The organism is Microbulbifer celer (genome assembly GCF_020991125.1).
GTDB lineage: Bacteria > Pseudomonadota > Gammaproteobacteria > Pseudomonadales > Cellvibrionaceae > Microbulbifer > Microbulbifer celer.
The window spans coordinates 2,626,520-2,684,013 of the sequence record NZ_CP087715.1 but is presented as its reverse complement, the minus strand read 5'-3'; the positions used below and the strand labels follow the sequence as shown (position 1 = coordinate 2,684,013).

Genomic DNA, 57,494 nt, shown 5'->3' with positions numbered 1-57,494 from the left:
CCGATGTGGCCATAGATCCGGGTGCCGAACCTCAGTTGGCCTATTCACAGAAACTCCGCGGTTATGAACAGGGAGAGGAGGGGTTGGGCCTGCCCAACAGCACCCGTTTAGGTGATGACTCGATCACACTGGTTCCCATTCATGAAAGTACCGATGGCTGGAGATTGACCCCGGGCGGTAGTACTTTCGATCCCGACAAGTACCCATCTGATGCCTTGGCCAAGGCGCTTTATGCCCGACAGATCAGGGTATCTCGCAAAGCGCTGGTCAAGCATTTTCAGGCTGCAACCGTTCCACCAGCCTTTTCCGAGCATCCACTATTGCGCCACTTGGTGCCTCTGCCACTAGAGCACGGTTGTTTCCGGCTTGACCGACTATGGCTGCGAGTGGATGCTGAGCTGGGGCTGGTTTATGAGAATAAAGACCTTTCATCCGAGGACGAGGTATGAATAAGAGCTTCAACCTGCTAGACGAACCCTGGCTGCCGGTGCGTTTGCAGAACGGACAGGTATGTGATTTGGGGCTGTTAGAGGTTTTCCAGCGCGCGGGCGAGATCAGCGCATTGGCGGAAACGGCTCCGCCCAGCCTGATTGCACAATACCGGTTGCTACTGGCTATTACGCACAGGGCGCTTAGCCGCAGCGAGGGCAGTTGGACAGACGCAGATCGGTTGCGCTGGTACCAAAGTGGCCTGCCGAGCGAGGCGATACTCGACTACCTGGAGCACTGGCGTGATCGGTTCTGGTTGTTTCACCCAGGGCAGCCATTTATGCAAGTAGCGGCGCTGGCCGAAGCGGAGGAAACCCGCGAAAAGCAGAAGCCTTGGGCACAGATATCTTTGGCCAGTGCCAACGGTAATACACCCGTCGTGTTCGATCATTCCTGCGATCTGACACCACAACCCACATCAGCAGCTAATGTGTTGCGAGCCCTATTGGGGTTCCTTCAATTTACTCCCGGTGGCCTGGTCAAAACCCTGCGCTCTTCGGATAAGGCTGGGGCCCTGGCCAATACTGCCGCCGTCTTGCCCCTTGGTTCGTCGTTGGCGGAAACTCTTTGTATGGCGCTGCATGCGCCAACTCCCTCTGGCCACGAGGATTTGCCGTGTTGGGAGCAGGAGTTGCCAAGCGTTGCGCAGTTACAGGCCGCGCCGAGGCCGGCCAGCGGCCCCAATGACCGCTACACACGGCAGACTCGCGCAGTACTACTGCTGCCGGATGAACAGGGACAAGTGCAATGGTTGCGTTTTGCCGCCGGTATTGCCCTGGCCGACGATGTGCAGGCGCCCGACCCGATGGCCAGTTATCGCGTGAGTAAGCAAAACCTGGTGCGATTGAGTTTCACGGAGGGGCGCGCCTTTTGGCGTGATTTGCCGACACTGTTGCCCGATGCTGAAGGCAAGGCCTCGCAGCCTGCCCCGGTGTTGCACTGGGCTGCCAGCTTGTTGGCCAACCTCGCCACTAACGAGCAGTCATTGTTGGTGGCGGGTTTGGCGAGCGATCAAGCCAAGCTGCTGCGTTGGCGCTCTGAGCGTTTCAATTTGCCGACCGCCCTGTTGCTTTCTCCAGAAGGTGCCGAAGAACTGCGTGTCTATGTGCGTCAGGCAGAAGAAGTCTTCAACGATATCAGAAGCATCGCCGCCAGGGCCCTTGCGGAAAGCATGCCCGAATCGGAACACAAAGATACGAAAACGCGTGCGCGCAATCTGTTCGACACCGGCTCGGCGACGCCACTTTATTTCTCCGCAGCCGAGCGCTCACTGGGCCGGGTAATGGACCTGTTGGGCACCGGTAATTCCAGCGACCTGGATAAGGCCGATGCGATCTGGCAGCAAGCCCTGCTGGCGGCAGCCGATACGGCGTGGCAGTCGGTCTGCGATGCGCTCGGTGATTCCCCGAAAGCGCTACGCGCCGAGGCCAGGGGTTATATGAACCTGATGAAAAAGTTGAAGCCACTGAGGCCCGTTCAAACCAACCACGCCGTCGCCGAGGAGGAGACTCAAGCATGAGTGACACCAAACAGGACTTTATCGCGCACCTGGAACGTTTGCGGGAGCGTGACCGCGGGGCGGTGGCTGTGCTGCGCCGCAGCCTGGGCTTTCCCCCGGGGGCCTATCCACCAGCCTATCCCCATGTGGAGCGCTTTGCCGCCGAAAGACATGCGAATGACTCCTGGCGACTAGCCCTCTATGTGGTTGCGGGTCTATACGCCTGCCACCCTAAACAGGCCAGCAAGAAACAGGCCAGCAAGACCCTGGCTAGCAGTCTCGGTGAACTGATGCGCAAACGGGAAAGCGGCAGCATTGAGCAGCGTTTTATCGCCCTGTTGGGTGCCGATGCAGAAAACCTGCCAGTGTATCTGCGCCAAGTGATCACCCTGCTAGCCGCCGATGATATATCGCTGGACTATGCCGCCTTGCTAAAAGATCTGGCTACGTGGCTCAACCCGAAGGCCGATGCCGACTGGCGGGACGGCATCCGCCAACGCTGGGCCAGAGACTTTTACCGAGCCCTGGAAGCCCCCACCCCTGAAACAGAACCAACACCTGACAATAACTGAGAGGGACATCATGAGCCTTTTTATTGAATTTCATCTGATCCAGAATTTTGCACCATCCAATCTCAACCGTGATGACACCGGCGCACCCAAAGATGCGATTTTCGGTGGCCATCGCCGCGCCCGCGTCAGCAGTCAGTGTTTTAAACGCGCTATTCGCCTGGCCTCACAGGAACACGACCTAGTTGCGCCGGAGTATCGCGGTGTGCGTACCAAAAAACTCAAGTCACTGTTGTTGGAGCGCCTGGAGGGGCGGGAGCAGACCGAAGCGGAGGGCAATATTGAAGCCGCTCTGGCAGCCGCCGGCCTTAAACTCAAGGAGGACAAAACCGAATATCTTCTGTTCCTCGGTGAGGCTGAAATTGCCGGTTTTGCCAATTTGATTGAGCAGCACTGGGATGAATTGGTCGGGGCGCCTGTAGGTGCGGAAAAGAAAGGCAAGAAAGAGGCCAAGGCCAGCGCACCGCCCGAAGTGGTGAAAAAAGCCAAAGCGCTGTTGGATGGCGGTAAGGCCGTGGATGTCGCCCTGTTTGGCCGCATGTTGGCAGATATGCCCGGGGTCAACCAGGATGCCGCCTGCCAGGTAGCTCACGCCATCAGCACGCACCGGGTCGAGCGGGAATTTGATTACTTTACCGCTGTGGACGACAAGGGCGGTCCCGATGAGACCGGCGCGGGCATGATCGGACAGGTGGAATTTAACTCAGCAACTTTCTACCGTTACGCTGTGGTCGACACCGGTAAATTGCAGAGCAATCTGCAGGGAGATGGCGAATTGACCCTTTCCGCGTTGGCGGCATTTACCCAGGCCATGGTGCGGGCTATTCCCACTGGCAAGCAAAATACCTTCGCCGCCCACAACCCACCCAGTTTTGTCGGCGTCTGCCTGCGTCACAGCAGCCCGCTAAACCTGGCCAATGCGTTTGAAAAACCAGTTTCTGCTCGACTGGATCAGTCATTGACGGGCCAATCGGTAGCGGCGCTGGCAGCACACGAAAAACAGTTGGCAACCGTTTATGGCGATTCGCGGGATCAGTGGGCTTATCTGGATTTGAGCGATACCTGGCCGGAGAACAGTGGCAATCGCGTAGCCAACCTGGAAGATCTGACGGTGTGGGTGCGCATGCAGATAGCCGACCAGTTGGAGGCCTGAATATGGCAACCCTGTTGATGCGCCTGCAGGGGCCGCTGCAGTCCTGGGGGACCAGCAGCCGTTTCGATGAGCGCGATACCCAATTGGAGCCGTCTAAATCTGGAGTGCTGGGATTGATCTGTGCCGCTCTGGGGCGAGACCGCAGCGAGCCGGTGGAAGACCTGGCGCGGTTGCGGATGGGGGTGCGAGTCGATCGCGAAGGTGTACCCATGCGTGATTTTCAGACGGCTACAGGGGTGCTAATCGCCACCGGCAAGCCCAATTTGGGACGCACCGTGGTCAGCCCGCGTTTTTACCTGTCTGATGCCGCCTTTCTGGTCGGGCTGGAAGGCGACGAAGAAAGCCTGCTGGCGCAGGTTCAAGCTGCGCTGCGCGCACCGGTCTGGCCGCTGGCATTGGGGCGCAAAAGCTTTACGCCGGGTTGTCCGGTGTGGTTGCCGGATGGTCTATCGGCATTACCACTGGCGGAAGCTTTGAAGTCCTATCCACGCCTGACGCAGGCCCAGAGGGCCGACAAAGACAAACCGTTGCGCTGCTTACTGGAAGATCCGGCCGAGGGTGCCGTGCGCCTGGATCAACCGGTAGCTCCGTTCGCCGAGCGGCGCTTCGGTCCACGTTTCGTGAAATCGGAGGTGATGTATGCACCTGACCAAATTGACGCTTGACCCGAGCAGCGCCCAGGCCAGGCGCGATTTGGGTGATGCCTATGAAATGCACCGCACACTGGTACGGGCATTTGCGCTCGACGAGCACAGTGCGCCGCCGCGCTTTCTCTGGCGGATGGAGGTGGGCGGTAACGCCTGGGCAATGCCGGTGGTGTTGGTTCAGTCTGTGGCAGAGGCAAATTGGTCGGTTCTGGCGGATCAGCCCAATTATCTGCAGAAACCGGTTGAATCTAAGCTGATAGCTCTGGAGCAACTGGTTGAAAGCGGAAATTCCTATCGTTTCCGGTTGCAGGCTAATCCGACAGTCACCCGCTGCGGTAAACGCTATGGGCTGGTTGGCGAAGCCGATCAACTGGCCTGGCTGCAGCGGCAGGGCGAGCGACACGGATTTGATCTCAGTACGGTACTGGTCGCTGCCAGCGATGTACTCTCCAGCCGTAAGGGCAGTGCGCGGATCAGTGTGCGACGCACCTGTTTTGAAGGTGTCTTGCAGGTAAACAACACTGAGACCTTCAGTCGCGCGTTAATGGCCGGTATCGGCCCGGCGAAGGCCTTCGGTTGTGGACTGCTGAGTGTAGCGCCTTGTTGATGGGAGTGAGAAATCATGGCTTTCCTCCCCCTGAAACCCATAGCGATTAAGGACCGCAGCTCGATGATCTTTCTTCAGTACGGCCAGGTCGACGTGATCGACGGCGCTTTTGTGCTGGTGGACAAAGGGGGAATTCGAACCCATGTTCCCGTCGGCTCCGTTGCCTGTATCATGCTGGAGCCGGGCACGCGAGTATCCCACGCCGCAGTCAAATTGGCTGCGCAGGTGGGGACTCTGCTTGTCTGGGTCGGCGAAGCCGGAGTGCGGATGTATGCATCCGGTCAGCCCGGTGGCGCGCGTTCGGATCGGCTGTTGTATCAGGCCAAGCTGGCCCTGGATGAAAACCTGCGCCTGAAGGTGGTACGCAAGATGTTCGAGCTGCGTTTTGGCGAGCCCGCGCCCGAGCGTCGCAGTGTGGATCAGTTACGTGGTATCGAAGGCGCACGGGTGCGCAAGATGTACGGCGTGTTTGCCAAGCAGTATGGTGTTGAATGGCATGGTCGCCGCTACGACCCAAAAAACTGGAGCGCTGGAGATAAAGCAAATCAGTGTATCAGCGCGGCCACCTCCTGCTTATACGGTATCACCGAAGCAGCGATATTGGCGGCTGGCTACGCGCCTGCCGTCGGATTCCTGCATAGTGGTAAGCCTCTCTCATTTGTATATGACATCGCAGATATTCTGAAGTTTGAAACGGTGGTTCCCGCCGCCTTTAAAGTAGCTGCGACTAATCCCAGATACCCCGATAGGGACGTGCGCGTTGCTTGCCGGGATATGTTTCGCGAGACCAAGACGTTGAAGCGGCTGATTCCCTTGATTGAAGATGTGCTCTCGGCCGGTGGTATCACCCCTCCAGGTGCCCCAAAAGATGCAGTGCCCCCAGCAATTCCCGAGCCAGATTCAATTGGTGACCGCGGCCATAGGGGCGGTTGATCATGAGCATGGTCACAGTGGTTACGGAAAATGTTCCTGCTCGGTTGAGGGGCCGGCTGGCCGTATGGCTGTTGGAGGTGCGTGCCGGTGTTTACGTAGGCGACATTTCCAAGCGCGTTCGAGAAATGATTTGGTTTCAGATTACAGAGTTGGCTGAAGACGGCAACGCAGTTATGGCTTGGGCCACGAATACAGAGTCAGGGTTTGATTTTCAGACACACGGCTCAAACAGGCGTGTTCCAGTTGATTATGAAGGGTTGCGGTTGGTGTCCTTTGTCCCAGTGAAGCCTGAACCCGGCTGATCCTCCATTCCCCCATTTCCCTACCTTTACTTAGCTGCTTTGCGGCAGCTTGTTCGTTCCAAATCGCGGTAGAAAATCAGGGGTGAAATTTTTCCTTTAAAATCAATCATGTACACTTGGAGTGTTCCCCACATGCGTGGGGATGAACCGCTGATGAGCAAACCAGATATGAAAGCCCAGGGGTGTTCCCCACATGCGTGGGGATGAACCGTGCCAGCAGGGCCGGCCAGAAGAGCACCAAGCGTGTTCCCCACATGCGTGGGGATGAACCGGTGTTCTCGTAGACTTCGGATTGGCGCGTGGTGTGTTCCCCACATGCGTGGGGATGAACCGCTGGTATGCCTCCGGCGTGATACCGCGGACCAGTGTTCCCCACATGCGTGGGGATGAACCGGCGCCCATCATGTGCTCACCGCTGACAGCCGGGTGTTCCCCACATGCGTGGGGATGAACCGATGCCGAGGCGCACGATCAAGTGATGGACGACGTGTTCCCCACATGCGTGGGGATGAACCGGATCTGGGAAACGGCGGTATGCGTATCTGCCGGTGTTCCCCACATGCGTGGGGATGAACCGCGTTTTCACGGCCTCGCGCTGCAGTTCTCCGGGTGTTCCCCACATGCGTGGGGATGAACCGATGCGCTGCTAAAACGTTCCAACCCGGGCGTTGTGTTCCCCACATGCGTGGGGATGAACCGGCGGGGCGTATGCTGATTACGAACAGTGGGGCGTGTTCCCCACATGCGTGGGGATGAACCGAAATGGCAAAGCTGGGGGGCCAGCCAGCGGTAGTGTTCCCCACATGCGTGGGGATGAACCGCGCCCGCACTGTCGCCTCTGGGGATGGCATTGGTGTTCCCCACATGCGTGGGGATGAACCGAGCGGGCAGAGCTCGCAGCGCAACTTGAACAGGTGTTCCCCACATGCGTGGGGATGAACCGAATTTTTAACAATTCGTCCATGCCTCACCCGTGTGTTCCCCACATGCGTGGGGATGAACCGGTTGCATCAATAACCGGTGGGCCGTCCGGGGTGTGTTCCCCACATGCGTGGGGATGAACCGCGTATATCGGGTTAATCACTGGTCGAGGTATTGTGTTCCCCACATGCGTGGGGATGAACCGGTTTCCGGTAACTGACAACAACGTTGCATCCAGTGTTCCCCACATGCGTGGGGATGAACCGCCCACAAAGAGTCGTCCGGTAAGAAAGACAAAGTGTTCCCCACATGCGTGGGGATGAACCGGTCTCCCAACCCGCTACTTTACAATCGACTTTGTGTTCCCCACATGCGTGGGGATGAACCGGGTATGTTCGGCGCTCAACTCGGTCTGAGCGGGTGTTCCCCACATGCGTGGGGATGAACCGGGTATGTTCGGCGCTCAACTCGGTCTGAGCGGGTGTTCCCCACATGCGTGGGGATGAACCGAGTCAGACGTTGCTCCGCCAATCGTCGGTTAAGTGTTCCCCACATGCGTGGGGATGAACCGAGGCTGAAGATATGCCGACCGAGCGCAACATCGTGTTCCCCACATGCGTGGGGATGAACCGCTGGAAATTTAAGGGGGTGATCCATGGCTAGTGTGTTCCCCACATGCGTGGGGATGAACCGGGGGTTTCTGATGGGGTCACTTGATCTATTGGCGTGTTCCCCACATGCGTGGGGATGAACCGCGGCGAGAAGTTTCGGGATTTCCCCAGGGTATGTGTTCCCCACATGCGTGGGGATGAACCGGTTTTCCAGCAGTTCACCGGGGCACAGCGCGAGTGTTCCCCACATGCGTGGGGATGAACCGGTCATTGCAACAGTGATCAGGCGAGTTTTAGAGTGTTCCCCACATGCGTGGGGATGAACCGGCTACGAGGAAACCGTGGCAGAAATATTGGAAGTGTTCCCCACATGCGTGGGGATGAACCGCCTGAGATGAAAACGAAATTCGGCATAAACTCGTGTTCCCCACATGCGTGGGGATGAACCGCTGCACGAGTGGCAGCAGCGCGACCTGACTGCGTGTTCCCCACATGCGTGGGGATGAACCGCTCACCTCAAACAGGCGCGGATTGTCGGCGTAGTGTTCCCCACATACGTGGGGATGAACCGTACGAGGCACTGGTGCAACGCGCCCCGGTAACGTGTTCCCCACATGTGTGGGGATGAACCGCTATGCCCACGAGTCATTTTGAGCGGGGACACCTTTTCCCCCGGTGCGGTGATACACAGAACGTTGGAGACCCTCTCTAAGTTGAACGTACAGAGCTCCCGTAGTGGTAATCGACTTTGATTGCGAGGATTGGACAGTGTTCTGTCGAAGCTGAGGTCAAGTTGTGGTGTTGTTCTAGCTATTGAATACCTGGTGTTACTCGTGCTCGCTGCCGGGAAAGTCCTCGGTGGCCTCCAGATAGCTTGATCCAGTCAGATGTAGTCGTTCTCCGTCCCACGCGAGATATTGGTCGCGTTTTTCCGGCGAAAACTCAATATCGCCAACGAGCTTGAATACGCCTCGGTACCATACAGATTGGTCGTATTCGTAGTAAATAGTGCCGGTGTAGAATTTATCAGACGGATTATCATCGTCCGTTATTTTTACGAATACACCACCATCAGAGCCACCTACCCACCAAGATCCGTCGGGACCAGTTGCGGGTACTTTTTCCAGCGAGCACGCGGTAAGAATTACAAGACAGCAGAGTACTGCAAGGGCGAATCGCATTTGATTACCTCTCTACGCAGCTGCCGGCTGCATGAATGACCGATTGATCGCTGCGAGCGAGGTGGGTGGATTTTCAAGAGATACCGTGTTTTCTACGCGAGAGTAGTCGAGGTCATTAAACTGAGCACGAATTTCCTCAATGTATGAGTTCGGTCGTGGGTCGACCATGTAGGGCATAGACACGTCGGCGGCTTCAAGGATCTGTTTCATAAAATGATTACAGCTATTGCTGAACAAGTCGTATGGTTTTCTGGACGGGTTTTTGTTTTCCAGTAGCCGCTTGTTGGCTCTGTCCAGCATTGCTTGATATTTACCGGGTACTTCAATGTAAGCCCCTGAAATCCTTCCACCATGCCCGGCCTTGATTGATATCTGGCTTAATACGTAAGTCAATGAACTTTTTTCTGGGTGCTCACCAATATACTTTACATTCCTAATAGTGTGCTTTCGAACAATTCCCTTGGGTCCGTACCGACCATACTCGAAGTACTTCGTGGTGCCAGTGGATCCATTGATGAACAGTATCCCGGCATGCCCCAATTCAGGTACTTTATTTCGAGTTTCCGGAATTTCAATGTCATCAGGAAGAATATCGATGCCTGGAAGTAGGTCGGGAATTTTAATGCGAGCCCTAGGCGTATTTACGGCGATTGTGTAGTCAGGAAAAACGATGGGTATAGCAATATCGGGCATGTTGATTACGTCCTTGATATCAAATAGATATTATTTCGGTTTGGGGGAGCATCAATGATAGGCGTCGGCAGGGAGAAGCTATCCGAGAGCTTTTGCATAAACCCGTAGGTACAGCCAGAAGCACTAGAATATTTACCAACTTAATGCACCGGTCAGAATTTAAGTCTGGAAATTGCTTGCAATTTTATCTGACGCAGGCCGCTATATCTATATAAACTTTTATACGTCTTTAGATAAAAGCAAACTTAGCGATGCGCTGGAATTGGTACGATAGCGCCATCGGGTTTCCAGTTGATCGTCTATACGGCCGGAAAGTCACTGCAAGGAAATAGCAAATGTACACTATTCGCACAATGTCACGGGCCGATCTTGATATTGCCGTAGAATGGGCCGCCAATGAGGGGTGGAATCCGGGACGGGGGGATGCGGAGTCTTTCTACGTCACGGATCCCAAGGGGTTTATGGTTGGCTGCCTTGGTGACAAGCCGATCGCCTGTATCTCGGCGGTGAAGTACCCGCCAGATTTCGGCTTTCTCGGGTTCTATATCGTGGCCCCCGAATACCGTGGGCGCGGCTATGGCCTGCAGTTGTGGCAGGCGGCGATGGCGCGGGTGCAGGGCGGCAATATCGGCCTGGATGGTGTGGTGGAGCAACAGGCCAACTACCGCAAGTCCGGCTTCCATCTCGCCTGGCGCAATGTGCGCTATCGCGGCGCTGGCCCGCAAAGCCGTGTAGATAGCGGCAGCATCTCCGGCAAGCTGGTGACGTTATCGCCTCTGGCTGGCCATACATTGACCGAAATTGCCGATTACGATCGCCAGCTGTTTCCCGCTCGGCGCGAAGCGTTCCTCAAGTCCTGGGTGGCGCAGCCCGGAGCCGTTGCCCTGGGCGCTGTGACGGGGGGTAAGCTGTGCGGATACGCGGTGATGCGTCCTTGCCGGGAGGGGTACAAGGTTGGTCCGCTGTTTGCAGAATCTTCCTCTATCGCGGAAAAACTGCTGGGCGGGCTTACCGCGCGTTTGGCCCCTGAGATGCCCTTCTTCCTTGATATTCCCGAGCCCAACCCCGCCGCCAAGCAGCTGGTGGCAGCCCATGGCATGCAGAAGGTGTTTGAAACCGCGCGTATGTATACCGGGCCGGTGCCCGATATCCCTCACCATAAAGTTTTTGGCGTCACCACCTTCGAATTGGGGTAAAGTTTACAGTTTTGAAGGCGTCGGAGCCGGGGTTACAGGTGACGGATTTGATTGAGATCGCAGTGGATGATCTGTCGGGAGAGGACATTGCGCAATTTCTGCAGGACCATATTGATGATATGCGTGCCATGTCGCCACCGGAGAGCAAGCACGCGCTGGATCTGGAAGGGCTGCGTCAGCCGGATATCACTTTCTGGAGTATTTACAGCGCAGGAACTCTGGTGGGCTGCGGCGCGCTCAAGGAGCTGACGGCAGGGCACGGCGAGATCAAGTCTATGCGCACCGGCGCCGCCGCGCGTGGTCGCGGCGTGGGCAGCGCGATGTTGCAGCATATCCTGAGTGAGGCACGTGCCCGCGGATACGCGCGGCTGAGCCTGGAGACCGGCTCCATGGCCTTTTTCCAGCCGGCGCACCGTCTGTACGCCCGGCACGGGTTCGAGTTCTGCGAGCCATTTGCCGACTATAAAGAAGACCCCAACAGCCTGTTCATGACCCTTGTCCTTTAATTCCTGCAAAAAATCTGACGATGGAACAATATCTACAACAATCAACCACAATCGACTGGGGACATCCACAGATCCTCGCCAAGGCAGAAGCGCTGCGTTGTCTTTCCGGTGCGCGCTCTGGCACCGCGAGAAATTGCTTTGAGTTTGTGCGCGATGAAATTCTCCACAGCGGGGATCACCAGGCAGGCCCGGTAACCTGTCGGGCCTCCGAAGTATTGCAAGCCGGCACCGGTTTCTGTTTCGGGAAAAGCCACCTGCTGGCGGCGTTATTGCGCGCGAACGGTCTACACGCGGGGCTCTGTTATCAGCGGTTATTGATCGGGGAGGAGAGTGGTCGTTTCTGCCTGCACGGATTGAATGCGGTATTTCTGCCGGCCTACGGCTGGTATCGCGTGGACCCCCGCGGCAACAAAACTGGTATTGCCTGTGAGTTTGTTCCGCCGCAGGAGCGCCTGGCCTACACGCCCTCACAGACGGGTGAACAGGATCTGCCGGAAATCTATGCCGATCCACTGCCGCAGGTTATTGAAGCTCTGGAGGCTCACGATACGGTAGTGGACCTGGAATCCTGCCTTCCCGACGTGTGACTGGGGTTTGTGATACGGCCACCGGCGGGATTACCCTATTGTGCTGATAGATGTACTGGGCGGGATGCATCAACGAAATGCTCCTGCCAGGTCATTATTTATTGGTATCTGCAAACAATTGCAAACAACAGGAGCAATCCATGTCGGAATATACCCCACCCAAGGTGTGGAAATGGGATGCGGAAAGCGGCGGTCAGTTTGCCAATATCAATCGCCCCGTAGCCGGTGCCACCCACGAAAAAAACCTGCCGGTGGGCAAACACCCTCTGCAGCTGTACTCCCTGGCGACACCCAACGGCGTCAAGCCGACCATCATGCTGGAGGAGCTGTTGGCTCTGGGGTACGAGGGCGCGGAGTATGACGCCCACCTGATCCGGATCACCGAGGGTGATCAGTTCAGCAGTGGCTTCGTGGAAGCCAATCCCAATTCCAAAATCCCGGCTATGGTGGACCACAGCACCACACCGCCAATCCGCGTGTTCGAGTCCGGTTCCATTCTGCTGTACCTGGCGGAAAAGTTCGGCGCCTTCCTGCCGCATACCCCGGAGCAGCGCACCGAGGCATTGAACTGGCTGTTCTGGCAAATGGGCGCCGCGCCGTTTCTCGGCGGGGGTTTCGGGCACTTCTATGCCTACGCGCCGGAGAAATACGAATACCCCATCAATCGCTACACCATGGAAGTGAAGCGGCAGATGGATGTGCTGGACCGACAACTCGCCAATCATCCGTTTATTGCCGGGCACGAATACACCATTGCCGATATGGCTATCTGGCCCTGGTACGGTGCGGTGGTGAACAACGAGGCTTACGACGCGGCGGAGTTTCTCGAGGCTCATACCTACAAACATCTGAACCGTTGGGTGAAAGAAATCGGCGAACGACCGGCGGTTCAGCGTGGACGCATGGTCAACCGCACCTGGGGCGAGCCCGCGGAGCAACTGCACGAGCGCCACGATGCCAGCGACTTTGAACTGCGGACTCAGGACAAGATCGGGGATTCTTCGGCGGGCTGAGGATGCTGAACGTCCGGCAGCGCCTGTGCTGCTGTCGGCTTCCCGTCGGAACCTTCATTTTCAATGATCTTGAAGCGGCTGATCAGTGTCAGAAGCTGCTGTGCCTGTGCCGCCATAGTTTGGGCGGTTGCGCTGGATTCCTGTACTAGCGAAGCATTCTGCTGGGTTGCTACGTCAATCTGGGACACGGCCGTAGTGACCTGGCTGATACCGCTTATCTGCTCTCCAGTAGCGGATGAAACCTCGTCCATTAACGCCGCCAGGTTTTGAATTGCCGAAACGGTTTGATCAATGGTCTCGCCGCTGCGGTTGGCCTGGGTGGCACAACGGCTGATCATTTCCTGAGTCTCCAGCAGCATCTCGCGGATCTTGCCGGAGGATTCGGCGGCGCTGCTGGCCAGGCTGCGTACTTCGGCGGCGACGACGGCAAAACCTCTTCCCTGCTCACCGGCGCGGGCTGCCTCGACGGATGCATTCAACGCGAGAATATTGGTCTGGAAGGCAATTCCGTCGATGGCTTCAATAATGCTGTTCATCTCGTTGGACCGTTGAGCGATTTCCTGCATCAGGGATACGCTGGTTTTTACCTCTTCCCCGCCAGTCCGGGCGCGTTCAGAGGCAGTACTGGCAAGTTCGTTGGCATTCTTTGTGGCCTGGGCATTTTGCTGCGCAGTGGCCGAAAACTCTTCCATGCTGGCCGCAGTTTCCTGCAGTGCTGCGGCCTGTTGCTCGGTGCGTGTCGATAATTCTTCTGCACCTGCGGACATTTCGTTTGCGCCAGTGCTGACCGAGTCACTTGTCATTTTCAAGTTGGCTACCAGCTGGGTCAGCGAGCTGCTCATCTCGCGCATGGCGCTCAACAGCATGGCAGGTTCGTCGCGCCCACTGATGGTAATTTTCTGACGCAGGTCTCCCTGGCTGATATCGCGAGCAATGCCGACGGCGGCATTCAACGGACGCGTGATACTTCTGGATATGACGACGGAAAGTGCTGCCGCCAGCACCACGGCCGCAAGTGCAACTACCTTGATCCAGAATATGGCACTTTCGTAATTTTGGCGGAGGGTGAGGGTGACATTGGCCATATCCGCGGAGGTTTTTTCTTTGATGGCGTTCGCGGTTGATTCGATCTGGTAAACGCTTTCTTTGTATTGGGCAAAGTCGGCATTGGCGGCGTTGGTGGATCTCAGTTGTCCGGCCACTATACGTTGATGGACATTGCCAAATCCTTGCTGGTACTCGGCCAATGCCTGTCGAGCTGCTTCATAATGCTGCAACAGTTCTTCGTCGTAGGCGAGAGCCTGGCCTGCGTTCAATACTTCCTCAAGCTGTACTCCAGCTTCCTGCCACCGTTCGAAATAGACTTTTACCTGATCTTTCGATTTGATATTGATGAATACATCTTTTTCAAATCGACGTTCTTCCAGTGCGAGGGTTGTCGCCCGCTGGGCATTCAGCGCCAGCGCGACATACACATTGAGCATGTTGTCTGTCGAATGTTTGAATTTGGATAGCATGAGTAGACCGCTCAGGCTGGCGGCGACGAGCAACCCGGTGATCAGTGCGAACGCGAACGCAAGGCGCGCCCCGATTTTGAAATGACTTAACATGATGCCCTTTGGGATTTGTCTGGATTCTGGGCTGTATCTTCGGCCGTTTGTCGAAACTCTTGAGGCGAAAAGTCAGAAGTATTCTCGGGTTAGGATGGGTAAGAGGGGGGCGGTGGTGAGCAATTCATGCGCCCGGATCTAAGGGTGGTGGTGCTTCTGCTCTACCTTTTTCTGGTTAGGTAGAACCTGGATCCCAAGCTAGCCATCCGGGGGGGGAATCGACTACTAATAATGCGCTGGTGCATCCAGCGGGAAATCGCTGCTGTGCGCCGGTACAGTGCGGACGTATGGTCAATCGCACCTGGGGGGAGCCCGCGGAGTAACTGCACGAGCGCCAAGATGCCGGCGACTTTGAACCGCGTACCCAGAATAAGTTGGAAGGTTCCGGCGACACTGATCGTTGAATTGAAACCGGAAACTCAAATAAGTGGATGGGCGGTAGCTTTCGGTAGGCAGGTGCGCTTATCTGATTTCCGTCTGAATGCCATCGACACCGTCCACCCCGCCAGCTTCTCTCCTTCTGCTTGTTCTATCCTTTGTTTATCCGAAAGGCAGTGTTGGATATTCAATGTTGGCTCGCTCGTTCGCTTTTTTATTTCATATTTTTCTGCTTTGCGGCGCTTTCCACGGGCAAGCGCTCGGGCAGGCGGACTCTGCGTCGCAGGGCGGCGATCAGGGTGCCTCTGAAGTGAGAACGGTACAGGTGGGGTTGTACCTCAGTCCGCCCTTTGTCATGGAAGAGGGGGAGGTCTATACCGGCATGGCCATAGATCTCTGGCAGGAAATTGCGCGAGAGCGGAACCTGAAATCCATCTATCGCGTTTATTCGGATCTGCCTTCGCTGATGGGGGACACCGAGCAGGGGAAAATAGACGTCGCCGTGACTAACCTCACGGTAACGGAAGATCGCGCCCTCAAGGTGGATTTTACCCAACCATGGTTCGACGCCGGTTTGCGCGTCATGGTTAGTACGAATCAAAAAACCAATATCGGGGATATTTTTCACGGTCTGCACCGGTCGGGACTGCTGACGGGATATTTGTGGTTGATCGCTGTCATCTTTGCCGCCACCTTGCTATTCACGTTGTTTGACAGGCGATTTGACGCGGAATTTCCCTCTCGTTGGCGAGATGGCCTCGCGGAAAGCTTCTATTCGGTGATGTCCATTGTCACTTCCGGCAGAGTCGAAAGAAAAAATCTGTTTGGCTGGGTAGGCAGGATCTGGGGCGGATTGTGGCTGGTATGTGGCGTGGCCGTTGTTTCGTATATAACCGCTTCCATCACCAGCGTGATGACCTCCCTCGCACTCACCAGCCAGGTTAATGGATTGCAGGACCTGCCCGGCAAGACGGTCGGTGTGCTCGCAGGTAGCACTGCGCAGGAATCTATGGTGCGCCACGCGATCAAAACGCGGGAGTTCAAGGACATTGAACAAGCGGTCTCAGGGTTACGCTCGGGTGAAGTGCAGGCGCTTGTTGCCGATGCGCCGGTACTGGCTTACTTTACGTTCCAGAACCCCGGGCTGGGAGTGCGTCTGGTAGGGAAACTTTTTGAGCCGGATAAATACGCCTTTGCTCTTCCTCGGGGCAGTGACCTGACGCGGCCAATCAGCATCGAGGTAATCGCCGCTTACGAAAGCAGACTGATATTCAATCTGAAAGAAAAATATTTCGGGCCGGTACGTTGAATACAAACAACGGCCCGCAACCTGAAAGTCCTGCGATCTTGTAAACGAGGCCTTGTAAGGCAGGTGTTGTAAGTCAGGAATATGCCTGCCAGCCCAGGTAGGCCTTCCATAGGAAGGCGTGGGCGGGCGTGCCAAGAATGGATGTATCGAATAAACGCTGCACCACAATACCGCCCACAAAAGCCAGGCCAATGGCTACGGGTAGAGGAACTTTCTGCAACTGTACCGTCGCATCCGCCTTGTGTTGCGCAAGCAGGTGGCACGTACCCTGTCGCTGTATCTCCATCTGCTGGCGGCAGGTTTCAATCTGTTTATTTAAGGCTTTCAGTGACATCGTTGAGGGCCTCTTTCACTTGGCGGCGGGTTTCATCGAAACTGATTAGTCTGCGCAGCTTGCGTTGGTAGAGCACAATGCCGGTGAGCAAGAGTAGCTGTGTGAGAATGAATACTCCGAAGCCGATATAGACCGATTGCGAGAAATAGTAGCCGGCCAGGCCTACACCAGCACACAGGCTAACGATTAAGGCCACCGCCAGTGGCAACAGGATCAGGGACAGGCCGAGTATCTGTGCTGCGGCGGTCAGTGTGCGGGTGAATTCAGCTCGCGCCAGAGCCTGTAGATTGGCAAACCAGTCACCCGCCAATGCGAACGTTGCCTCCGCGCGGCTCAAAGGATTTGCATCCCAGACAGTTTCCTCTTCAGGAATACCATCACGATCAGGATCGGCCGCGCGTGTTCGCGTCTGCCCTTCCTGTTCCGTAGGATCGATATCGGGTTGTTCCGGTCTCGGCATCGTTTGACGGTTTCCAGGTTCGGTGATTTCCAAGAGGTTAGTAGAAGAAATACCAGCGGCAAGTGGACAATGCGCGAAAGCAAAAGCAGGAAGAAGACACCGAGGGCACCGATAGTAAGGTGCCCACTATCCTGCTTGCTTCAAGGCGCTGCCGACAGTGCGATTAACATATCTACTTGAACAGTTTAGCGATAACCCAGCCGGCGGCGAATGCACAACCAACACTGACCAGCGGGTGTTGTTTGATAGAGTCTTCTGCCTTGTGTGCGACATCCGAGGCGCGTTGCTTGTTGGCGTCTACCGAAGAGCGCGCCCGTTCTTTCAGGTGTTCCTTGGTTTCCGTCATGGCTTCGCCCGCGGTGTGGTAGGCTTGACTCCATTTCTCACGGCCGGAATTGTGATGGGGACTTTTTGCAGTTGCCATAATGCGCTCCAGATCAGAGGAATCGGAACGGCAATATTAGGGTGAGGAGACGGAGCCTCCACAGTGACTGTGAAGACTCCCTGTTATATATCCAATTATTCTGATCAGTAGGTTTTATAAGGCAGGAACTTACCGGACATCACCATATTCACACGGTCTCCTTTTGCGTCTTCCTCTCTCTGGATGTCCATGGAAAAGTCGATAGCACTCATGATGCCATCACCAAACTCTTCGTGTACCAGTTCCTTGATGGTCGTACCATAAACGCTGACCAGTTCGTAAAGGCGATAGATGAGCGGGTCGGTTGGCACGTCGGTAGGCAGTGAGCCTTTATAGGGGGCGATCTGCAGCCAGGCGATGGCTTCGTCCGGTAGGTCGAAGAGTTCCCCCACGATCTCCGCCTGTTGTTTGGTGAACGTCATCTGACCGAGGCACGCGGCGGTGGTCCACTCCTTCGACTGGCCGATGGCATCGGCTACCTGAACCCAGCGCAGGTCTTTGGACACTTTGGCGGCACGGATCATGTCGGTGACTTGCTGTCGATTACTGATCATGATTTTTCCTCTGGTTTGGTTGTTGTATGGGAATGGTCGTAGTGGGATTATTTTGGAGCCTCAGCTTGCAAGCCTGGTCAGTAGATAGATAACCAGCAGCATCAGACCGCCGGAAACCGATTGCCAGAATCGCACCGGGTGGCGATCAATGATTGGTGGGCGTGTGCTGTTGAGGTAGTCCGGGTTTGGGCGGCGCAGGTCGGTGATAAACTCGGAGATTTCCTGGTAGCGGCGGTGAGGATTGGGTTGCAGCGCTTTTTTGAGTGCGGCGTCAACCCATGTGGGAATCTCTCGCGTCTCTGTTAAGAGCGACCGGTAACGCAATTTGTGCTGCGCAGCGATGGTGTTGCAGCGTGCTACCTGAAGCCCATAGGGGAACTCACCCGAAAGCAGGTGATACGTGAGTACGGCGAGAGAGAAAAGGTCTGAATATGTACTGCCGGTCTCGCCGAGAAAGTATTCCGGGGCGCTGTAAAGCGCTGTGCCCGGGGGGAGTGCCGCGGTGTTGTCGTTCAGTCCGGCATGGATCCCGGCGACCCGCGCTGCACCCAGGTCAATCAGTGTGACCGTGCCGGCCTGGTCGATAAGAATGTTTTCCGGACGCAGATCCTGATGCAGGATTTCCGACCGGTGTAGTGCCTGCAGTCCGCGCGCAACCTGCTCGATAATATTGCGCACGGCTTCCAGTGTCGGCTTCGGATTGTCGTGCAGCCACTGTCGCAGCGTCTGGCCATCAATGTATTCCGTCGCGGCATATAGGAAGTTGCGCGGTCGTTGGCAATCCATTACACGAATCACATGTGGATTACTCACCCGTCGCGCCACCCATTCTTCCATCAACAGTGCTTCCAGGTAGGCCGGATCACCGCACAGCTCTGTGGAAGGCATCTTGAGTACCGCGCGCTTACCAGATTGTTGATCCGTTGCCAGATACACATGGCTGCGACTGCTGGCATGCAGGCTACGCTCAATTACAAAGCCATCAAAATGCTCTCCTGCCCCAAGTAGTGGCGGTAGGGGAAGTGTCTCCACCTGTTGTTGCATTATGTGATCGACGCTTTCCGGCAGCCCGTCGATGCGGATCAGTTGCGCGGTGAGATTGTCTGCGCTGCCCGCAGCAAGCGCCGCTTGTGCGAGTTGCTGCGCGGCTTGATCCAGGTCGTTTGTCGGCAACGAGAGCAACTCGATAATCGTCTGTTGGCGCAGGGGCTCGTGAATGCCGTCGGTAGTGAGTAAAAACAGGTCGCCGGGCTCTGTGGCAAGCACGCGATAGTCCACTTCCAGTTCAGTTTCTGCGCCCAGCGCACGGCTCAAGTAACTATTCTGCTCTCCCATCCACTGCCGATGATCGTGGGTCAGCTGTTCCAGGCTGCCATCGCGCAGGCGGTAAATACGGGAATCACCAATATGGAATAAATGCGCCTCCCGGCCGCGCAGGACCAGTGCACTGAAGGTACACACGTAGCCCTTGTCTTTATCCAAACGGTAGGGGCTGTGCCGGGTTTGTGCCTGCAACCAGGCGTTGGTAGCGCGTAGGACCTGTTGTGCTGAGTGGCGCACGCTCCAGGCATCGGAGGTGCAGTAATAATCTTCGAGGAAACTTTTGACCGCGGTTTCGCTGGCAATCTGGCTCACACTGCTGGAACTGATGCCGTCGGCAACCGTGAACACGGCGCCTTTGATTTTCAGTTGTGATGCATTGGGGATGCAGGCCCCGAAACAGTCCTGATTTTCCGGCTTTTTTCCGGCGTCGGAATATTGGCCGAGTTTGAGGGTAAGGGATGTCTTCATAGCTAGAAGTGCGCCCCGAAAAAGGTGTTATTGATAATTGAGTTTCGGGCGCAGGTATAGTAACCGGGGACAGCTTTGTGAGACCTTCTAAAACAGGGATGTTTTAGAAGAGCCCCCATGGATGGGTTCACGGCGTGTCTCACAAAGCTGTCCCCGGTCACTATACCGCCACTGAGCTAGGCGTAGGCAGGGCGGCAATTATCTACTGATACCGAATTCAGGCTAGCGCCTCTTTACCCGCCGGCTTGGTGCCGCCACCAGCCGCGAGCTGACGCTTGGGTGCGGTTTTGTAGTGAGTGCTGTACAGGGTCAGACCGGTAAACGCCAGGCCGCCCACCAGGTTCCCCAGAGCCGTGGGAATCTCATTCCAGATAAAGTAATCCATCACGGAGAAGTCACCGCCCATGATGATCGCGCTCGGGAACAGGAACATGTTCACCACAGAGTGCTCAAAGCCCATAAAGAAGAACAGCATGATCGGCATCCACATCGCCAGCACCTTGCCGCTCACATGGGTGGAAATCATCGCACCCACCACACCCATGGAAACCATCCAGTTGCACAGCATGCCGCGAATGAAAATACTGAACCAGCCGGCAGCACCGTATTCTGCATAACCCAGTGTGCGGGCTTCACCGATGGTAGAAATTTTCGCGCCCACTTCACCGGGATCAATGTTGAATCCCATGGTGAAAATAAAGGCCATCATTACCGCCACGGTCAACGCACCGGCAAAGTTCCCCAGAAATACCAGACCCCAGTTGCGGAGTACGCCCTGTACGGTCACTCCGGGTCGTTTATCCAGCAGGGCCAGTGGTGTCAGTACAAAAACGCCGGTCAGCAAGTCAAAGCCCATCAGGTACAGCATACAGAAACCGACGGGAAACAGGATGGAGCCTATCAGGTGCGAGCCGGTGGCAACGCCAACCGTGACCGCAAACACGGCTGCAAGCGCGAGAATGGCTCCGGCCATAAAGGCGCGCACCAGCGTATCGCGGGTAGACATATAGATTTTGGATTCGCCCGCATCGACCATTTTGGTCACGAACTCCGAAGGTACTAAATAGGCCATGGGATCACCTTTTTTCGCGCATAAAAAAGCGCCCACACCAATCCTCGTCTTTGACAAGAATCAGTGATGGACGCCGTTATCCAATAAGTCCGAATTGTTACTGGCCCGCAGGCCGCGAGAGCCAAGCAGGGCTCTCCAAGATCACAGTCATAAAACCGTCGTCAGAGATATTGCAATCTCGATGCCAACACGGATTCTCGGCGCTGTGGCGTGCAACTTAGCGTCTGGCGATGGTTTCAACGCGAGCCCGGGCACTTGTTGACTTCTTGTGGTGCGGAGGAGGCGGTGTGCTCTGTTGTGGTGCGCTCCGTGCAGTCTGTCTGGGATTCGCCCCGACTGGTGAGAATGGAATACAAATTGCTGCAGGTTTTCTGTAGACGGGTAAAGAACGTAGCGAACGATCACTTCGCCGGAGGGCCTTGAAGATGGAGCGTCACACTGACCGCACCCGTGGGGTAGCCCCTGTAGCCAACACCCCGGGCGCAGAAAAGTTTTTACTAGCCGCCAAGCGTGCAGAAATCTGCTCACTGCGACAATTGGCGGAAAGCTGTGAATTGGTAACGGCAGTGAGTGATCTGGTACACCAGCTACAGCGTGAGCGGGGCATGAGTAATATCTTCCTTGCCTCTGGTGGTGCACGCTTCCGGGGACAGTGGCAGGAACAGATGGACCTTGTGCGCCGCAGCAGCGAACGCTTGCAGCGGCAGTTGTACCTGCGTTACCTGAAACAAGAGGGCGCTGCGGGGATGCGCCTGCTCAACAGCATCGCCTATTCCCTGCAGGGGCTGGATGACCTGGACGGGCTGCGGGTGCAGGTTGAACAGTTGGCGATTGCGCCGCTGGACTCGACCCGAGCCTTCTGTCGCCTGATTGGCGGGCTGCTGTCGATCGTGTTCGAGGCCGCAGATGTGGCGGATGACCCGGCCGTTACCCGGATGCTGGTAGCCATGTTCAACTTCATGCAGGCCAAAGAATATGCCGGGCAGGAGCGGGCCTGGGGCGCTATCGGCTTTGCCCGCAGTCGCTTCGACAGCGTACTGCACGATCGGCTCTCTCATCTGCAGGAAGCCCAGCACCGGAGTGTCGAGGTCTTTATCGAGTTTGCCGAGGCGTCCGATCAGGCGCGCTGGCAGGGGATTGAAAACAGCCCGCCCGCGCAGGATCTGAACCGGTTGCGACGGGTGATCCGCGGCCTCGCCGACGGTGAGCCGATTGCCGCGGAATTGAGTGAAGTCTGGTATGAGCTGGCTACCCAACGCATCGATTGTATGCACAGCCTGGAGGATCACCTGGCGGGCAGGTTGTTGGATATCAGTCGTCAGCGCGTTGCGGAAGCAGAGTCTGAACTGGAAGACCACCATGCGCGCATCCATGCCCTGAAAGCCATTGTCTGCCCGAACACTTCACCGCTTACCATGTTGTCTGACCCGGAGGTGCCGGGGCTATACGGTGCCGGGGAAGGTGCCGCGAAGGAAGCGGCCGCGGAATGCGTACCGCCTGCTCAGGGGCTGACACCGAACCTCGCCCGTTCCATCTACGACCTGATCCGCGGCCAGGCGCATCGTATCAAGCAGATGGGGGACGAGCTGAACGATGCCCGTCGAGCGCTGACAGAACGCAAGCAGGTGGAGCGGGCAAAAGGCGTGTTGATGCGGAACCTGGGGCTCAGCGAAGCGGCGGCCTATCGCAAAATGCAGCGTCGGGCGATGGCGTGTAATTTACGCTTGGCGGATGTGGCAGCGACCATTATTGAGATAGGAGAAAAGGCCGCGGAAAAAAGCACGCAGGCTTAAGCGAACACCTGCCGGATATTATCCACCATGCCATCCAAAAGCCGCTGCCGGCTCTCACGGCTGATCCAGGCATTGTGTGGGGTGATGATCAGGTTGGGAATATCGTTGGCCAGTAACCGATGATCCGCCGGCGGCGGTTCCACACTCAGTACATCCAGTGCGGCACCGGCAATCGTGCCATTTTTCAGTGCCGTCACCAGCGCCGCCTCATCCACCAGGCCACCGCGGGCGGTGTTGAGCAGAAACGCCGAGTCTTTCATCGCCACCAGAAAATCCTGGTCCACCAATTGCTCGGTTTCTTCTGTCAGCGGACAGTGCAGGCTGATCGCGTCGGACTCTGCCAGCAGTTTGGGCAATGGCGTGCGCCCGGGTTTGCTTTCCCCGGTAAAGGATTCCGCAACCAGCACTTCCATTCCCAGCGCCTCCCCCAGACTGGCGACTTTCTGCCCCAGATCCCCGTAACCGATAATGCCGAGCTTTTTCCCCGCCAGTTCCATCACCGGATAATCCAGCCGACAGAATACCGGCGACTGGCTCCAGCGCCCGTTCTTCACATCTTCACTGTATTGGTGCCAGCGGGTGGCAAGGGCCAGCAGCAGGGCGATGGTGTGTTGTGCGAGTGAGGTGCCGGTATAGCCGGTGACATTCTTGACCGGGATATTGTGCTCCGCAGCGGCGTCCAGGTCGATATTGTTGGTGCCGGTGGCGCAGACACCGATGAGTTTGAGGTTGGGGGCGCCTTCGATGAGGTTGCGGTCGAGGACGACTTTATTGGTGATGACAACGTCGGCGTTTTTGATGCGTTCGGCGGTCTGGTCTGGGGTGGTGGTGTCAAAAAGGTCCCATTGATCAACCGCGTTCTCCAGTGCGGAAGTGTCCAGTTCTTCCAGTTTCATGGTGAGGGTATCGAGAAATACGCCGTGCATTGAAAGCTCCTGTAAGCATTTCTGTTAACTACACAGTATCTGGACGCTAAGGCCCTCAGGGGCGGTGCCGATACCGGGTGCAGCCTTGCAAGACACGAGCTAGGCGCCCCCCCCGTTAACCCATCCATGGGGGCTCTTCTGCGGGGTCCCTCTCGCAGAAGGTCTTACAAGGCTGCACCCGGTATCGGCACCTTCTCATCAACTTTTATGGTTACATCACCCGCATACCCGGCTGCGCGCCTTCGTGGGGTTCCAGAATCCAGATATCTTTACCACCGGGGCCGGCGGCCAGCACCATGCCTTCACTGACACCAAAACGCATCTTGCGCGGCGCCAGGTTGGCCACCATCACCGTGTGCTTGCCAATCAGATCTTCCGGCTTGTAGGCACTCTTGATCCCCGCAAACACATTGCGTGTCTCACCGCCCAGGTCCAGGGTCAGGCGCAGCAGCTTGCCGGCACCTTCCACATGTTCCGCATTCGCGATCAGCGCGATACGCAGGTCTACCTTGGCAAAGTCATCGAACTGAATCTGCTCCGCAAGCGGGTCATCTGCCAGTGGGCCTTTTGCCGCGCCGGCGACCTCGGCCTGCAATTGTGCCAGGGATTCCTTCGCCGCTTCCTGCATCGCGTCAACCTGAGTCTTTTCAATACGCTGCATCAACGGCTTGAACTTGTTGATGGTGTGACCGGCCAGCGGCGTGGTGGCGGTATTCCAGTCCAGCGCCACACCCAGGAAAGCTTCGGCTTTCTTGGCCGTTTCCGGCAGCACCGGCGACAGCCAGGTGATGAGCGCGCGGAACATGTTCACACCCTGGGAGCAGATCGCCAGCACCTCTTCCTCTTTGCCTTCCTCCTTGGCCAGAGACCAGGGCGCTTTTTCGGCAATCCAGGCATTGGCGGCGTCTGCAAGGCCCATGATTTCACGGGTGGCGCGACTGTATTCGCGGGCTTCAAAAAAGTCGGCAATGCGCGGCGCGGCTTCCACAAACTGGTTCCACAGCGCTTCGTCGGCGAGCTCGCTGGCTAAGACGCCGCCCGACTTGCTCACAAACTTGGCGGTGCGCGAGGCGATGTTCACCACCTTGCCCACCAGATCGGAATTTACCTTGGCGATAAAGTCTTCCAGGTTCAGGTCAAGGTCGTCCACGCCCGCGGTGAGTTTGGCGGCAAAGTAGTAGCGCAGGTATTCCGGATTCAGATGGTCCAGGTAATTGCGTGCATTGATGAAGGTGCCGCGGGATTTGGACATCTTCTTGCCGTTGACCGTCAGGAAGCCGTGTACACAGACCTTGTTGGGGGTGCGGAAGTCCGCGGAGTCCAGCATGGCGGGCCAGAACAGGGCGTGGAAGTTGACGATGTCCTTACCGATAAAGTGATACACCTCGGCAGTGCTGTCTTTTTTCCAGTAGTCCTGCCAGTCGAGCCCCTTTGCATCGCAATAGTTCTTCAGACTGGCCATATAGCCAATCGGGGCGTCCAGCCAGACGTAAAAATATTTGCCCGGCGCATCCGGGATTTCAAAACCGAAGTAGGGCGCATCGCGGGAGATATCCCACTCCTGCAGGCCTTCGTCCAGCCACTCGGACAGCTTGTTGGCCACCTCGTCCTGCAAGGTGCCGGAGCGGGTCCAGTTTTTCAGGAAATCGGTAAACGCCGGCAAGGTAAAGAAGAAGTGCTCCGACTCTTTCTCGACCGGGGTGGCACCGGAGATGGCGGACACCGGGTTGATCAGCTCGGTGGGGCTGTAGGTGGCAGCGCAGACCTCACAGTTGTCGCCGTACTGGTCTTCGGCCTTACATTTCGGGCAGGTGCCCTTGATGTAGCGGTCCGCCAGGAACAGTTCTTTCTCCGGGTCGAAAGCCTGGGTAATGGTGCGCGAGGCAATGTGGCCATTTTCTCTGAGGCGCTTGTAGATCATCGCCGACAGCTCGCGGTTCTCTTCCGAGTGCGTGGAATGATAGTTATCCACGCCGATCAGGAAGTCGGCGAAGTCGCGCTGGTGTTCTGCCTGCATATTGGCGATGTGCTGCTCCGGGCTCAGGCCCAGCTGCTCCGCTTTCAGCATGATGGCGGTGCCGTGGGCGTCGTCGGCGCACATGTACAGACAGTCATTGCCGCGGGCGCGCTGGAAACGGGCCCAGATATCGGTCTGGATATACTCGAGGATATGACCCAGGTGCAGCGAGCCGTTGGCGTAGGGCAGGGCACTGGTGACGAGGATGTTTCTGGGCTGGGTGCGAGTCTGAGACATCGTTGATTCCAAAAAGCTGCGAGACTTGACTGTCGATGGTGAAACTGTGCGGTGGCGCGCGGTGCGGACCACCGGGAAAGAGCGCGGAATATAGCAGAAATGGGCACCGCAAGGCACCCGGCGCAACCCCCGGGGTGTGCTCGCTGGCGCTTGTCATGACCTCGCCCCTTGCCCACAATGCCGGCATTCCCATTACCACAGCGCTGCCACAGGGCATCGCTGCAACAAACCATTCCCGGACACGTCAGTGAGGACAACCCGTGACAGACCATCACTCCCACCATGACCACGATCACGAAGAAATTCCGGCCGATATCCAGCGGCAGCTGGAGCAGGTGGCGGAAGTCATCGGCCTGCTGGAGGACCCGGCCACCGGCCTGCCGCTGGATCAGCTGGAGGCGGAAATCGAGGTCGGGTTTGATGAGGGCACCGTCTATACCGGAGTGACCCTCGGATACCCCTGTGCCAGTGCGCAGGCGTCTTGGGCCGAGCGTATCCGCACCGCCTGCGAACCACTGCTGGCGGAGGGGCCGCTTGCGGGCGCGGAAATCCAGAGTGATCTGTTTTTCGACATAGGTCGTACAGAGACAGGAGAGGTGCCTGAATCACTGCGCGCGGTAAAGAATATTATTGCCGTTGCCTCTGGCAAGGGCGGTGTAGGCAAGTCTACTACCGCCGTGAATCTTGCCCTGGCGCTGGCGGCAGAGGGTGCCAGAGTGGGGCTGCTGGATGCGGACATTTATGGTCCCAGCCTGCCCACCATGCTCGGTACCGAGGGGCTCCGGCCGGAGGTGAAGGGCGGCAAGTTCTTCGTGCCGGTAGCGGCGCATGGTCTGCAGACCATGTCCCTGGGCTACCTGCTCACTGAGGATACTCCGGCAGTGTGGCGCGGCCCCATGGCCAGTGGCGCCCTGAACCAGATGCTGACTCAGACACTGTGGTCAGAAGGGAATGGCGCCGAAGATGGAGAGCTGGATTACCTGGTGGTGGATATGCCTCCCGGCACTGGGGATATCCAGTTGACGCTGGCGCAGAAAGTCACGCTGTCAGGGGCGGTGATCGTGACTACGCCACAGGACCTGGCGCTGGTTGACGCCATCAAGGGCGTGGAAATGTTCCGCAAGGTGTCGGTGCCGGTGCTGGGGATTGTGGAAAATATGTCCCTGCATACCTGTTCCAATTGTGGCCACCGGGAGCCGATTTTTGGTGCCGGTGGCGGCGAGCAAATGGCGGCTGATTACGGTACCCGGTTGCTGGGGCAACTGCCGCTGGCGATGTCGATTCGAGAGCAAGCCGATGGTGGCAAGCCGACCGTAGCGGCGGAGCCGGAAGGCGAAGTCGCCACACTTTATCGGGAGATTGCACGCAAAGCCGCGGCGCAGGTGTGGTTGGCCTCGGAAGATGATGCAGCTTTCCCGGAGATTGAAGAAGTTTGAAGCAGTTTATGTCCAATTTCCTACCTGACGGGAATTGGGCATATATACTGAGTGATCACAAATGACCAATTTGGGCTACGGCAGCTCAGATTGGCCCACTAGTAGTCTCCAGGAGGTCGTCAGTTGGGGTTCCAGATTCGCTTTGATCACAGCGCTCGTATTGTCAGGGCCACCTTTTTCGGACAGGTTGAGCTGGAAGATAAACTCAATGCTGCGCAACAGGTCGCGGAGAAGTACGGCCACTTGCAGCCCCTGCCACTGCTGGTGGATGTGCGCGAGGCTGAAATTCTCCTTACTCTCGAAGAGCGCAAGGCGTTTGGTCAGTTTGCTGCGCGTCTTCCGGGGTTGAGGCATGCGCGCACCGCCGTTCTCCATGCACCCGAAATCAATGCCAACGTAGTCATTAATGACTGGGCGCGAAACGAAGGCATGTTGCTGGGAGAGTTTATTACTGAGCACATGGCGCTTTCCTGGCTTGCTGCGGATGTCGTTACCTGACGGGTTCCTGTTTTGCTTTTCTACTTATCTCCTATCTCCCTTCTTACTCCCCGAATTTTAAACGGCGTCGTGTATCCAGAGTTCCCGAGTATTGACGCCTTTGTTTCTTGTGCAAGAAAAATTGTAGATCAGAAAGGGAAGAGATTTTCGTATTTGAGACTTTGGTAGCCTTTTATTCTTTTTGGAGACGGGGCGTTGTGGTTCTATTTGTCTTCGATTTTCGTGTTTGTGGTGTATGTCTTTTTGTGGTCGACACCGTGACAAGACAAGTAGCGGGAACCCGGCAGTATGAGTTTTCGAATTCGATACGATGCAGAGCAGCGTCTGGTACGGCTGCTTTTTTATGGAGAGGCGACGTTTGATTCCCGTATCGAAGCCATACGGCAGCTGGCGGCCAGGTACGGTCATCTAAAGCCGCTGCGGATACTGGCGGATGTGCGCAAGGTGAGCAAAATGTCGATGAGTAAAGAGGAACAGATCGCGTTCGGCTGGTTTGTCGGTGGGCAGGAGGCGCTTAAAAATGCCCATATTGCGGTATTGAACAAACCACAGCTGAATACCACCGCGGTTATGCGTAATGCCGCACGTCAACAGGGGCTGGAACTTTTCTCATTTCTCACGGAAGCCGAAGCGCTGGAGTGGTTGGCAAGCCGAAACGAAGTGCCGGGATGAGCCTAATGCTGTTCACTTAATGAAATTCTCCGCGAAGGTGGCGACACCGACACTCGGTGGCTTAAGTGAACAGCATTACGGGCTGAGCCGGCATTTCGATGGTGCATCAGGACTGTTGTTGCAACGCCTGTTTTGCCTGCTTCTGACGCAATGCACGCTTCTGTTCACGGCGCGCGCTGGTTGTGGCTTTGGCGTCTTGCCCAATATGGGTTTCCCCACGTACCTTGGCCAGTTGAATTTGCTTTTCCCGTTCACGGAAGCGTGCCTTGTCGGCATCGGAAACGTTGTCGAAGCAGTGCGGGCAGCTGACGCCCTGCTCGAATTTTTCAGATTGCATTTCGGTATCGGTTACCGGCATGCGACAGGCATTGCACTGTTGGTAACTTCCGCGCTCCAGGCTGTGATTGACGGTGACGCGATCGTCGAAGACAAAACACTCTCCTTTCCACAGCGTTTCTTCCTCGGGCACTTCTTCCAGGTATTTTAGAATGCCGCCCTGTAGGTGGTACACCTCGTCAAAGCCCTGCTCCTTGAGGTAGGCGGTGGATTTCTCACAGCGGATGCCGCCGGTACAGAACATGGCGACTTTTTTGTGTTTGGACGGGTCCAGGTGTTCCTGCACGTAGTCGGGAAATTCGCGGAATGTCGTGGTCTGGGGGTTAACCGCGTTCTCGAAGGTGCCGACCTGAACTTCGTAATCGTTGCGGGTGTCAATCAGTAGCACGTCCGGATCGGAAATCAGCGTATTCCAGTCCTGCGGCTTCACGTAGGTGCCCACAGAGCGGAGTGGGTCGATACCCTGAACCCCCATGGTGACAATTTCACGCTTCAGCTTCACTTTGCTGCGCAAAAACGGCATCTCGCCGGTCAGGGACTCTTTGGTGTCCAGATCCGCCAGGCGCGGGTCCGACTTCAGGTAGCTGAGGAGGGCGTCTATGCCTGCGCGACTACCGGCAACGGTGCCGTTAATGCCCTCACTGGCAAGCAATAGTGTGCCGCGCACTTCATTGTCCAGCAGGGTTTTCAGGAGGGGCTCGCGCAGGGTTTCAAAATCATCCAGCGCGACAAATTTATACAGCGCACAGACGACGATGTTTCCGGGCGCGGAGTACTCGGGAGAGGGCATGTCAGTTTCCTTGTTGCGGGCCGGAACGTAAATCCGGAGCAGGTATCCGGGTGCAGTTCTGCCCCGGGGTGGAAAATCGCCGCGCATTTTAACGGATTTTCTCCCAGGTGTCGTACACTTTTTCGACACTGGTTGAGGGGCAATAACCGGCATTCCGCTTGGTTCTCTCGGCCGTGGAATATGACCAGAATCCCTGCCGTGTATCACCAGCTATCCGCGAGGTTTCCCCATGGCTGACCAGTCTGACTCTCAATCCGATTTGCAATCCCCGACACAAGCCTCTCCCTTGAGCCGCACTTACAGTGATGGCGACCACTCCCTGGAAATCGATATTTATGCCGATGGCGAGGGCGGCTGGCTGTTGGAGATTGTTGACGAGCACAATAACGCCACCGTCTGGGAGGATGTGTTCGACACCGATAAAGAGGCGCTGAATGAAGCGCTGGAAGCCCTGAAAGAGGAAGGCGTGGGTGCATTCGTCGGGCCTGCCGAAGCGAGCGGAAGCTGGGAAGCCCCTTAATGTCTGTGATCCACCATTGCAAGAGCGATTGAAAATAAAACCTTTCAGATTCAGCAGGTTTTCCATGGCCTGCTAAGGTTATTAATAGAAGGGAATCGCGACAGTGTGACAGCACTACCCAATCGTGGCGCCGCCACCGGGCTGCAAGGAATGTTGCCCAGGCGGCGCCGACTGTCTGCGACCTCCGGGTCGCTCACTGTCTGCAGATGTATAAAGTGTGGTTGCTCTGCATGAAGATGTTCCTTTCTTTCCTGGCGTTCCCCCTGCTGTGTTTTTCCACAGCCATGCCCGCGTTTTCCGGTGTCGAGCTGAAATTATCTGATGACCGACTGCTGGATGTCGATCTGGCGGAGGCCCGTCTGGTGGGCGAGTTTCAGGGGTACGCAATTATCGCCGGTCGCTCCTGTGTGGATTGCGATGAAAACACCGCGATCTATTTTGAAAAAATTGCCGGGCTCGGTGCCGGCGAGAAAAAGCGGGTATCTGCCGAAGGCGAGCCCCGGGAAGTACCGGAGCCGGAGCGGTTCGGCGCTCCCGATGCCGATGACAACAGCGCAATGTCTCCGGCCGGTGAAAGCGATCGCCCGCAGGCGGATACCGATGGGGTGGTTGAGGTGGACCTGTCTGGCGAACGATTTTCTCACCCCGGTCAGTATCGCGATTACCTCACCAAAGAACTGGTGGAGAAAACCCGAATGTTTTATGGCAACTGCTATGAAGGAACCCCGTCGGTTCTCTGGTTGACGGAATACCTGACGGAAGAAGGTTGGGAGAAAGAGGAGTTTCTGGTGGTATTTAGAGAGGATGGTGTGGAGCACCGCTTTAACGAGTCCCGTCAACCGAGCATGATTTTTATCGACAATGAAAACTGTAATGAAGTGGAAGGCATTGCGCTGACCACGGAGCCCTGATCCGTCTGGGCCAGACATACGAAACCCCACAGATGCGGGGTTTCGTATTTCCGGGTAGCTGATTCAGGCAGCGATGCCCGATTCATTATTTGTCGTGGTGCCAGATGATTTTGAGCTTCTTCTTGCCCCACTGGCGCGCTTTACGGACGTCCTTTTCCATCCACACATCGATGCGGTTCTTAAAACGCTTGTTCATGCGGTCGCGTACAGTAAAAGTACCGGGCAGACCTTCAATGCGTACCTTGGCGCCGTTGGTCAGGCCGTGTTTCTCCAGGTCGCGAGAAACGGCGATGATCTTGTCGCCCGGACGCAGGCGGTTATTCCAGGCGGCAACCCAGGGATCGTCGTCTGTCTGGCCTTTGACCGAGTTGTATGCGGTCGCGGTGACCGTCATTGATTTTTTACCGGCAGGTTCCTTCTTGATTGCGGCAAAGGAATCACTGCCGATGGCCGCCAAAAATACAGCCGCGAATACCAGTACAGTTTTCTTAAGACTCTGTCGCATAGTTTCAATACCTCCGGAAGCCTTTCGGTCGCAGACTCAAAGTGCCTGTGCAGCCTCCAAGTTGATTTCGGAATAACTGATCAATGTTTGATCAGGAAGGGCCATATTAGGCGACTGTATGACGGAAGCAATCTTTGCTGACTCTGCCGGAAAAACCCGAGCAGATTGTCATATCTGCACTGCTGACCGGGTATTCATTCCAAAGCTCAGTGTAGGGTTGGGAATATTTCATGAGCCAAAAACCAATTCGCCGCTTTTGGTCGAGTGTTTAACTTTCTATGGGGAACCGGTTGCTGGGCCAGCTGAATGCATGACAGCGATGTCATGCTGGTATTGTGTGATTTTTGTACAATTGCCGGGCTCTCAAGGGAGAATTTGCGGAATAATATTTTTTTTAGATTATTTGTGACCGTTGGTTCAGACTGGTGGTATTTTCCGAAAAAAGGGGATTCCGGGTGCTCCAGAGCAGCTGAGGTGGTACCTTGGCAATAAGTCTGGCCTATTAATCTAATAGTTTTAGGATATAGGGGCCAAGGTGTTGTGTTCTTCGGAACCCCCCGTGTGGCGGGCCTCCGGGGATTCTGTACCGGTAATTACTGCATTTTCAGATCGGTGTGTTTCCCGCTGGCTGTGTTGGGTTGACTTGCTCTCTCAGCGCGGTCAGGTAGGCGAGGTCTTCCGCGAGGTCCGCAAAACCGTGGCGCCGGTCCAGGGCAACGGCCTCTTCCAGCCATTCAATAGCCTCTTCCAGGTTGCCCTGCCACTCGCAGACCTGCCCCAGGTTGAAATAGGTAATGGCGAGGTTCTGCCAGTCGCGCTCTCTGTGCAGTTGCTTCTGTGCTGCGCTGTATAGTTGGTAAGCGGTGTGCAGCATTTGCGTGCGTTGATGTGGACGAGATTCCGAGGCGGATTGCTGGTGATAAGTATGGGCGAGTGCCGAGCGCACGCGAGCTGCGGAGTGCTCGAAAGGAATACCGGGAGAAGATTCCACGTAGTCCAGCACCGCCTCAAACTGACTGCGGGCCAGGGGGTAGAGATCCGGCCGCCGGGCGCCGAGGGCGTTCAGGATGATGCCATAGCGGTAGCGCAACTGGTTTTGCCGTGGCTTGTCTTCCGCCAGCGCTGCAATGGCGCGTTCATACAGGGGCAGGGCAGTATCGTAGTCCCCACTCAATGCGTACCGCTCTGCTTCAGAGATCCAGCGCGCAATCGGTGGTCCATCGGATTCATTGGGCTCTGCAGTCAGTCCCGTACTGATCAGTGGGGATGCCAACGCAATCGCCAGTAACAGGTGCCGAAGGTGATAGGAGAGCCTGCATTGTGTGGCAAGGGACCTGGCTGGGCGCTTTGAAAACATGGGACATCCGCTCTCATCGGCGTTTAACGGTGGTGCCGGCTTTCGGCACCACCCAGACATCAATTAGTGGTTACTGACAGTAAACCCTGAATCTTCGATCTGTGCCAGTAGCGCCTGTAGAGGATGACGCAAATTGGCGTCGGAGAAGCGCTTGCTCTGACAGCGGCAGGAGTAGCCGGTAGCCAGGGTTGTACTGGTGTCGCCGTTCAGTTTTGGCGCCCACGACTGCTGGAAGATGGTGCGGGATGTCTCCCGGTTGGCCATCTCGTGGCCGTAGGTGCCGGCCATGCCGCAACAACCCACCGACTCGCTGGTGAGCTCCATCCCCAGAGCGCTGAACACCTGCTGCCACTGTTTGCTGGAGCCGGCGGCATTGGACTGTTCCGTGCAGTGGGGCAGCAGGGTGAATTGGCCGCGCTTCAGGCGGTTGCGATTGCCAGCGAGGTGCTCGCTGTGTTCCGCCAGCCACTCCTGTAGCAGTCGCACTGACGGTGCCTTGTCTCCCAGCAATTTTCGGTATTCGGAGCGATAGGTGAGGGTCATGGATGGGTCGATACCCACCAGCGGGACCCCGCTTTCCGCCAGGCTGTTGAGAAAGGTGCTGTTGCCCTCCGCCACCCGGGAGAACTGGCGCATGAAGCCGTGTACATGCAGCGGCTTGCCATTGGCGCGGTACGGCGCCACCAGCGGGTTGAAGTCCAGCAGCTTGAGCAGGCGCAGGGTATCCGCCACCACGCTGGTGTCGAAATAACTGGTGAAGGCATCCTGCACGATGATCACGGACTTCTTGCGCTGTGCCGGTCCCAGTGCCTTCAGAGTGTCGGCGGTGGCGAAGGGAACGCCCAGCTCGCCCATGGCCTTTTCCAGCCGTGTGGTGGAGAGCGCAGGGCTGTCGGCGAGCCCCAGGCCGCGCTCGAGTACCCAGCGGACTGGCTTCAGGCGCAGGGGGAAATTGTACAGTTGCGGTATCCGCGCCAGGTGCGGCATCAGGAATTCCAGGCTGCCGACGAAGTAATCCTTCATCGGACGCAGGTAGCGGCTGTAGTAAAGCTCAAGGAATTTGGCGCGGAAAGTGGGGACATCCACCTTGATCGGACACTGGCCGGCACAGGATTTACACGCCAGGCACCCCTGCATGGCCTCGTTGACCTCGTGGTTGAAGTCGTACTCGCCGCGGGCGCGGGCGAGGGAATTTTTGAACCGGCCCGGCAGCCCGACAATAAAGGACTGCTCTCGGCTCTTGCGCGCCACGGCTTCCGGATCCACCGAACGCTCGGCCAGCAGGCGCAGCCATTCCCGCATCAGCGAGGCGCGGCCCTTGGGGGAGTGCACCCGGTCGCGGGTGGCCTTGTAGGACGGGCACATGGCGTCGTCCGGGTTCCAGTTGAAGCAGGCACCGTTGCCGTTGCAGTAGACACCCTCGGCGTAACCTTCCCATACCTGGGCAGGGATCTGACGGTCGTGTTCACCCCGGGTGGGCACTTCATCGATTTTCAGCAGGCCGGAGGCGGCGCTGGGAGTGGCGATCTTGCCGGGGTTCAACTGGTTGCGCGGGTCGAAGGCCGCCTTGATTTTCTGCAGCTCGGGGTAGAGCTCGCCGAAGAATTCCGGTGCGAACTCCGAGCGCACGCCCTTACCGTGTTCGCCCCACAACAGGCCATTGTATTTTTTTGCCAGCCCCACCACCTGCTCGGTGATGATGCGCACCTGCCTGGCCTGCTCCGGATCTTTCATATCGATGGCGGGGCGCACGTGCAGCACGCCGGCATCCACATGGCCGAACATGCCGTAGGCGAATCCGGCGGCGTCCAGGGCAGCGCGGAACTCGGCAATAAAGTCCGCGAGGTTTTCCGGCGGTACCGCGCAGTCTTCCACAAATGGAATCGGGCGCTCTTCCCCCTGGGCATTGCCCAGCAGCCCCACCGCGCGCTTGCGCATGCCCCAGATTTTGTTCACCTGGGCGTGGCCGCGGGCAATGGTGTAGGCGAAGCTTTTGCCCGGCTGGCCGATCACGCTGTCCACGTGGGCGGTGAACTTCTTCAGTGCCGCTTCCAGTGCCTCTTCGGAATCGGCGGTGTACTCCACCAGATTGATGCCTTTTACCGCCCTGTCGTCTTGGGGGAAGAATTCACTCACGCTGTCCCAGACGATGTCGCCCATGGCCAGTTGCAACACCTTACTGTCTACGGTCTCGATGGAGGTGGGGCCGGCCTGCATCAGGTCGGTGGCGTCTTTGAGCGCATCCTGGAAATGGTCGTAGTTCAGGTTGACCAGGGCGGCGCACTTGGGAATCTTCAGCACATTGAGCTTGGCCTCGGCGATAAAGCCCAGAGTGCCCTCGGAGCCACACAGGATATTGTTGAGGTTGAAGCGCCCGTCTTTGTCTTTTTCCTCATCCCGGATATGCGCCAGGTCATAGCCGGTGAGGCAGCGATTCAGTTTGGGAAACTTGGCGTCGATCAGGTCGCGCTTTTCGCGCGCGATGGACTCTACCAGCTGGTGAATCCTGCCAGCACGGCTTTCCTGTTCGGCCACTTCTGCCAGGTTATCGTCGTCAATGGCGTGGGAGTGCCACAGCTCGCCCCCCATCAGCACGGTTTTCAATTCCAGCACGTGGTCCCGGGTTTTGCCGTAGAGGCAGGAGCCCTGACCGGAGGCATCGGTATTGATCATGCCGCCGATAGTGGCGCGGTTACTGGTGGAAAGCTCCGGCGCGAAGAACAGCCCGTGGGGCTTGAGCGCCGCATTCAACTGATCCTTGACCACACCGGTCTGCACCCGCACCCAGCCTTCTTCGGCATTGATCTCAAGGATGCGGTTCATATGCCGGGAGATATCCACCACGATGCCGTCGGTCAGGGACTGACCATTGGTGCCGGTGCCGCCGCCGCGGGGGGAAAGTACCACCGCGTGGAAGTCTTCCCGATCCGCCAGTTGCATCAGTAGCTGCAGGTCGTGCTCGTCGCGAGGGTAGACCACCGCCTGGGGCAGGACCTGGTAGATGGAGTTGTCCGTGGATAGCACCGTGCGGCTGGCGTAACTGGGGCTGAGATCGCCGCGGAAACCGGCCTGCTTCAGCGCTTCGAGATACTGCAGGTAGAGCGCCTGTACTTCATTGACTTCGCGCAGTGCTGGAATCATTCGGGGGCCCCAAAAACGGTTCTATATAAAGAAGGACTGGCATTTTAGCGGCGGGATCTGCCTGCGCAACAATTCGCGCTATTTGTGTGGCGAACTGCACGGATATTGCGCATCGACAGAAGGCGAGTACCTGGCGGTCATCCGTATTGTCTGCTTCGGCGTACTGTACACTGAGAGAAGTCGCGTAGTGGCGTCGAACAGCAGGGTCGAGGAGTCCAGCCGAGTGAATATCAAACCCCGCCAGTCCAAGATACCCATCGGCATTAGCCAGTGCGCCATGGGCGATCCGGTGCGCTACAACGGCGGCCACAAGCACAGCAAGGTCTGCACCGAACTGCTGAGTCAGTGCTTTGAATATGTGCCCCTGTGCCCGGAAGTGGCCATTGGTATGGGGGTGCCGCGCAAGCCGATTCACCTGCTGGTGGAAAAGGCCAGCGCGCCGGTGGATGCGGTGCGGGTAGTGGGGGTGGAGGACTCCTCGGTGGATGTGACCGCGCCGCTGCGGGATTATGCGGATTCCGTGGTACCCGAATTGGAAAAAGTCCGCGGCTACATTCTGATGCAGAATTCCCCCAGCTGTGGCCTGCGCGGCGTGCGTCGCTATCTCGACAATGGTCACGGCATCGACAGCGAGGGCGTGGGTGTATTTGCCCGCCGTCTGCAGCAGCGCTTCCCCCATCTGCCCATGGAAGAGGTGGGGCGACTGAACAACAGCGAGTTGCGGGAGAATTTTCTTACCCGGGTGTTCGCCTACGACGCCTGGTTCCGCTGCGTGGAAATGACGGATACAGAGACGGAGGGCGACCCGGAGAGGGTCCCGTCGCGCCTGGCGCGGATCATCGATTTCTATACCGCCTACAAATACCTGCTGCTGGCGCACAACCAGGAAGCGACCCGCGCTCTCGGTCGTCTGCTGGCGGATGCGCGCTCGATGCCGGAAGATGAACTGGCGTTTAAAGTGCGCGGCGGCATCATGAATATTCTCTCACGCCCGGCCAGCCGCAAGGATCGCACCAACGCGCTGATGCACAGTGCCGGTCACCTGAGCGAGTTTCTCGACCGTGCGGAAAAAGCAGAGCTCACGGAGTTGATAGAAGAATATCGACTGGGGCACAAACCGCTATCCGCCGTGCTCACCCTGTTGCGCCACTACCTGCCCCGCAGTCCCCACGGCTTTATTCACAGTCAGGTGTTGCTGGCGGCTGAGCCCGCGGAACTGGGACTGTGTGACTTCCACTGATTCCCATCTTACGTTGAGACCTTTTTGCTGACGGCACCTGAATAATGAGTGATCAAAAAGCCTACAAGCGTGGCCTGGTGTGGCTGCGCAATGACTTACGTGTACACGACAACACCGCTCTGTATCGGGCTGACAGGGGCTGTGAGGCTTTGGCGGCGGTTTATATCGCCTGTCCCGAGACCTGGGCCAGTCACGGTGATGGCGACAATGTAGTGGCCATGCGTCTGCGCTCTCTGCAGGTCATGCAGGATGCGTTGGCGAAAAAACACATTTCACTGTATTTCCTCGAGGTGCCCACGTTTGATCGGGTGCCGGAACTGCTAAAACAGCTGGTGGAAAAACTCGAAGTGGAGGCGTTGTTCGCCAATGCCGAGTATCCCGTCAATGAATTGGAGCGGGATCAAGCGGTGCGCGCCGCCCTGAGAACCCTTCGGGTGCCGGTGGAGTACAGCACTGACCGCACCCTGATTCCCCCGGGCAGCCTGGCCACCAACAGTGGCGACGGCTTCAAGGTATTTACCCCGTTCAAACGCGCCTTTATTGCCCGCCATGGTGACGAAAGTTTTGCCCCGCTGCCGGCGCCGAGCGCGCGCCCGCAGGCACACCGGGATCAATGGCCGGAATGGATTGCGCTGGCGTCCGAAAACAATCTGGTGCGTTCGATTCCGAAAACCGTCGGCGATTACGGCGTTGCGCCCGGTGGCCGTGGGCGGGTACTGCAGTGGCACGCCGGTGAACCTGCGGGGAGGAAGCTGTTGCAGGATTTTGAGGCCCGTCTGCCGGATTATGAGGCGTGTCGGGACTTCCCCGCGATCAATGGTACGTCGCGACTGTCTCCATACCTCAATTGCGGCGCTGTCTCTGTTCGCCAGTGTGTGCAACTGGCACTGGAAGAGAATGGCGGGCGCTGGGTCGGGCGGGGTGAAGGTGCCAGCAGTTGGCTGAATGAACTCATATGGCGGGAGTTTTACCAACACTTGGTGGTGAACTACCCAAAAGTGTGTCGCAACAAACCGTTCAAACCGGAAACTGAGCGCGTGCCCTGGTCCCGGAGCGAGAAAGATTTTAAGGCGTGGTGCGATGGGGAAACCGGCGTGCCCATTGTCGACGCGGCCATGGCGCAGCTGAACCAGACCGGCTGGATGCACAACCGACTGCGGATGGTGGTGGCCTCCTTCCTGACCAAAAACCTGCTGATCGACTGGCGCCGCGGTGAGCGTTATTTCATGCAACAGCTGGTAGACGCGGATTTCGCCGCCAACAATGGTGGCTGGCAGTGGGCCGCGTCCACCGGCACCGATGCGGCGCCGTATTTCCGCGTGTTCAACCCCTACAGCCAGTCGAAAAGATTTGACGCCGAGGGGAAATTTATCCGCAGGTTTCTACCACAGTTGCGCGGGCTTTCCGCAAAAGACATCCATTGTCCGCCACCGCTGGAAAGTTATCCCCTCCCCATCTGCAATGTGACCGAATCCCGTAAACGCGCAATTGAAGCCTTTGCTAACTTGAAGTTATAGCCCGCGCTGGGTAGAACGAGTGCGCGGTCCTCAAGGGCCGCACACGAGCGCTCGTGGTACAGAATTGGTTCTGATGAAAGAGTCGCCAATGACATCAAAAAAGCTGGTCAACTTTCTGCTGTTTGTGGCCGGATGGTGGACGGCCCTGCTGTTTGGCAACGCGCCGGCACTGATTGCCCTGTTTACTGTCCTGATGCTGCACTTCGTGCTGTGGCGGGATGTGCGAGATATTTTCCTGGTCCTGAGCTTTATCTTTATCGGTTTTGGCATTGAATGGGCGTTTATGGCGGCCGATGTGCATCACTATCGCACCAACCTGCCTCCCGCCTGGTCGATCTGTATCTGGGCCATGTTGGCCACGGTGGTACGGCACTTCCTCAGCCCTGTCATCAAACGCCCTTTTTTCGCGGCGATCCTCAGCGCAGTGGCGGCACCTGCTTTCTATTGCAATTCGGTCTACTTTGCTCCGCTCGACTGGGGGCGTCCGGTGTGGCAGTGCCTGCTGGTCATCGCACTGGTATGGAGCCTGCTGGCGGCGTTTATCAGCGGTGTGCTGGTGCCGTTGTTGGAATCCGATACCCGGGGGCGGCAATCCGTTCCGGAAAGCCAGTGAAGGCGACGCGCTGACCTATACTTGCCTCGAAATTTGTTCGTGGCATGGAGGCCAGCGTGATCAACAGCGCTAAAAAAGCACCCCTATTTCTTCGCGAATGCGGCCAGTTGATTCTGGCGGCGAGTATTGCCTGTGTCAGTGCGACCGCGCAATCGGCGCAGGACAGCAATAACGCGAATGCGCCACTGTATCGGTCGCTGATCGTTTTTGGTGACAGCCTTTCCGATAACGGCAATGCGGGTGTCTTTACCAGTGACGACCCCGCCGGCATCTATCCACGCCAGCCCGCAGTGTCCTATCTTGCCGACGACCTCGGTGTTTCTGCCTTGAACTCCTGTTTCGGCCTCGGGCCACAATTCGGTGGCGCGATTCCCTGTGCCCCGGCAGCCGGTACACCACAGGAACAGCTGCAACAGTTGGGTGGCTCTGTGCTGCGCAATGGTCCCAATTGGGCCGTGGGCGGCAATCGCACCGCCGACGTCTTACTGGATCTGGTGGGCTCTGCGCGCTTTCGGCAGCTGTTTCCGGATACCACCGTGGCCGATCACAACACCGCGACCACCATTTTGCCGGATGCCTGCCGCTGCGGCCCGGACCGTATCTGTGACCCGGCGGCAGGGGAGAGCCCCTACCTGAGTACTGCGGAAACCCAGGCCGCCGTCGCTGCTTTCGGCGATCCGGCCGCGTTGCAGGCACTGGTGGATGACCCGAACAACAACATCACCCTGGGCGGTGTGCCCTTCGCCACCGGCAGGGGCTACCTGGAAAGCAACGCCCCGGGGCCGGATGATCTGTATTTGCTCAACGGCGGTGGCAACAACATCCTCGACGGTGTCCGCAGCGGCACGCTCTCCGAGGCGTCCATGGCGCGCGCTGCCAGCTTCCTTTCAACCGCTGGTCGTGTTTTGCACGGGGAGGGCGCGCGTTATGTGGTCATGACCAATGCCCCACGGATCGGCCGCACGCCGGCCGTATATGCTCAGGGCCAGGCCGCCATCGACTACGCCAACAACGGTACTCGACTGTTCAATGACACCCTGCGCCGGCAGGTCAACGCTATCGGCAATATCCTGTTGTTGGATATGGAAGGGGTTCTGGAGCTGATCGTGCAGGATCCGGCCACTTACGGTTTTGCCAATATCAATCAGAGCGCCACCTGCTATACCGACTGTGCCAATCCGCACCCGGTATACGGAGAAAATGGCACCGATCCCAATGCGGATATGCTGGTGTTCTACGACAGCATTCACCCCACACTGGCCGGCCAACGCCTGCTTGCGGATTACTACTACGCGACCCTGATGGCGCCGGTACAGTACGCGGTACTACCGGACCTCGGTTACCAGAACACCCGCCAGCAGCGCATCAACATCGATCACCATTTGCTGTCACAGCGTTACCGGGAGCCCAAGACCACGGTCTTCTTCGGTGCCAGTGTCGGCCATGCCGAACTCGGGAGTGGTCATACATACAACGACGAATTTCCCGCCTGGGACGGATTTATCGGCATGAGCTTCGCCGGCTTCGAGCACTTTGAATGGGGGCTGGGCATGTCTTACGGCGGCAGCGAGTACGAGCCCAGTGACATCTTCCAGAAATCCCGCAACTTCAATCTCAGTGCTTTCGGCCGCTGGGACAACGACTTCGTGTTTGTGGACGGCGGGATTGGCTGGTCCGATATCGACTACGACGATATCCACCGCACCATTCGTCTCGGCGACAGCTTCAGCACCCGGCTTGATGCCGACACCGATGGCGACGGCTATAACGCTTTCATTCGCGCTGGCTTCGACGCCGTGCGCAACGGCCACACCCGCATGGGGCCGTTTGTTTCCATGGAGTGGACCGAAATCCGGGTCGATGGCTTCCGCGAACGCACCGATCTCGCTTATACCTACGCCGGCCGCTATGGTCAGCGCATGGATCCATTGGGCCTTCGCGTTCTGCGTCAGGAGCGGGACTACCAGCGCGCCCGCGCCGGCTTCTTCTACAACTGTGGTGAGAAATCCGCGCGCCAGTGGTTTGGCGAACTGTGGCTCGAGCGCAATAGCGGCGACGACGAATCCGACCTCGCCATCGGCGTCAACGCTATCCGCAGCAACTGGGCGTACATGGCCGCCTACCGCAGTGAGAACCAGGGCTTTTTCCAGAATGGCGCTGGCGCCATGGTAGGGGTGAATGTCACCGACAAACTGCGCATCGCTGGCGACGTGATCGTATGGCCGGAGGATACGGTGGGCGGGTTGAGCCTGAACTACCGTTTTTGAACCGACCGCGCTGAAAGATCCAAGCCCGGTAGTCTCTGAATCTAAGCGCCAGAGTAACAATCAAAGGCGAGATACCCGGTGGCTTGCCGCCACGCGGTCTCGCCGGGCCACCTCTTGCGGCTGCCTCACTACAGAAACCGAATTTTCTGCGGTGTGACCCGAAAATACCCCGGAAGACTGCGATTTACCCCCGCCTGAAACGCCATTGATTACCGCGACAATTGCTAACGTAGCGGTATCAGCACTCATCATCCACACACGTTCTCGATAAAACGTCGAACCAGATGGACCCCGAAGATGTATACACCCCGTTTCAGCAAGCAGAGCCAGGCCCTGCACTCCGCCGACGCCGATGTCTGGGCTGTCAGCGACCGCGCCCACGAACTCGCCGACAAAGGTGAAGATGTCATCTTCCTGTGTGTCGGAGATCCCAATTTCGACACCCCCGAACCCATCCTCGATTACGCCCGCGCCCGCCTCGGCGTTGGCCGTACCCACTATTCACCGGCCGCCGGCGAACTGGTGCTGCGCCGCGCCATCGCCGATATCGAAAGCAAAGTGAGTCCGCATCCCTGCGACCCCGACGACGTGGTGGTCTTTCCCGGTGGTACCAACGCCATCTACGGCGTACTCTCCTGCCTGTTGAACCCCGGTGAACAGATCATCATTCCCGAGCCCATGTATATCGGCTACGTACCCATTACCGACGCCCTGCAGCTGGAGGTAAAAAAAGTCGCCTGCCCTGCAGATCAGGGCTTCGCGTTTGATATTGAAACCATCAAGCAGGCCATCAGCGATGAGACCCGCGTAGTGATGATCAACACCCCGGTAAACCCCACCGGTGCCATGGCGACGCCGGAGCAACTGCGGGACCTTGCCGCCCACTGTCGCGAGCGCAATATCTGGCTGATCTCGGACGAGATGTACTCCATGATCACCTTCGCCCGTCGCCATACCTCCCTGCGCGCGGCTGCGGAACACCTGGACAATGTGGTGGTGATTGATGGTCTGTCCAAATCCCACGCCATGAGCGGCTGGCGTCTCGGCTGGGCAGTAGCCCAGGGCGACCTGGTGGAGCGGCTGATCGAATACGCTGGTGCCACTATTTTCGGCGTGCCGCAGTTTGTACAGGAGGCAGCGGCCTTTGCACTGGAGTTTGATACCTACTTCGTGAAGCAGATGCGCGATGCCTACGAGAAGCGTCGCGATCTGATCGTCGAGCGTGTGAACAATATTCCGGGCCTGAACTGCTCCTCCCCGGAAGCGGGTATGTTCGTGATGGTGGATGTTTCTGATGTGGCCAAAGATGGCGATGCCTTTGCCGAGGCACTGCTGGACGCAGAGCGGGTGTCTGTCCTGCCGGGCAAGCCTTTTGGTCCCAGTGCCGTCAATCATGTGCGCCTGACACTGGCGGCGGATGAGGCTGAGCTGAGCCGGGCGCTGGATCGAATTGAACGGTTTGTTACCGGAGGGTGTCGCAAGGTCAGCTAGCAGGCTGCCGGTGCGCAAATGCCCTGCACATGTTCGCAGTGGCATTTTACCGCTATCATTTCGCGCCCGACCCCTCGATACTCATTTATCCGATAACAATCAGTCGAAGACATTACCGTGAAAATCGATCGCCACAACCTGCGTATTCTGGAAGTTCTACAGACTAATGCCCGCATCAGTAACCTGAGCCTGGCAGAAGAAATCGGCCTGTCGGAAAGTGCCTGCCTGGCGCGGGTCAAGAAGTTGACGGCTGAAAAGTATATTCGCGAATACCAGGCGGAGGTGAACCTGGACAAGGTCCGCCATGCGGAGTTTTACGTAAACGTGGCCCTGAAACGCCAGGACTCCCGCACCAGCGAGAGTTTCCGTCGCGCAATCAGCAAGATCGAGCAGATCGTTTCCTGCGTGAAGATGTCCGGGGAATTCGATTATATGCTGCGGTTTGTCTGCCCGGATGCGGCGGATTTCAACCGTGTATCCGAGCAGCTGCTGGCAGACGAGGACGCGGCCATCACGCGCATGACGTCGCATCTGGTGATTGAAAAGACCAAGCCGTTTAATGGCTATCCGCTGGAGCTGCTGTTTCAGGACTGACCGGGGCTCAGGACTGGTTGTTGCGGGCAGGTGCATCCAGCAAGCGCGCCGTACCGTTGGCGAGAGGGACGGGCAGGGATGTCGGAGTATTGCTCGTTTATTGACAAGGCGTTGGTGTTGGTAACGAGATGTGACTGGCGCTACACTTTGCTTCTTCGCAGATTTGTATGTGGTCTTTTAACCCCTTGGTCTTTTAGCCGGGGTCGATAAAGGTAAGGCGGGTTCCAATGAAAAAACTGAAACGATTTGTGTCCCTCTGTTGTGTGCTGGCCGGCACCTCTTTTAGCGCATACGCAGAAACGGTAGAGGAAAAATATCAGCGCGCCTGTCATGTTTGCCATGCCACCGGGGTTGGCAATGCCCCCGTTGTACACGATGTCGACGCTTGGAAGCCCCACCTGGACAAGGGGATGGATACCCTGGTGAAGTCGGTCAAAAATGGCCTCAACGCCATGCCGCCGGGCGGATTGTGCGCGGATTGCAGCGATGCGGATTACAAGGCGCTGATCGAATACATGTCGTCGCCGAAATCCGAATAGCAGCCGCGTTAGCGGTTGTTATTCATAGCCGTCGGCGTTAGTCTCCTGCCTCCCGGTTTAGCGGACGCTTTTCTCAGTGTTGTGACTGTCATCTCCTGATGGTTCACGGCCGCTGATCGTTTCACGACGGTTTAACAAAGTTGCCGGACCCGTGCCGAATGCTTTGCGATGTCGAAAGCGTCAACGCACCGAACCCCCTTTCCTTGTTGCCGGCAGTGCCGCCGGTGCAAACCGCCAAATTTCAATGTCGACGACGCTGTAATGACCAACGAAGAAAAACGCCCCCTGTATATTCCCCACGCGGGTCCGTCCCTGCTGGAATTGCCGCTGCTGAACAAAGGCAGTGCCTTTTCCCTGAAAGAGCGGATCGAATTCAACCTGATCGGCCTGCTGCCGAATAACGTCGAGACCATCGACGAGCAGGTGCGCCGCGCCTATCACCAGTACCTGCAGTGCAAGAGCGACCTGGATCGGCACATCTTTCTGCGCGCGATCCAGGACGATAACGAGACCCTGTTCTTCCGCCTGATCGTCGAGCACATCGAGCAGATGCTGCCGATCATCTACACCCCGACGGTGGGGCAGGCCTGTGAGGAGTTCTCCAATATCTATCGCAATCACCGCGGCCTGTTTGTGTCTTACGCCGATCGCGAGTACATGGACGATATCCTGCGCAGCGCCACCAAAGACAATGTGAAGGTGATCGTGGTGACCGACGGCGAGCGTATTCTCGGCCTCGGCGACCAGGGTATCGGCGGTATGGGAATCCCCATCGGCAAATTGTCGCTGTACACCGCCTGCGGCGGCATCAGCCCGGCCAATACCCTGCCGGTGATGCTGGATGTGGGCACCAACAACCGCACCCTGCTGAACGATCCCATGTACATGGGCTGGCGCCACGAGCGGATTTCCCAGGAAGAGTACGATGAATTTCTGGAGGAGTTCCTGGCCGCAGTAAAGCGCCGCTGGCCGAAGGTGCTGGTGCAGTTCGAGGACTTCGCCCAGACCAATGCCATGCCACTGCTGGAGCGCTACCGCGACAAACTGTGCTGTTTCAATGACGATATCCAGGGCACCGCTTCCGTGTGTCTGGGTACGGTGCTGGCAGCCTGCAAGGCGAAGAAAGAATCCCTCGGCCAGCAGCGGGTGCTGGTGGTCGGTGCCGGTTCGGCCGGTTGTGGTATTGCCGAGCAGATCGTCAAGGCGATGATGGACGAAGGGCTGTCGGAAGGCGCCGCGCGCAAGCAGCTGTTCATGTTCGACCGCTATGGCCTGGTGACCAGCGACATGAAGGGCCTGCACGACTTCCAGGCCCGTCTGGCGCGCAACCCGGAAGATTTCGCAGATGCCAGCGAGTGGGATCTGGAACAGCTGGTCGGGCAGGTGAAGCCCACCATCATGATTGGCGTCTCCGGTCAGGGTGGCCTGTTCACCCAGCCGGTCGTGGAAGCTATGCATCAGGGCTGTCCGCGGCCGTTGATCATGCCGCTGTCCAACCCCACCTCCCGTGCGGAAGCCACACCGCAGGAAGTGCTGACCTGGACCCGCGGCGAAGCCATGGTGGCCACCGGCAGCCCGTTTGATCCGGTGGAAATCGATGGTGTCAGTCACCCCATCGCCCAGTGCAACAACGTCTATATCTTCCCCGGTGTGGGCCTGGGTGTGATTGCTGCCGGCGCCCGTCGGGTGACCGACAATATGCTGATGGCGGCATCCAATGCGCTGGCGGAGCGCGCGCCGGTGGTCAGGCAGGCGGAGGGCGCACTGCTGCCGCCGCTGGCGGAGATTCGCGATATCACCCGGCATATCGCCCGCGCTGTTGGCCTGCAGGCCCAGGAAGACGGCGTTGCGCCGAAGGTGCCGGAGGAGCGTCTGGACGCGTCTCTTGAGCGTAACTCCTGGTCCCCCGCCTATCGCCATTACCGTCGCCGCTCCATTTGAGTGGCCGCTGGCTTCCATTTCCTGCCTGACGTTCGTTCAGGCAAAAAAAGCGCGGCCCGTTGGGCCGCGCATCAGTCACTGCGGTTATCTGCCGATCAGCCGCAAGATGCATTTCCACCGCAGCTTGCGCGCGGCGCGAGGTAAGTAGGTGAGGCCCGTCCACAAACGGGTTGGTGACTGGGCTAATGTCTGCAGCGCAGGCCTCGCACTGAAAAGTTTGGCTCAAGCTTCGCCGTTTGGCTTACTAAATACGAAAAACTCTGACGGATTTTTCCTTTCCTTGCCGGTCGTCGCGTTTTTGCGCAGTTCTGTCGCTCATGCGGGTAGCTGCTGGCGGCGATATTCCGTGGGGGTCAGGTTGTGGTGGCGCTTGAATGCCGCATTGAACGGGCTCAGGGAGCGATAGCCGATATCCAATGCAATGGTGAGTACCGGTAGGTGGGCTTCACCCGGATCTGCGAGGCGGCGGCTGGCCTCATCGACACGATACCGGTTCAGGTACTCGTTGAAGTTGCGGTAGCCCAGGTGGCGGTTGATCAGGGCACGCAGAACATGCTCCCGGGCATCCAGCTGTTCCGCCAGTTCGCGGATCGTCAGGCCGGTATGGCGATATCCCCCTTGCTCCATGTGCAGTTGCAGCTTGTACAGCAGCTGCTGCTGGGACGGATCCAGCGGTGCGGCATCCTTTTCGGGGGCTTCGGAAGGCGCCGGATCCGGTTCCGCCATCCGTTGCGGGAGGTTCTCTTCCAATGCCTTGGGAGAAAGTGCCAGCAGCCACATGCAGGCGGCGAAGGTGAGTATCCACGTCATCAGTGAATGTACCGCGGGAATCCCACGGGGCACCGGGTAATAGGAAAACAGAAATTCCGCACACACCACAATCACCATATAGCCACCAATGGCGATCAACAGCGCGATCCGCAGCTGGCGTCTCTCGGCTACCAGGTCGGACTGCAGCTGTTCCAGCAGTGTCAGCAGCCCGAGGCCGATCAGAGCCAGTTTGAACGGCTGCTCAATCGGATAGAGCAGCGGGTGCAGCTCGAACTGCGCGGCCAGCCCCAGCAGGAAATCCACTGCAATCAGCCCCCTGCCCCAACGGGGGAACTGCTGGCTCTCGCTGCACAGGTGGTGGGCGAACAGCCAGAAAGCGGCGGGACAGAGCATGGTGGGGAGATCGATCAGCAGGTCGACGGCCGGTTGTTGTACATCGAGCAGTGGGCGTAATAAATACAGGAAGGCACCCGCAATCAGCACCTGAATCCAGGGCGCGCCCCCGTGCCGGGAGAGGCCGATACGCACGGAGGCGAGCAGCAGCAGGCTGCAGGTGGCGCCGGTAAAGAAAGCGTATTGCACGGTGTACCTCTGATTTTTCTTGTTGGTGCGGCGTCTAAATGGGGCGTCAGCGCCAGCGCTCGGCCCAGGCATCCAGCACTTTGCGGCTGTAGGTATGGCGACCGTAGCTGCCGTTGTAGTAGGCCAGCGCATTGGGCATGTTGCCTTTGGCCTTCTTGATGTAGTGCTTGAGAATCGTGCAGCCGTAGCGCAGATTGGTTTCCATATCGATCAGGTTGTCTTCCGGGCGACCGATTTCGTTTTTCCAGAAGGGCATCACCTGCATCATGCCCTGGGCGCCGACCCGGGACACGGCGTAGGGGTCGAAAGCGCTTTCGATCTGGATCACGGCGAGGACGATTTCCGGCTGCAGCTCGGCGCGGGTGGCTTCGCGGTGAATGGCTTTCAGAACCCGCATGCGTTCGTCGGGGTCTTTGATATACCGGGCCAGGGGCTGGGATTTGGCCATCAGCCACACTTCCGCGTCAAAGCGGTCGGCGAAGCTGTCGGCTTCGGTGACGGCGCCTTTCAGGGCCAGCAGCAGCTTGGGGTCTACCTCTTTGACCTGGGCAGACACCGAGGCGCCGAGCAGGCACAGCAGTAGGGTGGTGAGGGCTTTTCTTATCATGGGGTGGGATTTTACGGGAAGCTTCAGGGTTTCGGTACTGGGATTGAGTCCGACTGGGGGAGGAGAGCCCGAACAACCCATGTGGCGGCCCTGCTACCGGGTAGCCCCTTGCGAGACACGCCGTGAACCCAGTCCGGCCGCTTCAGCGCGGCGCCTTCGGCCCATGGGGGCTCTTCTGCGAGGTCCCTCTCGCAGAAGGTCTCGCAAGTGGATACCCGGTATCAGGGCCTTCTCATCAAACGAAAGTGGTTTTATCTGGCCGGCCAGCGCTCAATACTTGATGCGAAGGTCGAGTGCTGGGGGGAAGGTTTCGAAAGCGTCGGCGACAGGGACGTCGCCGCCGCAGCGTACAGGGATGTATACACAGCGGTTTCGAAACCTTCCCCCCAGCACTCGGCCGCCACCGAATCTTCTTACGGAGCGGCCTAGGGAAGAGAGGCTCAGTGAGGAATCAGTTCCAGCAGGGTGTCGATGATCTGATCGGCGGAGAACTCCTGGTTCTCGCTGTCGCCACGGCCTTTGTACTCGATATTGCCTTTCTCGAGACCGCGGTCGCCCACCACGATGCGGCGGGGAATACCCATCAGTTCGGTATCCGCCAGCATCCCGCCCAGGCGCGCCTTCGGCTCGTCCATCAGCAGCACATCGATACCCTTGGCAGTGAGCGCTTCATAGATGTGCTCACACTTCTGTTGTACCGCCTCACTCTTATGCATATTGATCGGCACAATCGCCAGCTGGAACGGCGCAATCGCCTCCGGCCAGATGATGCCCGCATCATCGTGGTTCTGCTCAATGGCCGCCGCTACAACCCGGGAAACCCCGATACCGTAACAGCCCATGGACATCACTTGCTCCTTGCCGTTCTCATCCAGCACCGTCGCATTCATCGCGCGGCTGTACTTGTCTCCCAGCTGGAAAATGTGGCCAACCTCGATACCGCGTTTGATCTCAAGCGTACCCTGGCCGTCCGGGCTCGCATCACCGGGCACCACATTGCGCAGGTCTGCCACCTGCGGCAGCGCCACATCGCGTTCCCAGTTCACCCCGGTCAGGTGATAGTCGTCCTTGTTGGCGCCACACACAAAGTCCGCCAGATGCGCCGCCGCGCGGTCCACCACCACATCAATCTCCAGGCCCACCGGGCCCAGGGAGCCTATCCCACAGCCCAGCTCACTGGCGATGCGCGCTTCCGGCGCAAACTGCAGCGGGCTCGCAATTCCCGGCAGCTTCTCCGCCTTCAGCTCATTCAACTCGTGATCACCGCGCAGCACCAGCGCTACCAGCGGCGCCGCTTTGCCGGCCTCTGCCTCTTCCTTACTGAGCTCACCCAGGACGATCAGCGTCTTCACCGAAGTATCTGCAGCGATGCCAAAGGCCTCTTCCAGCGCCGCGATGGTCTTCTGTCCCGGTGTGTGCAGTTCCTCCATCGCCTTGCTCGCTGCGGGGCGCTCACCGGCGGGTGCTACCGCCTCTGCCAGCTCCACGTTGGCCGCGTAACGGCTCTCGGATGAGAAGGCGATATCGTCCTCGCCGCTCTGGGCCAGCACATGGAATTCGTGCGAATGGGAACCGCCGATGGAACCGGTATCCGCCAGCACTGGGCGATAATCCAGGCCGATACGATCAAAGATACGGCAGTATGCATCGTGCATCACGTCGTACGTCTCCTGCAGAGACTCCGGGGTCAGATGGAAGGAATAGGCATCCTTCATGGTGAACTCCCGCGCGCGCATCACACCAAAGCGCGGGCGGATCTCATCGCGGAACTTGGTCTGGATCTGGTAAAAGCTCGCCGGCAACTGTTTATAGCTGTTGACCTCGGTGCGGAGCATATCCGTGATCACTTCCTCGTGGGTCGGGCCCAGGCAGAAGGGATTGTTGTGACGGTCCTGTACCCGAAGCAGTTCCGGGCCGTACTGCTGCCAGCGGCCGGACTCTTCCCACAGCTCCGCCGGCTGCACCACCGGCATCAGTACCTCCAGTGCGCCCGCACTGTCCATCTCCTCGCGCACGATCTTCTCCACCTTGCGCAGTACCCGCAGGCCGGTCGGCAGCCAGGTGTACAGGCCGGAAGACAGGCGGCGGATCATGCCGGCGCGGAGCATCAACTGGTGGCTGATGACCACGGCGTCATTGGGGGTTTCTTTCTGGGTTGCGATCAGATAGCGGGATGCGCGCATAGTGCTTTCTTTTTTCTGTCGGTGAAATTTAGAGGGCGGCCATTTTACGCCGGGGGAGCCGTGTTTTGGTAGGGTTGTAACGGACGGGCTGCAAGTTGCGGTGCAGCCTGATGCGAAGGTGAAACCCACCACCCGGTGATTCGCCGCCACCGGTCCAGTAAGTGGCCCTACAAATAGAAAACCCCGCAAATGCGGGGTTTTGTCGAGGAAGGCGGGCGAGACTCAGGACTCGGCCATTTCCTTCATCTTCTTCAGCGGGCGAATCTTCACCTGGATGCTGGCCGGCTTGGCCTTGAAGGTGGTTTCTTCGCCAGTGAACGGGTTGATACCCTTGCGTGCCTTCTTGGCAGGCTTCTTCACGGTAGTGATCTTCATCAGGCCCGGCAGCGCAAACTCGCCCACCGCGCGCTTCTTGATGTGACCGTGGATCAGATCATTCAGCTCGTCCAGAACCGACTGCACCTGCTTGCGGGACAGCTCCGTGTTCTCGGCGATCTGGTTCAGGATCTGGGTCTTGGTGTACTTCTCTTTTACCGCAGTGATCTTCTTAGGCTTCGGAGCGGCCTTGGCTGCGGTTTTCTTCGCTGGAGCCTTCTTGGCTGCAGTCTTCTTGGCGGGGGCTTTCTTAGCTGCTGCTTTCTTCTTCGCGGCCATAGCTAGCTTCCTTCTATATAGGTGTTTTTCCAGTGAAAGTGGTTCCGTACTTGTTCTGTACCACAGGGCGTACGACAGTACTGAGCTGAAGTATATCCATTATTTTTTCACACGCACGGGGGTACAGCAGAAAAAAAGTGCTTTTTTTCAGGGTTTTTGCCCTCTTTTGGTCCTTCGGGGGCTGTCATGGGGTATATATCCCAGCCCTGAAACGGGCTGCTTCTTCCACTAAGGGAGCTCATGTATAATCTGCGCCCCTTCAGATTCTGTGAGATACCGGTACAAAGCGATGCCTATCTACGAATACCAATGCAAGGCCTGTGGCCACCAGATGGAAGCCCTTCAGCGCATGAGCGACGCCCCGCTGACGGACTGTCCCGCTTGTAACAAAGCAGAGTTGAACAAATTGATCAGTGCTGCCGGCTTCCGTCTCAAGGGGGGCGGTTGGTACGAAACCGACTTCAAAACCGGAAGCAAAAAGAACCTGGCCGGAGATGCCGCCAAGCCGAAATCCGACAGTGGGGCCTCAGGCTCCTCATCTGCCGGATCCTCGTCGTCCGGCGCCGGCGCGGCCTGAGCCAGCTCGTTAAACAATACTGAAATAAGGGAATAAGACTCCATGCGCACCGACTACTGTGGCGCCCTGCGATCCGCCGACATTGACCGCGAAGTAACCCTGTGTGGCTGGGTAGACCGCCGCCGCGATCACGGTGGGGTCATCTTCATCGACCTGCGCGACCGCGATGGTATCGCCCAGGTGGTATTCGACCCGGATGCCGCAGAGCACTTCGAACTGGCCGACCGCGTGCGCAGCGAGTATGTGCTGAAGGTTACCGGCCGCGTGCGCGCCCGTGCCCCGGAAGCCGTGAACCCGAATATGGAAACCGGCGAGATCGAGGTTTACGGCCTGCAGCTGGAAATCCTCAACAGCGCAGAAACCCCGCCGTTCCAGCTCGATGAGCACACCGCGGTGGGCGAAGACGTACGCCTGAAGTACCGCTACCTGGATCTGCGCCGCACCGAGATGCAGCGCAACCTGCGGTTCCGCTCCCGGATTACCAACGCCATCCGCAACTACCTGGACGGCGAAGGGTTCCTGGATATCGAGACCCCGATTCTCACCCGCGCCACCCCGGAAGGCGCCCGCGACTATCTGGTGCCGAGCCGCACCCACGGTGGCAAATTCTTTGCCCTGCCGCAATCTCCACAGCTGTTCAAACAGTTGTTGATGGTGTCCGGCTTCGACCGCTACTACCAGATTGCCAAGTGTTTCCGCGACGAAGACCTGCGTGCAGACCGTCAGCCGGAATTCACCCAGATCGATATCGAAACCGCATTCCTGGATGAAAACGCCATCATGTCCATCACCGAGGACATGATCCGCAAGCTGTATAAAGAGCTGAAGGGCGTCGAGCTGGGCGAGTTCCCGCGTATGCCGTACAGTGAGGCCATGGCCAAGTTCGGCTCCGACAAGCCGGACCTGCGTATCCCGCTGGAGCTGGTGGACATCAAAGACCTGATGACCGAGGTGGACTTCAAGGTCTTCTCCGGCCCCGCCAACGACCCCAAAGGCCGCGTCACCGCCCTGAAAGTCCCCGGCGGCAACGACAAGCTGACCCGCAAGCAGATCGACGACTACACCAAGTATGTGTCCATCTACGGTGCCAAGGGGTTGGCCTACATCAAGGTCAACGACAAGTCCGACCTGGAAGGTGGCCTGCAGTCGCCGATCGTCAAGTTCCTGCCCAATGACGTGCGCGCGGCGATCCTCGATCGCGTACAGGCGGAAAACGGCGACCTGATTTTCTTCGGCTCCGACAAGGCCAAGATCGTCTCCGAAGCCTTGGGCGCGCTGCGCTGCAAGCTGGGTGAAGACCTCGACCTGTACGTGGCCGAATGGGCGCCGCTGTGGGTGGTGGACTTCCCGATGTTTGAAGAGAACGATGACGGCAGCCTCACCGCGCTGCACCACCCGTTCACCGCGCCTTCCTGTTCGCCGGAAGAACTGAAAGCGAATCCGCTGGAGTCTCTGTCCCGCGCCTACGATATGGTACTGAACGGCACCGAGCTGGGCGGTGGTTCCATCCGTATTCACGATCAGGAGATGCAGCAAACCGTGTTCCAGGTACTGGGAATCGACGAAGAAGAGCAGCGCGAGAAGTTCGGCTTCCTGCTGGACGCGCTCAAATACGGTGCGCCGCCCCACGGTGGCCTGGCTTTCGGCCTCGACCGTCTGGTGATGCTGATGACCGACAGCGATTCTATCCGTGACGTCATCGCCTTCCCGAAAACCCAGAGCGCCGCCTGTGTTATGACCGACGCCCCGGGTGCGGTGGACGCCAGGCAGCTGCGCGAGCTGAGCATTCGCCTGCGCCAGAAAGAAGAGCAGGTAGGCTAACGCTTTTTCACCGTCATTCCGGCCTGCACTGGCCGGAATGACGCGAAGCAGACTCAATTGGAGACAGACCGGAGAAATATAGATGGCGGGACATAGTAAATGGGCCAACATCAAGCACCGCAAAGCGGCCCAGGATGCCAAGCGGGGCAAGATTTTCACCAAGATCATTCGCGAGCTGACCGTCGCCGCCAAGTCCGGCCCCAATCCGGATGATAATCCCGCCCTGCGCGCCACCATCGACAAAGCCCTTGGCGCGAACATGAAAAAAGACACCATCGACAAGGCTATCGCCCGTGGCGCCGGCAATGCCGATGGCGACAATTACGAAGCGGTCACTTACGAGGGGTATGGCGTCGGCGGCGTGGCGGTACTGGTGGAGTGTCTGACCGACAACCGCAACCGCACGGTGGCGGAAGTGCGCCATGCCTTCACCAAGCGCGGTGGTAACCTGGGCACCGACGGCTCCGTGGCTTACCTGTTCTCCCGCAAGGGGCAGATGTATTACGAACCCGGCGCGGATGAAGAAGCACTGATGGAAGCGGCGATGGAAGCCGGTGCCGAAGACATTGAAACCAACGATGACGGCAGTATTGAGCTGACCACCGAATTTACCGATTATATGGCGGTAAAAGACGCCCTCACCGAAGCGGGTTTCAAGCCCGACAATGCAGAAATCGCCATGATTCCGTCCACAACTATCCCGATGGATAAAGACGGCGCGGAGAAAGTGTTGGCGCTGGTGGATATGCTGGAAGATCTGGACGACGTACAGAATGTGTACACCAACGCGGATATTCCGGAAGACGTCATGGCCGAACTGGCCTGATCCGGAAATCGATCCCGGGACCGCGGAGCTCCGGCTCCGCAAATGCGCCGCAGGCGCATCCCGATCAGTAAATGCCCCGCCTGTCGGGGCATTTCTGTATCTGTGGTGTGCCCGCTGTTCATCGGCCTTGACGCTTTGATGCGGCCTTGGGACACTTCCCGCAAGAATTGTATAAATGTACAGGGGGCAGGCCGCCGTGACCCGAATTCTGGGGATAGACCCCGGCTCGCGCAAGACCGGTTACGGTGTGATCGATGTGCAGCGCTCCCACGCTACCTATGTGGCCAGCGGCGTGATCAAGCTCCCCGACGGCCCGCTGCCGGAGCGTCTTAAGCTGATCTTCGATGCGGTGAGCCAGATCGCACAGCAGTATCAGCCGCAGCAGATGGCGATCGAGAATGTGTTTATGGCCAAGAGTGCCGGTTCGGCGCTGAAGCTGGGGCAGGCGAGGGGGGCGGCGATTGTGGCCGGCACCCACGCGGATCTGCCGGTGGCGGAATACGAGGCGCGCAAGGTCAAGCAGGCCGTGGTCGGCAATGGCGCGGCGGACAAGCTGCAGGTGCAGCACATGGTCAAAACCCTGCTCAAGCTGCCCGCTTCCCCCCAGGAAGATGCCGCGGATGCGTTGGCGGTAGCGCTCTGTCATATGCATACCATGCAGACGCTGATTCAGTCCTCTGCGGGTTCCCGGGCGCGGTTCCGACGTGGGCGGTTGAGTGTTACTTGATCTGGGCAATAGTTGGGGCTGATGGTTTTGGGGCTCGCAGTAGGGTGGGGCGGTGGCGGCTTAGCTACCGGTGGCGCCTTCGCGGGACACGAGCTAGGCGCCCCCCCTAAACCCATCCCTGGGGGCTCGGCTGCGGCCGTCCTGGCCGCAGACGGTCCCGCAAAGGTGCACCCGGTATCAAAGCCTTCGCATCATAGAACCGTTTGCCTGGCACTCACCGGGTGACCCCGGTGGCGAGAAAGATGTATTCAATGCGAATCGAAGGCGCTGCTGCCGGTAAAGGTTTGCCAGACCTTCTGCGAGAGGGACCTCGCAGAAGAGCCCCCATGGATGGGTTCACGGCGTGTCTGGCAAACCTTTACCGGCAGTAGTGCCGCCACGGAACCAAAAACTTACGTACCACCGGACCCTAGCGCCCGGGGTAAAACTGGAATAAGAATGATTGGAAGACTGACAGGCACTCTCGCCGCAATCCAGCCCCCGCAACTGTTGGTCGATGTGCAGGGTGTCGGCTACGAAGTCCTGGCCCCCATGACCACGATCTTTGAACTGCCACAACTGGGGGGCAGCGTGCAGCTGCATACCCATCTGGCAGTCTCGGAAACCTCCCAGCAACTGTTCGGCTTTATCAAAGAATCCGATCGCCAGCTGTTCAGAACCCTGATCAAGGTCAACGGCGTCGGCCCCAAAATGGCCCTCGCCATCCTGTCTGGACTCGACGGCAACGCACTGGCCCGCTGCGTGGCCGACGACAACGTCGGTGCCTTGGTTAAAGTGCCCGGCGTCGGCAAGAAAACCGCCGAGCGCCTGATTATCGAACTGCGCGGTAAGCTGGCGCCGCAGACCGGCGACCTGGGCGATATCCCCCTGATGTCCGCCGGCGCCGAACCCACCGTCGACCACAGCGGCGAGGCCGAGAGCGCCCTGGCCGCACTGGGGTATAAGCCCACCGACGCCACCAAAATGGTCGCCCGCGCCGCCAAAGAACAGCCCGACGCCGACAGCGCCACCCTGATCCGTCTCGCCCTGAAAAGCATGGCGCCCGCGTAACTGTCCGTGAAAACTACTGAGATGCGCCCGTGATTGAAGCCGATCGCCTGATAGCACCCGAACCCCAGGGCCCCACCGGCCAGGAAGAGCAGTACGACCGCGCCGTGCGCCCCAAAACCCTGTCCGACTACGTCGGCCAGCCGGTGGTGCGCGAGCAGATGGAAATCTTTATCCAGGCCGCCAGACTGCGCGAGGAAGCGCTCGACCACACTCTGGTCTTCGGCCCGCCCGGCCTGGGCAAAACCACCCTTGCCAATATCATTGCCTCGGAAATGGGCGTGGCCATCAAGACCACCTCCGGGCCGGTGTTGGAGAAGGCTGGTGATCTCGCCGCCATCATGACCAACCTAGAACCCGGGGATGTACTGTTTATCGACGAGATCCATCGCCTCAGCCCCCATGTGGAAGAGGTACTCTACCCGGCGATGGAAGACTATCAGCTGGACATCATGATCGGTGAAGGTCCGGCAGCCCGCTCTATCAAGTTGGATCTGCCGCCCTTTACCCTGGTCGGCGCCACCACCCGTGCCGGCCTGCTAACTTCTCCCCTGCGTGACCGATTCGGTATCGTGCAGCGGCTGGAGTTTTACAATGTGCAGGACCTCACCAGTATCGTCGCCCGTTCCGCGGGGCTGATGGGGATACCGATGGATGAGGGCGGTGCGCTGGAAGTGGCGCGTCGGGCCCGGGGAACACCGCGGATCGCCAATCGCCTGTTGCGGCGGGTGCGGGACTTCGCCGAGGTGAAGAGTGATGGCCATGTGTGCGCAGAAACCGCCGATCGTGCGCTCAATATGCTGAACGTGGATGCCAGCGGTTTCGATCACCTGGACCGGCGTGTGCTGCTGACCATGATCGAGAAGTTCGACGGGGGACCGGTGGGGGTAGACAGCCTCGCGGCCGCAGTCAGCGAAGAGCGGGATACCATTGAGGATGTGCTGGAGCCCTACCTGATCCAGCAGGGCTATCTGGCCCGCACACCGCGCGGGCGCGTGGTGACGGCACTGGCGTATGAGCATTTTGGCATTCCCAGGCCCGATCGCACCTGACGGATTGGTCGCCATCCTGTAGCATAATCTTCTCCGCCGGCTAACATAGGCGGGCGGATGGATGTCACTGGTAACAAGAATAACCGGGTTCGCGGTTGGCAACTGAAGGACAACGCGTGTCAGAGCCTTTCACAATACCCATCCGGGTATATATCGAAGATACCGACGCGGGCGGTATCGTCTATTACGTCAACTATCTAAAGTATATGGAGCGGGCGCGCACAGAACTGGTTCGCTCGCTGGGCTATGATAAGCCCGCCATGCCCAGCCAGGGGTTGCTACTGGTGGTGCATTCAGCGGAGGTTCAGTATCGGCGGTCTGCAATACTGGATGATCAACTGCAGGCCAGTGCCGAGGTTGGCAAACTCGGGCGCGCCGCGGTGACCTTCGAGCAAAAAATATGGCGCGGTGATGAAATTATTTGCGAAGGGACGGTCAAAGTGGCTTGCGTAGGCGATGCCACCCGCA

Annotated in this window: 54 protein-coding genes and 1 CRISPR repeat array (2 of these 55 running past the window's edge); of the genes, 35 read left to right on the top strand and 19 right to left on the bottom strand. The window is 58.0% G+C overall.

The annotated features are described in order from the left end of the window. The 8 genes in view from cas3 to cas2e are tightly spaced (at most 15 nt apart) and all read left to right on the top strand, a layout consistent with a single transcriptional unit that may run on beyond the window. On the top strand, positions 1-449 hold the end of the coding sequence (gene cas3, locus LPW13_RS11295; RefSeq protein ID WP_230435473.1) for a CRISPR-associated helicase Cas3'. Its footprint begins 2,251 nt before the window's first position; only the last 449 of its 2,700 coding nucleotides appear in the window; the start codon falls outside the window, past its left edge; the stop codon is at positions 447-449. After that, positions 446-2,008, top strand: a complete 1,563-nt coding sequence (gene casA, locus LPW13_RS11290; RefSeq protein ID WP_268932637.1) for a type I-E CRISPR-associated protein Cse1/CasA — start codon at positions 446-448, stop codon at positions 2,006-2,008. The genes cas3 and casA overlap by 4 nt, the downstream gene beginning before the upstream one ends. Continuing rightward, positions 2,005-2,559, top strand: coding sequence for a type I-E CRISPR-associated protein Cse2/CasB (casB, locus tag LPW13_RS11285; protein WP_230435470.1), 555 nt, complete (start codon positions 2,005-2,007; stop codon positions 2,557-2,559). Before casA ends, casB begins: the two co-directional genes overlap by 4 nt. A gap of 10 nt (positions 2,560-2,569) precedes the next feature. Next, positions 2,570-3,709 carry a type I-E CRISPR-associated protein Cas7/Cse4/CasC gene (gene cas7e / locus LPW13_RS11280; protein WP_230435469.1) on the top strand — a complete coding sequence of 380 codons (1,140 nt, stop codon included), beginning with the start codon at positions 2,570-2,572 and terminating at the stop codon, positions 3,707-3,709. Between the two features lie 2 nt (positions 3,710-3,711). Beyond that, positions 3,712-4,374: a type I-E CRISPR-associated protein Cas5/CasD gene (gene cas5e / locus LPW13_RS11275; protein ID WP_230435468.1), complete on the top strand. Its 663-nt coding sequence runs from the start codon at positions 3,712-3,714 to the stop codon at positions 4,372-4,374. Next, positions 4,349-4,963 (top strand): type I-E CRISPR-associated protein Cas6/Cse3/CasE, encoded by a 615-nt coding sequence (cas6e, locus tag LPW13_RS11270; protein ID WP_230435466.1) that lies wholly within the window; start codon positions 4,349-4,351, stop codon positions 4,961-4,963. Before cas5e ends, cas6e begins: the two co-directional genes overlap by 26 nt. Before the next feature lie 15 nt (positions 4,964-4,978). Then, positions 4,979-5,896, top strand: coding sequence for a type I-E CRISPR-associated endonuclease Cas1e (gene cas1e, locus LPW13_RS11265; RefSeq protein WP_230435465.1), 918 nt, complete (start codon positions 4,979-4,981; stop codon positions 5,894-5,896). A 2-nt stretch (positions 5,897-5,898) separates the two neighbouring features. Continuing rightward, positions 5,899-6,198, top strand: coding sequence for a type I-E CRISPR-associated endoribonuclease Cas2e (gene cas2e / locus LPW13_RS11260; protein WP_230435463.1), 300 nt, complete (start codon positions 5,899-5,901; stop codon positions 6,196-6,198). Positions 6,199-6,319: 121 nt separating this feature from the next. After that, a CRISPR array of direct repeats spans positions 6,320-8,362; the repeat unit is 29 nt; unit sequence GTGTTCCCCACATGCGTGGGGATGAACCG. 195 nt (positions 8,363-8,557) lie between these two features. On the opposite strand, the gene LPW13_RS11255 is transcribed toward cas2e, so the two are convergent. Together LPW13_RS11255 and LPW13_RS11250 are read right to left on the bottom strand one after the other, a co-directional pair. Next, complete coding sequence (locus tag LPW13_RS11255) at positions 8,558-8,911, bottom strand: hypothetical protein (protein WP_230435461.1); 354 nt, start codon at positions 8,909-8,911, stop codon at positions 8,558-8,560. 12 nt (positions 8,912-8,923) lie between these two features. Further along, on the bottom strand, positions 8,924-9,604 hold the full coding sequence (locus LPW13_RS11250; RefSeq protein WP_230435460.1) for a hypothetical protein: 681 nt from the start codon (positions 9,602-9,604) through the stop codon (positions 8,924-8,926). Between the two features lie 335 nt (positions 9,605-9,939). Here LPW13_RS11250 and LPW13_RS11245 point away from each other — a divergent pair, with 335 nt between their 5' ends. The 4 genes from LPW13_RS11245 to yghU all read left to right on the top strand — a co-directional run bounded on the left by LPW13_RS11245 (position 9,940) and on the right by yghU (position 12,906). After that, on the top strand, positions 9,940-10,800 hold the full coding sequence (locus LPW13_RS11245) for a GNAT family N-acetyltransferase (protein WP_230435459.1): 861 nt from the start codon (positions 9,940-9,942) through the stop codon (positions 10,798-10,800). Between the two features lie 47 nt (positions 10,801-10,847). Beyond that, positions 10,848-11,306, top strand: coding sequence for a GNAT family N-acetyltransferase (locus LPW13_RS11240; protein WP_230435458.1), 459 nt, complete (start codon positions 10,848-10,850; stop codon positions 11,304-11,306). Between the two features lie 20 nt (positions 11,307-11,326). Beyond that, the gene (locus LPW13_RS11235) at positions 11,327-11,893 is read left to right on the top strand and encodes a transglutaminase-like domain-containing protein (protein WP_230435457.1); all 567 of its coding nucleotides are present in this window, start codon (positions 11,327-11,329) and stop codon (positions 11,891-11,893) included. 140 nt (positions 11,894-12,033) lie between these two features. Then, on the top strand, positions 12,034-12,906 hold the full coding sequence (yghU, locus tag LPW13_RS11230; protein ID WP_230435456.1) for a glutathione-dependent disulfide-bond oxidoreductase: 873 nt from the start codon (positions 12,034-12,036) through the stop codon (positions 12,904-12,906). On the opposite strand, the gene LPW13_RS11225 is transcribed toward yghU, so the two are convergent. Continuing rightward, positions 12,873-14,456 (bottom strand): methyl-accepting chemotaxis protein, encoded by a 1,584-nt coding sequence (locus LPW13_RS11225; RefSeq protein WP_230435455.1) that lies wholly within the window; start codon positions 14,454-14,456, stop codon positions 12,873-12,875. The two genes, yghU and LPW13_RS11225, sit on opposite strands and share 34 nt — an antisense overlap. 628 nt (positions 14,457-15,084) lie before the next feature. Here LPW13_RS11225 and LPW13_RS11220 point away from each other — a divergent pair. Continuing rightward, positions 15,085-16,203 carry a transporter substrate-binding domain-containing protein gene (locus LPW13_RS11220; RefSeq protein ID WP_230435454.1) on the top strand — a complete coding sequence of 373 codons (1,119 nt, stop codon included), beginning with the start codon at positions 15,085-15,087 and terminating at the stop codon, positions 16,201-16,203. 73 nt (positions 16,204-16,276) lie between these two features. Here LPW13_RS11220 and LPW13_RS11215 read toward each other — a convergent pair whose 3' ends face one another. The 6 genes from LPW13_RS11215 to LPW13_RS11190 all read right to left on the bottom strand — a co-directional run bounded on the left by LPW13_RS11215 (position 16,277) and on the right by LPW13_RS11190 (position 20,838). Further along, positions 16,277-16,537: a hypothetical protein gene (locus tag LPW13_RS11215; RefSeq protein ID WP_230435453.1), complete on the bottom strand. Its 261-nt coding sequence runs from the start codon at positions 16,535-16,537 to the stop codon at positions 16,277-16,279. Next, on the bottom strand, positions 16,515-16,997 hold the full coding sequence (locus tag LPW13_RS11210; protein WP_230435452.1) for a hypothetical protein: 483 nt from the start codon (positions 16,995-16,997) through the stop codon (positions 16,515-16,517). Before LPW13_RS11210 ends, LPW13_RS11215 begins: the two co-directional genes overlap by 23 nt. A 172-nt stretch (positions 16,998-17,169) precedes the next feature. Continuing rightward, entirely contained in the window at positions 17,170-17,421 is a 252-nt protein-coding gene (locus LPW13_RS11205) for a hypothetical protein (RefSeq protein ID WP_230435451.1), read from the bottom strand. Between the two features lie 104 nt (positions 17,422-17,525). Beyond that, on the bottom strand, positions 17,526-17,975 hold the full coding sequence (gene cynS, locus LPW13_RS11200; protein ID WP_230435449.1) for a cyanase: 450 nt from the start codon (positions 17,973-17,975) through the stop codon (positions 17,526-17,528). Positions 17,976-18,035: 60 nt separating this feature from the next. Further along, positions 18,036-19,766 (bottom strand): bifunctional protein-serine/threonine kinase/phosphatase, encoded by a 1,731-nt coding sequence (locus LPW13_RS11195; protein ID WP_230435447.1) that lies wholly within the window; start codon positions 19,764-19,766, stop codon positions 18,036-18,038. 217 nt (positions 19,767-19,983) lie between these two features. Next, positions 19,984-20,838 carry a formate/nitrite transporter family protein gene (locus LPW13_RS11190; protein ID WP_230435445.1) on the bottom strand — a complete coding sequence of 285 codons (855 nt, stop codon included), beginning with the start codon at positions 20,836-20,838 and terminating at the stop codon, positions 19,984-19,986. A gap of 425 nt (positions 20,839-21,263) precedes the next feature. Between LPW13_RS11190 and LPW13_RS11185 the strand changes: the two genes are divergently transcribed. Next, positions 21,264-22,631: a nitrate regulatory protein gene (locus LPW13_RS11185; RefSeq protein ID WP_230435443.1), complete on the top strand. Its 1,368-nt coding sequence runs from the start codon at positions 21,264-21,266 to the stop codon at positions 22,629-22,631. Here LPW13_RS11185 and LPW13_RS11180 read toward each other — a convergent pair. Further along, complete coding sequence (locus LPW13_RS11180; RefSeq protein WP_230435441.1) at positions 22,628-23,557, bottom strand: D-2-hydroxyacid dehydrogenase; 930 nt, start codon at positions 23,555-23,557, stop codon at positions 22,628-22,630. The genes LPW13_RS11185 and LPW13_RS11180 overlap by 4 nt on opposite strands. 211 nt (positions 23,558-23,768) lie before the next feature. After that, positions 23,769-25,811: a methionine--tRNA ligase gene (gene metG / locus LPW13_RS11175; protein ID WP_230435439.1), complete on the bottom strand. Its 2,043-nt coding sequence runs from the start codon at positions 25,809-25,811 to the stop codon at positions 23,769-23,771. Between the two features lie 260 nt (positions 25,812-26,071). On the opposite strand from metG, the gene apbC reads away from it, so the two are divergent. The 3 genes from apbC (at position 26,072) to LPW13_RS11160 (ending at position 28,417) form a co-directional block, all read left to right on the top strand. Further along, positions 26,072-27,247, top strand: coding sequence for an iron-sulfur cluster carrier protein ApbC (gene apbC, locus LPW13_RS11170; protein ID WP_230435438.1), 1,176 nt, complete (start codon positions 26,072-26,074; stop codon positions 27,245-27,247). 123 nt (positions 27,248-27,370) lie between these two features. Continuing rightward, on the top strand, positions 27,371-27,745 hold the full coding sequence (locus tag LPW13_RS11165; RefSeq protein WP_230435436.1) for a hypothetical protein: 375 nt from the start codon (positions 27,371-27,373) through the stop codon (positions 27,743-27,745). Between the two features lie 288 nt (positions 27,746-28,033). Then, positions 28,034-28,417 carry a hypothetical protein gene (locus LPW13_RS11160; RefSeq protein ID WP_230435434.1) on the top strand — a complete coding sequence of 128 codons (384 nt, stop codon included), beginning with the start codon at positions 28,034-28,036 and terminating at the stop codon, positions 28,415-28,417. A 106-nt stretch (positions 28,418-28,523) separates the two neighbouring features. On the opposite strand, the gene trhO is transcribed toward LPW13_RS11160, so the two are convergent. Beyond that, entirely contained in the window at positions 28,524-29,543 is a 1,020-nt protein-coding gene (trhO, locus tag LPW13_RS11155; RefSeq protein WP_230435433.1) for an oxygen-dependent tRNA uridine(34) hydroxylase TrhO, read from the bottom strand. Positions 29,544-29,772: 229 nt separating this feature from the next. Here trhO and LPW13_RS11150 point away from each other — a divergent pair, with 229 nt between their 5' ends. Both LPW13_RS11150 and LPW13_RS11145 read left to right on the top strand, forming a co-directional pair. Continuing rightward, positions 29,773-30,063 carry a hypothetical protein gene (locus LPW13_RS11150; RefSeq protein WP_230435432.1) on the top strand — a complete coding sequence of 97 codons (291 nt, stop codon included), beginning with the start codon at positions 29,773-29,775 and terminating at the stop codon, positions 30,061-30,063. Between the two features lie 230 nt (positions 30,064-30,293). Then, complete coding sequence (locus LPW13_RS11145) at positions 30,294-30,974, top strand: hypothetical protein (protein ID WP_230435431.1); 681 nt, start codon at positions 30,294-30,296, stop codon at positions 30,972-30,974. Between the two features lie 85 nt (positions 30,975-31,059). On the opposite strand, the gene LPW13_RS11140 is transcribed toward LPW13_RS11145, so the two are convergent. Next, entirely contained in the window at positions 31,060-31,479 is a 420-nt protein-coding gene (locus LPW13_RS11140; RefSeq protein WP_230435430.1) for a 3D domain-containing protein, read from the bottom strand. A gap of 118 nt (positions 31,480-31,597) precedes the next feature. Here LPW13_RS11140 and LPW13_RS11135 point away from each other — a divergent pair, with 118 nt between their 5' ends. Continuing rightward, complete coding sequence (locus LPW13_RS11135; RefSeq protein ID WP_230435428.1) at positions 31,598-31,888, top strand: hypothetical protein; 291 nt, start codon at positions 31,598-31,600, stop codon at positions 31,886-31,888. Positions 31,889-32,083: 195 nt separating this feature from the next. Here LPW13_RS11135 and LPW13_RS11130 read toward each other — a convergent pair whose 3' ends face one another. After that, positions 32,084-32,752 (bottom strand): tetratricopeptide repeat protein, encoded by a 669-nt coding sequence (locus tag LPW13_RS11130; RefSeq protein ID WP_230435427.1) that lies wholly within the window; start codon positions 32,750-32,752, stop codon positions 32,084-32,086. Positions 32,753-32,899: 147 nt separating this feature from the next. Beyond that, a complete protein-coding gene (gene ydiJ, locus LPW13_RS11125) occupies positions 32,900-35,977 on the bottom strand; it encodes a D-2-hydroxyglutarate dehydrogenase YdiJ (RefSeq protein WP_230435425.1) in 3,078 nt (1,025 codons plus the stop codon). A 223-nt stretch (positions 35,978-36,200) separates the two neighbouring features. Between ydiJ and LPW13_RS11120 the strand changes: the two genes are divergently transcribed. The 8 genes from LPW13_RS11120 (at position 36,201) to LPW13_RS11085 (ending at position 46,179) form a co-directional block, all read left to right on the top strand. Further along, positions 36,201-37,217, top strand: coding sequence for a YbgA family protein (locus tag LPW13_RS11120; RefSeq protein ID WP_230435423.1), 1,017 nt, complete (start codon positions 36,201-36,203; stop codon positions 37,215-37,217). Positions 37,218-37,261: 44 nt separating this feature from the next. Further along, entirely contained in the window at positions 37,262-38,734 is a 1,473-nt protein-coding gene (phrB, locus tag LPW13_RS11115) for a deoxyribodipyrimidine photo-lyase (protein WP_230435421.1), read from the top strand. Between the two features lie 88 nt (positions 38,735-38,822). Next, positions 38,823-39,347, top strand: a complete 525-nt coding sequence (locus tag LPW13_RS11110) for a DUF2878 domain-containing protein (RefSeq protein ID WP_230435420.1) — start codon at positions 38,823-38,825, stop codon at positions 39,345-39,347. A 56-nt stretch (positions 39,348-39,403) separates the two neighbouring features. After that, a complete protein-coding gene (locus LPW13_RS11105; protein WP_230435418.1) occupies positions 39,404-41,614 on the top strand; it encodes an autotransporter outer membrane beta-barrel domain-containing protein in 2,211 nt (736 codons plus the stop codon). A gap of 297 nt (positions 41,615-41,911) precedes the next feature. Further along, positions 41,912-43,105, top strand: a complete 1,194-nt coding sequence (locus LPW13_RS11100; RefSeq protein WP_230435416.1) for a pyridoxal phosphate-dependent aminotransferase — start codon at positions 41,912-41,914, stop codon at positions 43,103-43,105. A gap of 117 nt (positions 43,106-43,222) precedes the next feature. Continuing rightward, positions 43,223-43,699, top strand: a complete 477-nt coding sequence (locus LPW13_RS11095) for an Lrp/AsnC family transcriptional regulator (protein WP_230435414.1) — start codon at positions 43,223-43,225, stop codon at positions 43,697-43,699. Between the two features lie 227 nt (positions 43,700-43,926). Beyond that, positions 43,927-44,238: a c-type cytochrome gene (locus tag LPW13_RS11090; protein ID WP_230435413.1), complete on the top strand. Its 312-nt coding sequence runs from the start codon at positions 43,927-43,929 to the stop codon at positions 44,236-44,238. 261 nt (positions 44,239-44,499) lie between these two features. After that, the gene (locus LPW13_RS11085) at positions 44,500-46,179 is read left to right on the top strand and encodes an NAD-dependent malic enzyme (RefSeq protein WP_230435411.1); all 1,680 of its coding nucleotides are present in this window, start codon (positions 44,500-44,502) and stop codon (positions 46,177-46,179) included. 315 nt (positions 46,180-46,494) lie between these two features. Here LPW13_RS11085 and LPW13_RS11080 read toward each other — a convergent pair whose 3' ends face one another. The 4 genes from LPW13_RS11080 to LPW13_RS11065 all read right to left on the bottom strand — a co-directional run bounded on the left by LPW13_RS11080 (position 46,495) and on the right by LPW13_RS11065 (position 50,976). Continuing rightward, positions 46,495-47,532 (bottom strand): AraC family transcriptional regulator, encoded by a 1,038-nt coding sequence (locus LPW13_RS11080; protein WP_230435410.1) that lies wholly within the window; start codon positions 47,530-47,532, stop codon positions 46,495-46,497. Between the two features lie 46 nt (positions 47,533-47,578). After that, a complete protein-coding gene (locus LPW13_RS11075) occupies positions 47,579-48,139 on the bottom strand; it encodes a lytic transglycosylase domain-containing protein (RefSeq protein WP_230435408.1) in 561 nt (186 codons plus the stop codon). A 440-nt stretch (positions 48,140-48,579) separates the two neighbouring features. Continuing rightward, positions 48,580-50,322, bottom strand: a complete 1,743-nt coding sequence (locus LPW13_RS11070) for a proline--tRNA ligase (RefSeq protein ID WP_230435407.1) — start codon at positions 50,320-50,322, stop codon at positions 48,580-48,582. A 222-nt stretch (positions 50,323-50,544) separates the two neighbouring features. Beyond that, positions 50,545-50,976, bottom strand: a complete 432-nt coding sequence (locus tag LPW13_RS11065) for an HU family DNA-binding protein (protein WP_230435405.1) — start codon at positions 50,974-50,976, stop codon at positions 50,545-50,547. A gap of 289 nt (positions 50,977-51,265) precedes the next feature. On the opposite strand from LPW13_RS11065, the gene LPW13_RS11060 reads away from it, so the two are divergent. The 7 genes from LPW13_RS11060 to ybgC all read left to right on the top strand — a co-directional run. Continuing rightward, the gene (locus tag LPW13_RS11060) at positions 51,266-51,553 is read left to right on the top strand and encodes an FmdB family zinc ribbon protein (RefSeq protein WP_230435404.1); all 288 of its coding nucleotides are present in this window, start codon (positions 51,266-51,268) and stop codon (positions 51,551-51,553) included. Between the two features lie 42 nt (positions 51,554-51,595). Beyond that, positions 51,596-53,374, top strand: a complete 1,779-nt coding sequence (aspS, locus tag LPW13_RS11055; RefSeq protein ID WP_230435402.1) for an aspartate--tRNA ligase — start codon at positions 51,596-51,598, stop codon at positions 53,372-53,374. An 82-nt stretch (positions 53,375-53,456) separates the two neighbouring features. Further along, a complete protein-coding gene (locus LPW13_RS11050; protein ID WP_230435400.1) occupies positions 53,457-54,200 on the top strand; it encodes a YebC/PmpR family DNA-binding transcriptional regulator in 744 nt (247 codons plus the stop codon). A 196-nt stretch (positions 54,201-54,396) separates the two neighbouring features. Continuing rightward, the gene (gene ruvC / locus LPW13_RS11045; RefSeq protein WP_230435399.1) at positions 54,397-54,927 is read left to right on the top strand and encodes a crossover junction endodeoxyribonuclease RuvC; all 531 of its coding nucleotides are present in this window, start codon (positions 54,397-54,399) and stop codon (positions 54,925-54,927) included. A 438-nt stretch (positions 54,928-55,365) separates the two neighbouring features. After that, on the top strand, positions 55,366-55,977 hold the full coding sequence (gene ruvA / locus LPW13_RS11040) for a Holliday junction branch migration protein RuvA (RefSeq protein WP_230435397.1): 612 nt from the start codon (positions 55,366-55,368) through the stop codon (positions 55,975-55,977). Positions 55,978-56,006: 29 nt separating this feature from the next. Then, positions 56,007-57,026, top strand: a complete 1,020-nt coding sequence (ruvB, locus tag LPW13_RS11035) for a Holliday junction branch migration DNA helicase RuvB (RefSeq protein WP_230435395.1) — start codon at positions 56,007-56,009, stop codon at positions 57,024-57,026. A 116-nt stretch (positions 57,027-57,142) separates the two neighbouring features. Further along, positions 57,143-57,494: the 5' portion of a tol-pal system-associated acyl-CoA thioesterase gene (gene ybgC, locus LPW13_RS11030; RefSeq protein WP_230435393.1), read on the top strand. 71 nt of this gene lie beyond the right edge of the window; the window shows 352 of its 423 coding nt (coding positions 1-352); its start codon is at positions 57,143-57,145; its stop codon lies off the right edge, out of view.

Bases quoted from the DNA above. Each gene is read 5' to 3' on its own strand.
- casA (WP_268932637.1), top strand. From the start codon at position 446: ATGAATAAGAGCTTCAACCTGCTAGACGAACCCTGGCTGCCGGTGCGT.
- casB (WP_230435470.1), top strand. From the start codon at position 2,005: ATGAGTGACACCAAACAGGACTTTATCGCGCACCTGGAACGTTTGCGG.
- cas7e (WP_230435469.1), top strand. From the start codon at position 2,570: ATGAGCCTTTTTATTGAATTTCATCTGATCCAGAATTTTGCACCATCC.
- cas5e (WP_230435468.1), top strand. From the start codon at position 3,712: ATGGCAACCCTGTTGATGCGCCTGCAGGGGCCGCTGCAGTCCTGGGGG.
- cas6e (WP_230435466.1), top strand. From the start codon at position 4,349: ATGCACCTGACCAAATTGACGCTTGACCCGAGCAGCGCCCAGGCCAGG.
- cas1e (WP_230435465.1), top strand. From the start codon at position 4,979: ATGGCTTTCCTCCCCCTGAAACCCATAGCGATTAAGGACCGCAGCTCG.
- cas2e (WP_230435463.1), top strand. From the start codon at position 5,899: ATGAGCATGGTCACAGTGGTTACGGAAAATGTTCCTGCTCGGTTGAGG.
- LPW13_RS11255 (WP_230435461.1), bottom strand. From the start codon at position 8,911: ATGCGATTCGCCCTTGCAGTACTCTGCTGTCTTGTAATTCTTACCGCG.
- LPW13_RS11250 (WP_230435460.1), bottom strand. From the start codon at position 9,604: ATGCCCGATATTGCTATACCCATCGTTTTTCCTGACTACACAATCGCC.
- LPW13_RS11245 (WP_230435459.1), top strand. From the start codon at position 9,940: ATGTACACTATTCGCACAATGTCACGGGCCGATCTTGATATTGCCGTA.
- LPW13_RS11235 (WP_230435457.1), top strand. From the start codon at position 11,327: ATGGAACAATATCTACAACAATCAACCACAATCGACTGGGGACATCCA.
- yghU (WP_230435456.1), top strand. From the start codon at position 12,034: ATGTCGGAATATACCCCACCCAAGGTGTGGAAATGGGATGCGGAAAGC.
- LPW13_RS11220 (WP_230435454.1), top strand. From the start codon at position 15,085: ATGTTGGCTCGCTCGTTCGCTTTTTTATTTCATATTTTTCTGCTTTGC.
- LPW13_RS11215 (WP_230435453.1), bottom strand. From the start codon at position 16,537: ATGTCACTGAAAGCCTTAAATAAACAGATTGAAACCTGCCGCCAGCAG.
- LPW13_RS11210 (WP_230435452.1), bottom strand. From the start codon at position 16,997: ATGCCGAGACCGGAACAACCCGATATCGATCCTACGGAACAGGAAGGG.
- LPW13_RS11205 (WP_230435451.1), bottom strand. From the start codon at position 17,421: ATGGCAACTGCAAAAAGTCCCCATCACAATTCCGGCCGTGAGAAATGG.
- cynS (WP_230435449.1), bottom strand. From the start codon at position 17,975: ATGATCAGTAATCGACAGCAAGTCACCGACATGATCCGTGCCGCCAAA.
- LPW13_RS11195 (WP_230435447.1), bottom strand. From the start codon at position 19,766: ATGAAGACATCCCTTACCCTCAAACTCGGCCAATATTCCGACGCCGGA.
- LPW13_RS11190 (WP_230435445.1), bottom strand. From the start codon at position 20,838: ATGGCCTATTTAGTACCTTCGGAGTTCGTGACCAAAATGGTCGATGCG.
- LPW13_RS11185 (WP_230435443.1), top strand. From the start codon at position 21,264: ATGGAGCGTCACACTGACCGCACCCGTGGGGTAGCCCCTGTAGCCAAC.
- LPW13_RS11180 (WP_230435441.1), bottom strand. From the start codon at position 23,557: ATGCACGGCGTATTTCTCGATACCCTCACCATGAAACTGGAAGAACTG.
- metG (WP_230435439.1), bottom strand. From the start codon at position 25,811: ATGTCTCAGACTCGCACCCAGCCCAGAAACATCCTCGTCACCAGTGCC.
- LPW13_RS11160 (WP_230435434.1), top strand. From the start codon at position 28,034: ATGAGTTTTCGAATTCGATACGATGCAGAGCAGCGTCTGGTACGGCTG.
- trhO (WP_230435433.1), bottom strand. From the start codon at position 29,543: ATGCCCTCTCCCGAGTACTCCGCGCCCGGAAACATCGTCGTCTGTGCG.
- LPW13_RS11150 (WP_230435432.1), top strand. From the start codon at position 29,773: ATGGCTGACCAGTCTGACTCTCAATCCGATTTGCAATCCCCGACACAA.
- LPW13_RS11145 (WP_230435431.1), top strand. From the start codon at position 30,294: ATGAAGATGTTCCTTTCTTTCCTGGCGTTCCCCCTGCTGTGTTTTTCC.
- LPW13_RS11140 (WP_230435430.1), bottom strand. From the start codon at position 31,479: ATGCGACAGAGTCTTAAGAAAACTGTACTGGTATTCGCGGCTGTATTT.
- LPW13_RS11135 (WP_230435428.1), top strand. From the start codon at position 31,598: ATGACGGAAGCAATCTTTGCTGACTCTGCCGGAAAAACCCGAGCAGAT.
- ydiJ (WP_230435425.1), bottom strand. From the start codon at position 35,977: ATGATTCCAGCACTGCGCGAAGTCAATGAAGTACAGGCGCTCTACCTG.
- phrB (WP_230435421.1), top strand. From the start codon at position 37,262: ATGAGTGATCAAAAAGCCTACAAGCGTGGCCTGGTGTGGCTGCGCAAT.
- LPW13_RS11110 (WP_230435420.1), top strand. From the start codon at position 38,823: ATGACATCAAAAAAGCTGGTCAACTTTCTGCTGTTTGTGGCCGGATGG.
- LPW13_RS11100 (WP_230435416.1), top strand. From the start codon at position 41,912: ATGTATACACCCCGTTTCAGCAAGCAGAGCCAGGCCCTGCACTCCGCC.
- LPW13_RS11090 (WP_230435413.1), top strand. From the start codon at position 43,927: ATGAAAAAACTGAAACGATTTGTGTCCCTCTGTTGTGTGCTGGCCGGC.
- LPW13_RS11085 (WP_230435411.1), top strand. From the start codon at position 44,500: ATGACCAACGAAGAAAAACGCCCCCTGTATATTCCCCACGCGGGTCCG.
- LPW13_RS11075 (WP_230435408.1), bottom strand. From the start codon at position 48,139: ATGATAAGAAAAGCCCTCACCACCCTACTGCTGTGCCTGCTCGGCGCC.
- LPW13_RS11070 (WP_230435407.1), bottom strand. From the start codon at position 50,322: ATGCGCGCATCCCGCTATCTGATCGCAACCCAGAAAGAAACCCCCAAT.
- LPW13_RS11065 (WP_230435405.1), bottom strand. From the start codon at position 50,976: ATGGCCGCGAAGAAGAAAGCAGCAGCTAAGAAAGCCCCCGCCAAGAAG.
- LPW13_RS11060 (WP_230435404.1), top strand. From the start codon at position 51,266: ATGCCTATCTACGAATACCAATGCAAGGCCTGTGGCCACCAGATGGAA.
- aspS (WP_230435402.1), top strand. From the start codon at position 51,596: ATGCGCACCGACTACTGTGGCGCCCTGCGATCCGCCGACATTGACCGC.
- LPW13_RS11050 (WP_230435400.1), top strand. From the start codon at position 53,457: ATGGCGGGACATAGTAAATGGGCCAACATCAAGCACCGCAAAGCGGCC.
- ruvA (WP_230435397.1), top strand. From the start codon at position 55,366: ATGATTGGAAGACTGACAGGCACTCTCGCCGCAATCCAGCCCCCGCAA.